Genomic DNA, 57671 nt, shown 5'->3' with positions numbered 1-57671 from the left:
AACGCTTCGCGCCCGATCTCCAAACCAGGATAACCGCTGAAGTGCACCGGCATGTCGCCTGTGGACAGCAGCTTGGCCGGTGCGACACTGACCGGCCGATTGAACGGCCACGCGCGGAAGAAGTCGATGAACGCCTGCTCATCGCTCGAAACGAAGATGTTGGTCAGAAGCGGATTGAGCGCGAGGGTCTGCTCGACCAGCCGGCAGAAGTCGGCCCAGGGCAAGGTCATCGCTTCGAACTTCTTATCCGTGCCTCGGTAGTGAACACCGAGTGTCGATTGGCCGATATCGAGTTTGGCGCAGGTTGCATCGACTTCATCGCGAATGGCTGCAACCGGCCGGTAATGCGAGCGAAACAAGTCGCTCGAACTTTGCAACCGCAGACCCGCTTCATGACGTTGCCGCAAGCCGAGTTGCACGAGATCGCGCACGGTAGAGGTTCGCACTCTGCGCGGCAACTTCACATCGCCGGATGCCCGCACGCTTTCAAAGAGCGCCGAGAACCAGTCTATCTTGCCTTCCGGGTCGCCATAGAGACCGCCGCGTGCCGAGATTTGCGGTGTCAGCCGTTTCTCTTCGCAATGCTTGAGGATGAAGAGCACCATCTGCATCACGGAGAAAAAGCCGGAGTTTTCCCTGATCTCAATAGCGAACACATTGCGATTCAGCCGCTGTCGCGCATGCAGCGAGAAACGCACTGGAGCGGCGAGAGAATGCTTGAAGCCTTCACTGCGCCGAAAGCGCCTGACACGATCGACCACCGTTCGCAACATGTGCGGTCCCCGACTCGGATTTGTCTTTTGGAATGACCGTATGGTCCAGCGCTACGGTAACTATGACGGGAGGGTAGCACCGTGCAACGTGTAACGGATCGACCCTCGTCGGCGTTCTGTTGGCTAGCTAACGTGATGGGCGGAAAAAGTTACTGGCGAAGTTTCAACGGCGTCCTGTCGATGCGACATCGGCGACGGAAGCGATAAACGCATTGGCCGTCATTGGCTTGCCGAGCAAAAACCCTTGGAGAATGTCGCATCCCAGTTGCGTGAGAAACGCCTGCTGTGCAGTAGTTTCGACGCCTTCCGCCACGATCCTGAGATTGAGCGTTTGTCCGAGCGCCACGATGGCCGAAACAATGGCCGCGTCTTCCGTACCGTGAGCTAGTTCACGCACGAAGCCGCGATCGATCTTGAGTTCGTTGGCGGGCAAGCGCTTGAGATAAAGCAGGCTGGAGTAGCCGGTGCCGAAATCGTCGATAGAGATCTGCACGCCTTCTTCCCGCAGTCGTTGCAATACCTTGAGGCTCACTTCGACATCGCGCATGGCCGTCGATTCAGTGATCTCCAGAATCAGCGATTCCGCTGGCAGGCCATTGCGCCGCAGCGCGCCGCGAACCGCTCGTACGAGACCCGAGTGAACGAACTGCAATGGCGAAAGATTGATCGCGATGGTCCACTCTGTGTGACCGCGATCGTGCCACGCCTTCAATTGCCGGCATCCTTCGCTCAGCACCCATTCGCCGATAGGCACGATCAACCCTGTCTTCTCCGCCATCGGAATGAAGCGGTTGGGCGCCATCAGTCCGTGCACGGGATGGTTCCAGCGCAATAGCGCTTCCGCGCCCACCGCCGGACCATTTGGCGCCTTGAATTTGGGTTGATAGTGCAAGGCGAGCTCACCGCGCGTCAACGCCACGCGAAGCTCGTGCGCAAGTTGCATCTGCTCGTAAGAGTCCGCATGCATCGACGGTTCGAAGAAACAAAAACCGCTGCGGCCAAGGGCTTTCGCGTGATACATGGCGGTATCGGCATTGCTCAGAAGCTCTTCTTGAGTCGCACCGTCGTCGGGAAAGATCGCAATGCCCACGCTCACGGAAATCTGCACTTCCTCGCCTTCCATGCGAAACGGCTTCTCAATGGTCTCGGTCAAGCTCGCGGCGATTTGTGCGGCCACGGTTGCGTCGTCGACATTCGAGAGCAGCACGAACTCGTCGCCGCCGACCCGCGCAATGGTGTCGTGTGACCTGACGTTGGCGCGGATGCGCTTCGACACTTCGATCAGCAACAGGTCGCCGACATGATGTCCGAACGCGTCGTTGACCGCCTTGAAGCCATCGAGGTCCATGAACATCAACGTGAAGCGACGCCTTGCATCGCGCGCGCCATGCACCAATTGTTCGAGTCTGTCTTCGAGCAAGACGCGGTTCGGCAACTCGGTAAGGCTGTCGTGAAGCGCCAGATAAGCGAGTTCCTTGTTCGCCTCCGCGAGCGACGCCGCGAGCACGGCGGTGCGCGATTCGAGCCGCAAGTCCAGAACGGAGATGATCAGCGCGATGGCCAGCACCGAGAGTGTCACGACGATCACCACGACCGCCAGCCATCCGGTATCCGCGCCTTCTTTAGCGGCACCGCATATCGCGCCCGTGGGAAAGCGCGCGGCCGCCATTCCGGTGTAGTGCATGCCGACGATGGCAAAGCCCATCAGGAGCGACGCGCTGCCGCGAAAAAACAAGAGCCGCGACGCCTGCTGACGTAAGCGAAAGGCAATCCAGAGCGCAGCGCCCGAGGCGACGATGGCAATGGCCACCGACACAATGGTGAGCCATGGGTCGTATTCGATCGGCGGCCGCATGCGCATGGCGGCCATGCCCGTGTAGTGCATGCCGGCGATAGCCGGTCCCATCAATAGCGCCCCGATCACGATCCTGAACGCGGGCAGCGTCTTCTGACAGACGAGCCAGAGCGCGAACATCGATGCCGCGACGGCAATCAGAAGCGATGCAAATGTAATCAGCGGGTCGTAGCCCAGTTTGATGGGCAAGCTGAACGCCAGCATGCCGACGAAGTGCATTGCCCAGATTCCGAGTCCCATTGCACAGGAACCGCCGATGAGCCACCAGCGCGCCGCGGGCCCCCTGGCTTGCGCGATACGCCCTGCCATGTCGAAAGCCGTGTACGCGGCCAGGATTGCCACGAGAAGCGAGCAGACGACAAGCAAAGGGTTATATGAGTAAGCGAGCATTGAGCGCTATTTTCGCAGGCTTTCGTTGTCGCTCCCGGGTAGAGAACAGCATCGCGGTGACGAATGGAGACCTGTCATCGACAGGAGCCCATATCTTAACCAAGGCATGGACAAATCCGGGCTCTATTCATCCCATTCGTCGAAGAAAGCCTTACCCACCCTGCGACATATCCTGGACAGGGCGATGTAAAACGTTTGCTAACATCGTCATACTTTCGTTCATCTTCATATTTTCCCGACGCTGCCGTAAGCGATGCAAGAAAGAACCCGCGCTCGCCGCGTAAAGGACGGCGAGCGTCAACGACAGCACTGCCATCAAAAAGGAAAAGAACGAGATGAACCTGCAACCCATGCGCATGAAAACGAAGCTTTCCATTGGCTTCGGCCTGCTCACGGCGGCAGTGCTGATCGTCGCCGCGCTCTCAATCGAGACGCTCGGCGAAGCGAACCAGCGCTTTACGTCCTTTGTCAACGGCATCAACGCGCGCGCGCATCTGGCCGAAAGCATTCGCACCGCAGTGGACCGGCGCGCGATCGCCGCACGCAATCTCGTGCTCGTGACGAAGCCCGCCGATCTCGAACTCGAGAAAGCAGCCGTCATTCAGGCGCATGAAGACGTGCAGCGCGATTTGCGCCGCTTCAAGGAAATGGTCGCGAGCGCGCCGGATGTCTCAGCCGAAGTAAAGACGCGCGTTGCGGAGATCGACCGCGTCGAATCGCTTTACGGACCGGTGGCGCTCGCCATCGTCGATCTGGCGCTGAAGGGCCAGCATCAGGAAGCGATTACGAAGATGAACGACGAGTGCCGTCCGCTGCTCGCCGCGCTCATCAAGGCCACGCAAGATTACCTGGACCTGACGAGCCAGCGCGAAGCGAAGCTCGTGCAAGAGTCGGCGGAGGATTACGCGTTCTCGCGCATGCTGCTGATCGCCGCGTGCATCGCGGCGGCTTCGTTGGCCGTGGGCGCGGGATTCATCATCAAGCGCAGCATCTTGCGAGCGTTGGGCGCGGAACCCGATGCACTGAGCCAAGTCGCGCAGCGCGTCGCTTCCGGCGATCTGAGCCCGGTCGCGCACGCGGATAACGCCCCGCAACACAGCGTGCTCGCCTCCATGCGCACGATGCAAGGCAATCTCGTCAGTCTGATCGGCAATGTCCGCTCTTGCGCCGATGGCATCGCTACGGGATCGAGTCAGATCGCCACGGGCAACGTCGATCTGTCGACGCGTACCGAACAACAAGCGGCATCGCTGGAAGAGACGGCGGCGAGCGTCGAAGAGTTGACCTCGACCGTGCGGCAGAACGCCGAGCACGCGCAACAGGCGAATGCGTTGTCGGCGGATGCATCGGCGGTGGCGCAGCAGGGCAATGCCGCCGTGGGGCGCATGGTCGCGACCATGACGGAGATCAGCACGCGCTCGGAGAAGATTGCGGATATCACCGGGATCATCGAAGGCATCGCGTTTCAGACCAACATCCTCGCGTTGAATGCGGCGGTTGAAGCGGCGCGCGCGGGCGAGGAAGGACGCGGCTTTGCCGTGGTCGCTTCGGAAGTGCGCAACCTGGCGCAACGTTCGTCGTCCGCCGCGAAGGAGATCAAGGAGTTGATTGGCGCGTCGGGCGTGCGTATCGCGGAGGGTTCTTCGCTCGCGGGCGAAGCCGGGACGACGATGGCCGAAGTGCTGCAGGCCGTCTCGCGCGTGAGCAGCATCATGGGCGAGATCGCGGCGGCATCGAGCGAACAAAGCCGGGGCATCGAACAATTGAGCCAGGCGATTGCGCAAATGGACCAGGTGACGCAACAGAACGCGGCGCTCGTGGAAGAATCGGCGGCGGCTTCGCAATCGCTCGATCAGCAGGGGCGCAAGCTCGTGGATGCGGTGTCGTTCTTCCAGGTCGCAGGATGATGGTCGGGGCGCGGCGCGTCGGAGAGTTTTCTCGTCGCGCTGCGCTCACCAAAAATACGCTGGTTTAACGCAAAAATTGGGAACAGTACGTTCATACATGTGTAGAGGTAATTTGTTCACTCTCGCGCAAAACAACGAAAAATGGGCAAATACTCCTATAAAGCACTGCAGCAGAGTCGCACTATTTTCCTCTTCCATATGGCAACGCCATGCGTTCGTTACTTTTTGCCCGAAAACGTTCGAATTCTCACACGCTTTTTGTAACATTGCGTAAAATCCAACCTATCGTATGAACTTTAAAGAAGGTGGTTGTGAGACACAGACGCGGCGGCTTTGCATCGCGTGTCGAACGAAGTTAGGGCAACACGGCAGGCCGGTGGTTACTGCACGAAGTTCGCTCTTTCCCTGCTACAACGGCCAACTTTGAAGCATCCCAGGTAGGCAAGGCAAACACTGCTGCATCCTTGGCTCATTCGTTAGTCGTCCTTACTTAATAGGACATTGATATCGATCTCTGACCTTAAGGAGTGTTCCGCCAGACCAGCGGAACTGCGAAATGATGATTAATCGACGTAAATTTCTGGCTAGCATGAGCGCGTTGTCCGGGACCTATATGCTTTCCGCATGTGGCGGCGGCGGTAGCGATCTACCGCAAGCGGCAACCAAGGCTTCCGACGATTCCACGCAACTGGATTCCACCGCAAAGGCCGCGGTAGTCACGCCTTCCGCCGATGGCACGACCATCCCGAGCGGTACGTCGATCGTGGACAAGACGGGTGCGGTTTGGACGGTGACCGGCGCCATCGTGTACAAGAACAAGACGGCTGTTTCAATCGCCAATGTCTCGATGCTCCTCTGGTCGGGCGGCAAGATTTACCAGAAGAACACGAGCGGCCAGTTCTACGTGTGGTCGAACAAATGGCTCATCTGCCGTGACCCGCGCATTGCGATGGCAGCGACGCCGGGCATGTTCTTCGGGATGAACGGCCATTACGACTACACCTACACCCCTCCGCAACTCATCGCGATCCTGAAGGGCATGGGCTGCAACATGTATCGGGTGGGCTGCAATTCGACGTCGAAGCAGATCAGCGCCGTCGCCAAGCTGGCATCGGCCTTCAACGGAACGGGTATCAGCATGCTTTGCCTGATTCAGCAAGGTTTGACCGATGCTTCAGGCGCGCTGTATGGCAGCGAAGCCGCCGCTTACGCCGACGCCTACAACACCGGCCTGACGGTTGCCAGCGCGCTCAAGCCTTATGGCGTGACCATGTACGAATGCGGCAATGAGTTGACGCGCCGCTCGCAAACCGTGCTGTATTCGAACCGCGCGGGAACGGACGTAGCCGACTTCAACAACGCAAACTGGCCCGTCATGCGCGGCGTCATGCGCGGTCTCATCGCCGGCGTGAAAGCAGTGCAGCCGGACGCGAAGTGCGGCATCAACTTTTGCGTGGCGGACATCGGCGCATCGGATGCATTGTGGGACGGCTTCCAGCCGGATGGCACGAGTGGCTATCCGAAGGTCCGCTGGGACATCACGACGTGGCACAACTACGAAGTGTATGGTGACCTGTTCGACATCGGCTCTGACGGCGCGGGCCCGCATTTCGATCTGCCGCAGTACTGCAAGGCGCGCTACGGCGTACCTTTCATGATCACCGAGTGGAACGCGAACCCCGAGCAGACGGATGCTTATCGCGCAACCTTCGTGCAGTCTCGCCTGCAATCGTTCTACGACGCACGCAAGACGCACAACATTCACTCGGCCATGTACTACGTGCTCGACAGCGGCAATCACACATTTGGCATCATGATCAACGGTGCGCCGATCACGCCGACGTACAACAGCTATGTGAACTTCACGAGCACACATGCCGATGTCTGAGCGTCTCTGAACAAAAGCCCACGGTTTGCCGCATCGCGCAAAGCCGTGGGCCTTATTGTTTCAGTTCATCTTTCACGCGTGCCGCATGAACGCGCGCGCTAGCGCATGTCGTCGACAGGCTTGCCATCGAGGCCACGACCGCCACTGAGCGGGCCTTCATAGCCAAGCCCCCAGAAGGTCCCGTTATCGTCGATGCGCATCACGCGGTCTCGTTCGATGTGGTGCCGGCGATCTCAGTCGCCCCGACATGGCGTCATCCATCTTCCTATGAACAGTCGCGGCGTCATCTTGACTCCTCTGCCTTGTTCGGGCTTGCGGGCATCTCGTCCTTCGTGCGTTCGCCGACGGCCCAATGCGCGGCGGGCACCGCGGTGGCATACACGCGGATGGTGTCGAGCGGTGCGCCCAGCGTTTCATGGACCGTGCGCGCGACCGCCTTCACGCAGGCCTTGACGGCGGCTTCATCGCGTCCTTCGACGAGGGAAATATGTACGATAGGCATGTCGGTTCCTCAATGTCCGGTGCGTTCGAGCACGGCTTGCTCGGGTCGCGGACCGGTTGTCTTGCCAGCGATAGGCGGCTTCGGTAACCTGGCTTCGCCGGGTTCGATAACGAAGTGATGATCGAGCGAATACCACGGCCCTTGAACGTCCGCGCCGGGTGCGGTCTCGCCGTCATGCAGCACATATTGCCCGACGAGCGCGCGCGTCACGCCGAACTGCACATCGGTCTCGAGATTGGGATCATCGCTCGAATAGACCTGCGAAAACTGTGTCTTGAAGCCCGGCTTGTAGATCATGAAATGGATATGCGCAGGCCGCATGTTGTGCCGGCCTTGCGCGCGTAGCAGCGCGCCGACCGGGCCCGACAGCGGAATGGGATAGCCCGCCGGCTTCACGCTGCGAAACGCGATGTGGCCGTTGGCATCGGTAGTGAACTTGCCGCGTAGATTCATATCCGCCTGCGCGGGATCCTGATTCTCGTAGTAACCATCCGCCGATGTATGCCACACGTCCACCTCGGCGCCTTCCACCGCACGCCCGCTCGAATCGCGCACCCAAGCGTTGACAAAGATAGGCGCGCCCGGCGTCGGCGAGCGCACGATGCTGCCGCCGCTTTCAGTGCGCGGCGAGTCCATGCGCCAGAACGGGCCCATGAGGTTCGCGGTCGTATCGGTCTGACCGCGATCGCCGTTGTTGAGCAGGCACACGAGCGCGGACAGCCCAAGCGATCCGGCGATCAACACGACTTCGTTATGCGATTCGGTGGTCAACTGCCCGAGCTTCGCGATGACCGCGCATGCCTGATGAAACTCCGGCTCGGACAGCCGCGCCTCGCGCGCGAAGCCATGCAGATGACGCACCGCCGCCGACATGATCTCGCGAAAGCGCGCATCCGGCGCGCGGCTCAGTTCGGCAAGCACGGCTTCGGTCACTTCCTGCTGATTGCTGACTATCATTGCTGTCTCCATGGCGGCTCATGCTTCATTAGCAAGCCGGTGCGGCGGTAGTAACGCATCTGCCCGAGTTCCATCGTCTGCCTCGCAATGGTATCGCGGACGGCGGGAATGCATCGTTCGCTACAACGGGGCAACTGCATTCCAGTCATCGACGAACACGACCTCACAACATCCCCACCCAGACCCTGAAAAGCAAAGCAGAAAAAACCGTTTGTCATTGCAATGCCGCGCGGCTTTTAATAACAGGCTCGCTTGGCGCCAAGTGCGTCACCGCTCAAGCACCTCTTTCACGGCATTTCATGGAACCGACATGGCGGACCTGACATCCACTCGCAACAGCTATGTCGCATCGAAACGGCAACGCTTCGGCGTGTCGAAAGGCACGTTCTACAAGCTGCTTTCGTGGCTGGTCCCCGCATGTGTCGTGGTGATCTGGGAAGCGGCAGCACGCGCAGGACTCATCACGCCGCAAGTGCTTCCGGCGCCCAGCAGCGTTCTTGAAACCGCGCTCGGTCTGATGCGCTCTGGCGATCTCTTCGTTCACCTCGGTGTGTCGCTTTTGCGCGCCGTCACGGGCTTCGTTATCGGCGGGACGGTTGGTCTCGTGCTCGGAATCGCAGTCGGGTTTTCGCCGCTCGCGCAAGCGCTTCTCGATCGCTCCATTCAGATGGTGCGCGCCATTCCCTTCCTCGCCATGCTGCCGCTCGTGATCGTGTGGTTCGGTGTCGGCGAAGTCGCGAAGATCTTTCTGGTCGCGCTCGCCGTGCTGTTTCCCATCTATATCAACACCATGCTCGGCATCCGTCAGATCGATCCCAAGCTGATGGAACTCGCCAAGGTGATCGGCCTCGACTGGACCGCGATCGTGCGACGGATCATTCTTCCCGGCGCCATGCCGTCGATCCTCACGGGCGTGCGCTATGCGCTCGCTCACGCGTGGCTCGCGCTCGTCATTGCCGAGACGCTCGCGACGACCAAGGGAATCGGCTTCCTCGCCATGGACGCCCGCGAATTCCTGCAAACCAATGTCATCGTGCTGACCATCGTCATCTACGCGGTCATCGGCGTGGTGGCGGACGCGTTGGTGCGTCTGCTCGAAGCGCATTTCTTATCGTGGCACGCGAACTACGCCAAAGGAGCAACCTAGTGACCGAGAGCATCGCCCTGTCGCGCGACTCCGACATCCGCGCGCGCGCCGCCGAACGCGTGAGCCACGCGTCCCTTGCCGTATCGGTGAGAGGTCTGCAGCGGCGCTATGGCAAGCGCGTCGTCATCGATGCACTCGACCTCGATATACGCAAAGGCGAATTCGTCGCGTTGTTAGGCGAAAGCGGCTGCGGAAAGACGACACTCTTGCGCGCGCTCGCCGGGCTCGACCGGCCGGATGCCGGCGAGATTCGCGCGCCCGAGCGGCCGTCCGTCGTGTTTCAGGAGCATCGGCTGCTGCCTTGGGCGACGTTGTGGGAGAACGTCGCGCTCGGCCATGAAAGCACGGTAGGACGCACGGGCGCCGCGCGCGCGCTGGGCGAAGTCGGACTTTCGGGCCGTGAAGATGACTGGCCTCGCAATCTTTCCGGCGGTCAGGCGCAACGCGTGGCGCTCGCGCGCGCTTTGGTTCGCGACCCCGCGCTCCTGTTGCTCGATGAACCATTCGCGGCGCTCGACGCGCTCACGCGCATCAAGATGCACGGGCTCGTCAAGGAACTCGTCGCGCGTCATCTGCCGGGCGTGCTGATCGTGACGCATGACGTCGATGAAGCGCTCACGCTCGCCGACCGAATCCTCGTGATGCGCGCGGGTCGCATCGCTGCATCGTTTCGGCCCGGCGATCACGCGCCGCTGCAATTGCGGCCGATTCTGCTCGATGAACTGGGCGTCCAGTCTCACTGATCCACCAATCGTTTCCTGCAAAACTCGAAAGGTACCAACAAGAATGATCGATTCCTCGCTGAACCGCCGCCAGTGGTTGCGTGCGGCAGGCGGCCTCGTGGCCGGCGTCGCCGCAAGCAGCCTGATTCCCACGCGCGCCGCCGAACCGCGCAAGCTGACGCGCAACACGGACACGGTGCGCATAGGTTGGGGTTACGGCAGTCTTCCCGATATCGCGCGGCAACGTGGCGTGTTCGAAAAGACGCTCGCGGCCAAGAACATCAAGGTCGAATGGATCGGTCCGTTTCCGAATCACGCGCCCTCGCTACAGGCCGTGGTCGGCGGCAGCGCGGACTTCGGCTTCTGGGGCTCGACGACGCCCGCGCTTGCGTCGATGCTCGCAGGCTCGCCACTCGTCTTCAATGCGTTCGATGTCTATTCGCCGCGCTCGACCGCGATCATCGTCAAGAAGACGAGCGGGATCCATTCGGTGGCGGATCTGGCCGGGCGCAAGGTCGCGGTCAACCGTTCCGGGCTCGGCGAGTTTCTGTTGATTGCAGCGCTGGAAAAGAATCACATCGACCGCGGCAAGGTTGAATTCGTCTATCTGAATCCACCCGACGCAGCGCCCGCCTTCGCGCAAGGCAAGGTCGATGCGTGGTCGATGTGGTCGCCCGCCGTGGACATTGCGCGCAACGCCAACGACGCAAAGGACATCTTCAACGAAGGACGCGATCTGGATTTTCTGATCGACTACAGCTCGCTCGTGACGCGCCGCAAGTTCACCGAGGAAAACTCCGAGCTGATTCGCGCGGTCATCGACGCGTATTACGTCGAAGGCGCATGGCAGTCGAGTCATTCCAACGAATCCGAAAAACTCGTGCAGGGTGAAGCGAAATATCCCGATCAGGTGCGCGATTATCTGGCGAGTCTCAAGCGCGTGAATCAATTCCATGAACCCGATGACGCTGCCTTCATGGCGCAGCTTCAACGCGCCGCCGACTGGCTCGCGGAACGCAAGATCATCAATTCGCGCATCAAGGTGGCCGACTACAGCATCAAGGTCTGAGGAGGCGAGCCATGAACATGCGATACACACTGGCCTGCGATCACGGCCGCAATCTGTCGAACGCGTGGTCGCGCAACTTCGCACGAGAGCGATCCCATGTCTGATACGAAGAACATCGACCCTACCGCGCCGAAACTGGTCTCGCCGCTGTCGGCAAGGCTCGGTTTCGCGGAGATCATCGCGGACATTGCATCGACTGCGGCTGCACGCGAGCTTGCGCATCGTCTGCCGCACGAGGAGATCGCAAGGCTCAAGGCGGCGGGCTTCGGCCGCTCGCGTCTGCCCGTCGATGCGGGTGGCCTCGGCTTGTCCTTGAGCGAACTGCTCGTCGTCGCGCGTGATGTCGCGGCGGCGGATTCGAACATCGCGCACGCGTTTCGTAACCATCTCTGGCAAATCGAGGCAGCGCTCAGGCGGCGCGACCTTCCGTTTCATGCGCACGTTCTCGACCTCGCCAGGCAAAACAAGACCGTCGGATTGAGCTTCACGCAGACCGATGTGACTGCCGCTGGCGCGCGACCGACGCAGGTCCTGAGTCGTTTGGAATGGGACGCAAGCCGCGATGTCTACGTCGGCTCCGGCGACAAGGTTTATGCCACGGGCAACCTCTACAACGATGCGTTCATCGGCCTTGCCGTGGAAAGTCGCGCGGGCCGCAACGTGCAATACGTGCTCGATCGCGGCGAAGGCGTGGACGACGCCGACGACTGGCAAGGCTTCGGCCAGCGCTTGACAGGTTCGGGCACGGCCAGGTTTCGCGCCGTGATGGTGCCGGCCGCGCATGTCTATCCGACTGACCCGCCAAGGTCGGATGAAGCCGCGCCTTGGGGATACACCTTCCATCAGGTTTATCTGACCAACTGCATCGCGGGCATCGTGCGGCGCGTGGCGCTGGATGCCGTCGAGGTGCTTCGTTCGCGCGGCCGCAACTTCTATCATGGCGAGGCCGCGCATCCGGCAGACGAACCGGTGTTGCAGACCCTGCTCGGGCGCATCCGTGCTTATGCGGCGAGTGTCGAGGCGACGGCGGACCGCGCGGTCGCGGCGCTGCAGCGTGCATCGGAAAGCTACGGCACGCGCGATGAATACGACACCACGCTCGCAGCCACGTTCGCGGCGGCCGAAGCGAAGGTCGTCATCGACGATCTCGCGCCGCAAATCGCGTCGTGGCTGATCGATCTGGGATCAGGCTCGGTCGTCTCGCGCACGGGCGCTCTCGACCGGCACTGGCGCAACATCAAGGTGATCGCGTCGCATAATCCGCGGCTCTACAAGGAGCGCTTGCTTGGCCAGAACTTGCTGAACGGACAACTGCCGCCGACGGGCGCGTTTTTCTGATCTCGGGCTGCGGCGTTCTCGCTCACCAAGCGGGAGCGCGCTGCGCGGCCCCAGCGGCGCACGTCCGCGAAAGCGCGCCGCAGCGCTCCTTACGCATAAACAGAAGCGCTACCCCTTCGTTTTACGCAGCAAGCAATCGACGCACGCGCGGCACGACCTCTTCCGCAAAGCCGCGCATATCGATTTCGAACGGCTGGAACTGCAGCATGAAGAGTTCGATTCCCGCCCGGTGAAAGTCCGCCACGCGCCGCGCGACCGTATCGTAATCGCCGACGAGACCCGCCGCCGTGCCGCCGTTCGAACCCACGCGCGCCGTCTTCGCGAAGGTCTTGTGCATGACCGTGTTCGGATCGGTATTGGCCTTCTGCTGTTCGCGCAGCGGCTTGTCGAGTTCCGCCAACGCAAAGAGATGGTCGAGATGCGCCTCGGCCTGCGCCTGCGTCTCACGCGCGATCACGAAGGCCGACAAGCCGAAACGCAAGGCATCGGCGCCAGCGGGACGCACGCGCGCACCGACATCGGCGATCAGGCGTGCAACATCTTCAGGCGGCTGGCCGTTGATGAACCATACGTCGCCATGCGCGGCCACGAGCGAGCGCGCCGGTTCCGATTCGCCGCCGACATAGAAGCGCGGCCGCGCGCGAAATGGATCGGCGGGACGCAAGCGGTATTCGTCGATACGAAAGTTGTCGCCATGATGATTCACGACCTCGCCGCGCAAGAGCTTGTCGAGCACGGCTATCCACTCGCGGCCATAGGCATAGCGTTCGTCATGCTCCGGAAAACCGATACCGGCGCGCTCCAGCTCCGGACGATTCCACGCATTCACCAGATTGATGGCAAAGCGCCCGCCGCTGATGTGCTCGATCTGCTGCGCCATCTTCGCGAGCACCACCGGATGATAGAGATAAGGCTTGATCGCCGTGATGATCTCGATGCGCGAGGTCAGCGCCGCGAGCGCAGCCGATGCCGTCCACGCTTCGAGCTGATCGAGCGAGGGATCGTGCGGATTGATCGTGTGCTGGGCGACGAGCACCGAGTCGTATCCGAGACGCTCGGCTTCGAGCACGAGTGCCTTGTTGCGCGCCCATGATGCGTCATAAGGTTCTGCGGGGTCCCGCAGCGCCGCGCGGCTGCCGTGCACGAGCGCCCAGACGCCGAAGCGTGGAAAGTTGGAAGACATCGATTCGATACGCGAGAAGACGCAATGAAGGGGATCACATGCTAACGCCGCACGCGTGCGCGCTTTCGAATTTCTGAAGATAAGCAACTGCGCGAAACGCATTAAGCGAGCATGACTTTCGTTCATGCCCGGCGCAGAAAACCTCACGAGCGCAGGGCTCATATGCATATTCGATTTGCTCGCTTCGCAATAGGCCGGGCGCGCGTCATCATTGCTTACTCACCTGCACGCTCCCTACCTAGCTCCCATCCATGCGCACGTTTTCGTCGGTCCTTCGCGGACTGGTCTTCGCCGCCGCTTTGTCCGGCGCGTTCATCGAACCTTCACTGGCGGCGAGCACGGCTCCCGCCGTCGATCGCGATACGGTCGTGATCGGCGTCGAGAAGGAGTTCTACAACCTCGACGGACTCGTGGCTGTCAGCGGCGATTCGCTGCGCTACGGATGGCAGATTTACGACACGCTCTATGGCTTCGACCTGAAGGGCGATCTCGTGCCGCGTCTCGCCACGAGCGTGAAAGTATCCGACGATGCGCGCGTCTTCACCTACAAGCTGCGTCCCAACGTCAAGTTCCACAACGGCGCAACGCTCACGTCGCGCGACGTGAAGGCATCGCTGGAACATGTGCTCGATCCACGCAGCAAGAGCACGCGCCGTCCGTTCTTCGCGCCGGTGATCGACTCGGTGGAAACGCCCGATGACCTCACCGTCGTCTTCAAGCTCAAGGCGCCGGACGGCGCCTTCGCGAACAAGATCGCGGGGTATCTGTATATCGTGCCCGCCGACTATCTCGCGAGTCTGCCGAATCCGGATGCCTTCGCGCAGAAGCCGGTGTCGCTCGGGCCGTACAAGTTCAAGTCGCTCGCGCCCGGCGGCAGCGAACTCGTTTTGGAGCGCTTCGACGACTACTGGGGCGAAAAGCCCCGCGTGAAGACGCTGATCTTTCGCGCGATCACCGAGCCCGCGAGCCGTGTCAATGCGGTGCTGCGCGGTGAAGTGGATATCTCCGTCGCGCTGCCCTTCTCCGACTATGCGCGGCTCAAGAAGGAAAGCGGGCTGGACGTGATCGAAAGCCGCGTCGCGTCGCCGGTGTACGTGCGCGTCTACACGACCGACAAGAACTCGCCGTTCTCTAACGTCAAGGTGCGCCAGGCGCTGAGCTATGCGCTCGATACGCAAGCCATCATCAAGAGCGTGCTCTATGGCGTGGGCGAGCCGCTCGGCACGATGATCTCCAACTACTATCCGTACGGCGCGGATCGTTCGATCAAGCCGTATGCCTACGACCCGACAAAGGCGAAAGCGCTGCTTGCCGAAGCGGGCTATCCTAAGGGCTTCGAGACCACGCTCAACATCCAGGGCGACATGCCGCAAGGCGTGGCCGAAGCGATCGCCGCGTACTGGGGGCAAGTGGGCGTGAAGGTCAAGCTCAACCGCCTCACCTATGCCACCTTCCAGCGCCTGAACAATACACACACGTCCGGGCCGCTCGCACTGAGTCAGTTTACCAATGCGTTGTACGACCCGGTGCATCCGGTGGGCGGCGCGTTTGCATCGAATGGAAGCTGGTCCGACTATTCGAACCCGAAGGTCGATGCGCTGCTCGCCGATGCCTCACGCGTCAGCGATACCAAGAAGCGCGGCGAGATCTTCCAGCAGGTCGGACGCGAACTGCACGACGACGCCGCTGCGTTCTTCATCTCCGAATTCACCTACGTGTATGCGAAGAAGAAGACGTTGCAATGGCAACCGCAGCAAGGCGGCGGCTTCCTGAACTTCCGCTCGGTGCAATGGGCTGCGCCGACCGTGGCGGGGAACTGAGATGATCGCCTACGGTCTGCGGCGGGTGGGCTCGGCCTTGATCACGGTCTGGCTGATGTCGGTCCTGATCTTCGTGCTGGTGCGCATGGTGGGCGACCCCGCTTACTTGCTGATGCCGCCCGAAGCCACCGAAGCGGACCGGCAGCTCTTTCGCGAGCAACTCGGTCTTGCCGATCCCGTGCCCGTGCAGTACGCGCGTTTCTTGAGCGGCATCCTCCACGGCGACATGGGCAACTCGTTTCACTTCGGCGCGCCGGCGCTCACCATGGCGCTCAGCCGGCTTGCCTCCAGTCTGCTGCTCGTGGGTGTGTCGCTGGCGGTGGCGCTCGCGCTCGGGTTGACGCTCGGCGTCGTCTCGGCGGTGCGGCGCGGATCTCTCTTCGATCGGGCGGCGTCGTTTTTTGCGGTACTCGGTCAGGCCGCGCCGCCGTTCTTCGTCGCGCTGCTGCTCATCCGTCTTTTCTCCGTGCAATGGGGCTGGCTTCCAACCGGCGGCCACGGCTCGTGGCGTCATCTGATCCTGCCCGTCGCCGCGCTCTCGTGGTATTCGGCGGCGGGCATCGCGCGGCTCACGCGCGCCAACATGCTGAGCGTGCTCGAAGCCGATTACATCCGCATGGCACGCATCAAGGGCTTGCCGGAGCGCGTCGTGATCGTGACGCACGCGCTGCGCAACGCGGCGCTGCCGATTGTCGCGTTCACGGCTTCGCAGTTCGGCGTGTTGATAGGCGGCGCAGTGGCAATCGAGACCGTGTTTTCGTGGCCGGGCTTCGGCAGCCTCATGGTAGAGGCCATCAGCACGCTCGATTTCACGGTGGTGCAAGCGGCCGTGATCGTTTCCGTGCTGCTGTTCGTCTCGATCAATCTCGCGGTCGATGTGCTCTATGCGCTCATCGACCCACGCATCCGGTATCGACAATGAGCGCGCGTTTTCCCTCCAATAGCGGCGAGCACGCATGGGGCCGCCTGGCATGGCTGGATAGCGGCGTCGCGATCAACGCCGGCGTGCTGGTGCTGATCGTCGCGGGCTCCGTGCTCGCGCCGTGGCTCACGCGCGTCGATCCCAATGCCATCGACCTGGCGGCGACGCTTCAGGCGCCTGGCATGCATCACTGGTTCGGCACGGATCAGATGGGTCGCGACGTCTTCACGCGCACGCTCCATGGCGGACGCATCTCGCTTTCCATCGCCTTCTGCGCGGTGCTGCTGGCGGGCTTTTTCGGCGCGCTGGCGGGGCTCTTGTCGGCATATGTCGGCGGACGTTTCGATGCCGCGCTCATGCGTGTCGTCGATGCCCAGTACGCGCTGCCACCCGTGTTCCTCGCCATGCTGATCGTCGGCATATGCGGGCCGAGCATGACAAACATCGTCATCGTGGTGACGCTCGCGAACTGGGGGCGCTTCGCGCGCATCATCCGCGCCGAGGCATTGAGTCTGCGCGAACGCGATTTCATCCTGATCGCGAAACTGGCCGGCGCCACGCCGCTTCATGTGGTGCTGCGTCATTTGCTGCCGAACGTGCGTAATACGTTCATCGTCTTGCTGACGCTCGACATCGGGCTCGTCATCTTCATGGAAGCGGCGTTGAGCTTCGTCGGACTCGGCGTGCAGCCGCCCGATCCTTCGTGGGGCGGCATGATCGCCGAGGGCCGCAATTATCTCGATACGGCGTGGTGGCTCTCCGCGCTGCCGGGCCTCGTGCTGATTGCGACGGTTCTATGCAGCAACCGCATCGGCGAGAGTCTGCAACGCGGCGAACGCGCCGGGGAGGACTGGCGATGAGCAACGAGCCCGTGCTTGCGATCGACGATCTCGTGGTCGAAGCGCCCGGCGCGAACGGACGCGTGCGACTCGTCGACGGCGTGAGCTTTTCCGTGCACGCGGGCAGCACGCTGGGTCTCGTCGGCGAATCGGGTTCGGGCAAGAGCGTGACGTGTTTGTCCGTGCTTGGTTTGCCGCCGCGCGGCGTGCGCTTGAAGTCGGGCCGCATTCTGCTCGATGGCGTCGACTTGCGCGACAAGACACCCGCCGAACTGAACGCGCTGCGTGGCCGGGATATCGGCATGATTCTGCAAGACCCGATGACCTCGCTCAATCCGCTTCTGACCATCGGCCGGCAGATCACGGAGATGTTTCGTTATCGGGAGGGCGTGACGAGCCGCGCCGAACGCGAGGCGCGCGCCATCGAGTTATTGCGGCGCGTACGCATTCCCGCGCCCGAGAGCCGGCTCAAGAGCTATCCGCATCAGTTCAGCGGCGGCATGCGCCAGCGCGTGGCAATCGCCATGAATCTCGCGTGTAATCCGCGCCTCTTGATCGCCGATGAACCGACCACCGCGCTCGACATCACCGTGCGTCTGCAGATACTCGACCTGTTGCGCGAGGTGCAAGCCGAACGCGGGACGGCGATCGTGCTCGTCACACACGATCTGCATCTCGTGCGCCGCTACTGCGACGACGTCGCGGTGATGTATGCGGGGCGCATCATCGAGCAGGGTCCGGTGGAAGAAGTGTTCGCGCGGCCGCGCCATCCTTATACGAAAGGGCTGCTCGGCGCGGTGCCGCGACTGTTCAGCTTGCAGCATCGGCTGACGGTGATTCCCGGACATCCGCCCTTGCCTGGCAGCATTGCAGAAGGTTGCCGCTTCGCGCCGCGTTGCCCGCGCGCGCAAGCCGATTGCCTGAGCACTTATCCCGCGACGCGCTCGCTCAATGCCGGCCGCGAAGTCGCGTGCTGGCATCCGCAAGAGTACGACGTCACCGCGCATCCTCCTCTTGCGACGGCCACGACATGAGCGCTTCCGACACGCAAGTCTCAGCGATAGAAGTGGCGCGCGTCACCAAAACGTTCCCGGTGCGCGGCGGACTTTTCGCGCGTCCGAAGATGCTGCGCGCCGTGGAAGACGCATCGTTCGTGCTGCCGCTTGGCGGCACTTTCGGACTCGTCGGCGAATCGGGATCGGGCAAGTCCACGCTGGCGAAGATCATCCTCGGCGCGGACGATGCAAGCCAGGGCAACGTCTTCTTCGGCGAACGCGTCTTCGGCAAGCACACGCAGGCGAAGGACGTCCGCTGGCGGCAACGCGCCGTGCAAGCCGTCTTGCAAGACCCGTTCGGCTCGCTCGATCCGCACATGACGATCAGCGACATCGTGCTGGAACCGCTGCGTATTCAGCGCAGCGGGCTTGCTCGCGCGGAACTCGACAAGCGTCTCGACGAACTCCTCGCGCAAGTCGGCCTGCCTGCGGAATTCAAGCGGCGGCGCCCCGGCGAGTTGAGCGGCGGCCAGCGTCAGCGCGTGGCCATTGCGCGCGCGCTCGTTCTGGAACCGGAGATTCTCGTGCTGGACGAGCCGGTTTCCGCGCTCGATGTGTCCATTCAGGCGCAAGTGCTCAACCTGCTGAAAGACCTGCAGGATGCGCTCGGCCTGTCCTATCTGCTGATTTCGCACGACCTCGCCGTGGTCGCGTTCATGAGCAGCCATATCGGCGTGCTCTATCTCGGACGCTTCATGGAACGAGGCACGCGCGAGGATATCGTCGAGCGCGCGGCGCATCCGTACACGCATGCGCTGATCGCCGCGTCCGCGCCGGATTCGTTCGCTGTCGAGCCTATTGGTGGCGAGATTCCATCGCCGTTAGCGCCGCCTTCCGGCTGTGTCTTTCATACGCGCTGCCCCGCTGTGCGCGACGTCTGCCGCACGGAAGCGCCGCCCGATTATCAGTGGTCCGCGACGCATCGCGTGATGTGTCATTTTCCCATCGCATCGAAGCAGACATAGGACGCACGCCATGTCGAAGGAAATCCGCATCAACGCGTTTCTGGCCTTCGCGCCGACGCACCTTTCGCCGGGGCTATGGGCGCATCCGCGTGACCGCGCGCTCGACTACAACTCGCTCTCGCTCTGGACCGATCTCGCGAAGACGGCGGAACGCGGCGGCTACGACGCGCTTTTCTTCGCCGATGGCATCAGCCAGTACGACGTCTATGGCGGCTCGAACGCCGCGGGCGTGCGCTGGGGCCTGCAGTTCCCGCGCCTCGATCCGCTCTTGCTGGTTTCCGCGATGGCGCAGGTCACCGAGCATCTCGGCTTCGCGGTGACGAGCAGCGTGAGCTACGAAGCCCCGTTCCTCTTCGCGCGGCGCATGTCCACGCTCGATCATCTGACGCGCGGGCGCATTGGCTGGAACATCGTGACGAGTTTCGGGCAGAGCGGCGCGCGGGCGATAGGACAGGACGGCGCGCGGCCGCACGACGAGCGTTACGATCTCGCCGACGAATACATGGAGATCGTGTACCGCCTGTGGGAAGAAAGCTGGGAAGACGGCGCGGCGGTACGCGATACCGAGACCCGCGTTTTCGCCGATCCGGCGCGCGTTCACGAGATTCGCCATGAAGGAAGATTCTTCTCGATGCAGGGCACGCATTACTCGGAGCCTTCCCCGCAACGCACACCGCTTTTGTATCAGGCAGGCACGTCCGGTCGCGGCAAGGACTTCGCCGCGCGTCATGCCGAATGCGTGTTCCTGAGCTCGCCGACCGCGCATCTGGTCGCGCGCGATGTCGCCGATGTGCGCGCACGGGCCGCCGCGCTCGGCCGCGATCCCGCTTCGGTGTTGTTCTTCGCGCTCGCCACCGTGATCGTCGCGCCGACCGCCGAAGAGGCGCAGGCGAAGTGGCAGGACATTCAGCGCCACGTGAGTCTGGAAGGCGCGCTTGCATTGTTCTCGCGCTGGAGCGGTATCGACCTGTCGAAGTACAGCCCCGACGATCCGTTGCGCTACGTGAAGAGCGAGGGCATGCAGTCGGCGATAGAAGCATTCACCGTGGCCGATCCCGGGCGCGTGTGGACCATAGGCGAACTCGCGATCTTCAATGCCATTGGCGGCAAGGGACCGGTGTTCATCGGTTCGCCCACCGAAGTCGCCGATGCACTCGAAAGCTGGATGGCGCAAACCGGCATCGACGGCTTCAATCTCAGTCACGCGCTGTTGCCCGGCACACACGAAGATTTCGTCGATCTCGTCGTGCCCGAACTGCGACGTCGCGGCGTCTATAAACCGGCCTATCGCGCAGGCACCTTGCGCGAAAAACTCTATGGCGAGGGCGCGGCGCACCTTGCCGCGCCGCATCCCGCCGCATCTTTCCGAAGCGCTCACAGCGTTTCGCCCATCGAGGACGAAAGCCATGCTTGATACCGCATACGAGACCATCACCGTCGAGCCGCTCACGCGTCATATTGGCGCGCAGATTGGCGGCATCGACCTGACGCAGCCGCTTTCCACGCAGCAGGTGGCCGACGTGCGCCGCGCGCTGCTCGCGCATCAGGTGATCTTCTTTCGCGATCAGCCGATCACTCTGGACCAGCATCTCGCGCTCGGCCGGCATTTCGGCACGTTGCACGTGCATCCGAATAGTCCCGGTCCCGAAGGCTACCCGGAGATCCTGACGATCCACGCAGATGCCGGTAGCAAACGCGTCGCGGGTGACCACTGGCACTCGGACGTGTCTTGCGACGAAGCGCCGCCGATGGGCAGCATCCTGCATCTGCATACGCTGCCATCGCATGGCGGCGACACGCTCTTTTCCAGTTCCTACGCGGTGTATGAATCGCTGTCGCCCGGCTTTCGATCCTATCTCGAAGGACTGACCGCCACGCACGATGGCGAGCCGACTTATCGGCAGCGCAATCGCCTGCGCGGTATCGACGATACGGGCAAGCGCTTTCCGAAGGCATCGCATCCGGTGGTGCGCACGCATCCGGAAACGGGACGTCGTGGCGTATTCGTCAATTCGAACTTCACGACGCACATCGATGGCGTGTCCGAGGCGGAGAGCGAAGGCATTCTGCGCCTGCTTTATGCACGCTTCGCCGCACCCGAGTTCCAGGTGCGCTTTCGCTGGCAGCCGCATTCCATCGCCTTCTGGGACAACCGCGCGGTTCAGCATCTCGCCGTGTGGGATTACTACCCGGAAGTGCGCTCGGGTTTTCGCGTAACGATCAACGGTGACAAGCCTTTCCTATGAGCCACGACGCACAGCGCATCAAGAAGGAAATCCGCGTCAATGCATTCGCCTTGCACAGCCCCGTGCATCATTCGCCAGGCATGTGGCGGCATCCGCGCGACCGCTCGCTCGAATACAACACGCTCGATTACTGGGTCGATCTGGCGAAGACGCTGGAGCGCGGGCTGATCGATTCGCTCTTCATGGCCGACAGCATCGGCGTGAACGACGTGCACGGCGGCAATATCGATACGGCCTTGCGTCACGGAGCGCAGGTGCCGAAGCAGGACCCGATCATGTCGCTCTCCGCGATGGCCTACGCCACGCGCGATCTCGGCCTGTGCGTCACGAGCAACGCCAATCACGAGCCGCCGTATGTGTTCGCGCGCCGCATGTCCACGCTCGATCACCTGACGCGCGGACGCATCGGCTGGAACATCGTCACGGGCTTCGCACAGAGTAGCGTGAGAGTGCTCGGCAAGGACGGCGTCGCCTCGCGCGACGAGCGCTACGATATCGCCGACGAGTATATGGATGTCGTCTACAAGCTATGGGAAAGCAGCTGGGAAGACGGCGCGAGCGTGCGCGACCGCGACACCGGCATCTTCGCCGATCCGTCGAAGGTGCATCGCGTCGATCATCACGGCAAGTACTTCAAGGTGCAGGGCATCCACATGACCGAGCCTTCGCCGCAGCGCACGCCGGTGCTGTTCCAGGCGGGGTCGTCGGCGCGCGGGCAGCGCTTCGCGGGACGTCACGCCGAAGGCATCTATCTGAGCGGGCCGAGCAAGAAGGTGCTGACGCCCGTGGTGTCGGGCACGCGCGCGGAAGCGGTCAAGGCGGGACGCGACGGCCACGACATTCAGTTCTTCACGATGGCGACCATCGTCACCGGCCGCACCTCGCGCGAGGCGCGCGACAAATACGAGGACTATCGCCGCTACGTGACGCCCGAAGCCGCGCTGGCGATGTTTTCCGGCTGGACGGGCATCGACTTCTCGACTTACGACCCCGACGAGCCGATCCGCTACATGCAGCTCGACGCGGGCACGTCCTCGGCGCTTGAAGGCTTCACACGGCTCGATCCGGAACGTGTGTGGACCGTGCGCGAACTGGCGTTGCATAACGCCATCGGCGGACGCGGTCCAGTGTTCATCGGCGCACCGGACGAAGTGGCGGATGCACTCGAAGACTGGGTCGATGAAACCGATATCGACGGCTTCAATCTGAGCTATGCCGTGACGCCGGAAGCCTACGAGGACTTCGCGGAATTGATCGTCCCCGAGTTGCAGGCACGCGGCCGCTACAAGACGCGCTATGCGCCGGGCAGCCTGCGCGAGAAGCTCGGCGGGCAAAGCAGCTTCCTGAACGCGCGTCATCCCGGCGCCGCGTTTCGCCGCTAACACCTTACACGACTCCACCATGAGCACTTCCAGACGACTCTCCGACGCACTCGCCGCCCTTCCCGCACTCGCCGACGAAATCGGCGCCGATGCCGCCCAGCGCGAGCTGCGCCGGGAACTGCCGTTCGCGGCCTTCGACGCGTTCCGCCGTTCGGGCCTCGGCGCGTTGCGCATACCCGCCGAACGCGGCGGACTGGGCGGCTCGCTCGAAGACGCTATTCACGTCGTCACGACGCTCGCGGCGGCCGAGTCGAACGTCGCGCATGCGTTGCGCGTGCATTTCGATGTCGCCGAATCCATGCGTCTTGCACCGGACACGCCGTTTCACGACCGGCAGGTGCGCCGTATCGTCGAAGGCGGGTTGTTCGGCGGCGCATCGGGCGAACAGGGCACGGCGCGCGCGGGCGAAATCGAAACGGCATTGCGGCGCGAGGGCGACCACTTCCGCGTCACGGGCAAGAAGTACTACACGACCGGCACGGCGTACGCCGACTTCGTGCGCACCAATCTGGTCGATGAAAACGGCAAGGGCGTGACGGCCATCATTCCGGTACGCACGGAAGGACTCGAAGTGCTCGACGACTGGGACGGCATGGGTCAGCGCATGACGGCAAGCGGCAGCGTGGTGTTCGACAACGTGAAGGTGGACGCAAGCGAAGTGATCGAAAAAGGCTATCCGTTGCTCGTCGGCCGGCACGGCGGCGCGTATCGGCAGCTGCACCTCGTCGCGGTGGCGGCGGGGATCGTGCGCAATGTCGTGTCCGATGCGCGCGGCTATGTCACGGGACATGGGCGGCCGGTCATGCACTCCACCGCGGCCACGGCCCGCGAGGACGTGTTCATTCAGCAGGTGGTGGGCGAACTTTCGGCGTTGAGTCACACGATCGATGTGCTGGTGCGGGACAACGCGCGCACGCTCGATGTGTCGTCGAACGCCATCCGCAATGCCGATCCGGCCGCGGATGAACTCGTGCTGCAAAGCGCGCTCGCCACGGCGCGCACGCAGATCGTCGTCGGCAAGCTGGCCTTGCAGGCGGGCGAGCGTCTCTTCGATGCGGGCGGCGCGTCCGCGACTTCGCGCAAACATAACTTCGATCGGCACTGGCGCAATCTGCGCACGATCTTCAGCCATAACCCCCTGCATCATAAGGCGAAGGTCGTGGGCGACTACGTGCTCAATGGCGTGAAGACGCATTTGGTGGAGGGCCGGACGTTTTAGGCGCGCGTCGTTTGTTGCAAGGAAACGGGTCGACCGGTAGTTGCATTTCGCCGCGATGCCACCGGAAGTAGCGGCACTTTTAGTCATGCGCGACGCCGCTTTGGTCGCAAGAGGTTGAAGCCAGCGCAAACCACGCCCGACTCTCCCGCGTGATAAGGTCACAGGAAACCTTGGGAGCGAACATCATGCAAAAATTGACTCCGGCTGGCGAGCAAATCATCGGAGAAATTGCCCGGCGACACGGCTTTAGCACCGATGCCGTGATGAGCATGCTCGAATCCGTGATTCGGGGAAACGGCGGCATGGCGCAATTCAGCCACCCTGAGTTCGGAGGTTCCGGCCAGTGGATGCTGGGTGGCATGACCATGGTCTCGGACCTGTTCAACAACCACCTGAAGGGTCAGGTGAACGGCTTGTGCTCCGAGCTTTCTGGCCTGATCGCCAGTCAGCCCGACCTGATTCGCAGCGGCAGTTTTCAGTCGCAGAGCCAGGGTGCTCAGTATCAGCATCGCGATGGTGATGGTCATCGACAGCAGACTGCAGGCGGCCCCGTCGGCTCGGTGAGTCTCTTCGTTCCCGCCGATACGAGCAACTCCGGCAACTGGTGGCCCGCCGATCTAGGCTGGCCGAATAGCACCGGCGCACAGAACGGCATGCGCTACGCGTTCTTCTCTCAAGCCAAACGCCTGGCGATAGAAGTGAACGGAAAGACGACGCTTTACGACACGCTCGATCACGAGATCGGCGGCTTCTCGCAGCAGCAGTCGCACGGTGCGTCTCTTACGTTTGGAAGCCAGCACGGTTTGGTCGATGTCGGGAGCCTTCCTGTTGTCTCCTCAAGCGGGGGATTGCCTGTGCAGGAGGCGCCGGTGAGTGCTCGGTCATCGGCGGCAGAGTCGGATGTGTTTGCCACCATCGAGAAGCTCGCTCAATTGCACGCTAAAGGAATTCTTAGCGATGAAGAGTACGCTTCGAAGAAGGCGGAGTTGTTGGGACGGTTGTGAGCGTCGGGCGGTGTTCGTTGATTGGAGAGTACGCTTCCCGCCTTGACGCATTCGATGGGCGCGCGATGCGTAGTTGGAGGTGCTTAATCGTCGATCGGGCGCCGAGCTCGACAGACATGCACGACCACTTGCCTTCATACGCATGACTTCGAACCCCTCACCTCGACACCGGATACCCGACTCATGAACGAACGCCAGCTTCGTATCGATCTAGCTGCCGCATTCCGATGCTTCGCCCGGCTGGGCATGCACGAGGCCGTCGCGAATCACTTCAGCGCGGCCGTATCGCCAGATGGACGCAAGTTTCTGATGAACCCGAAGTGGGTGCATTTCTCGCGCATCCGCGCAAGCGACCTGCTGTTGCTCGATGCCGACGACGCCGACGACCTGGCCGGCCGCAACGATATCGATCCCACCGCGTGGGCCATCCACGGACAGCTTCACAAGCTCGCTCCGCATATCCGCGTGGCGATGCATCTGCATCCGATTCACGCTACCGCGCTCGCATGTCTCGCCGACCCGGAGATCAAGCCGGTCGAACAAAACACGGCGCGTTACTTCAATCGCGTTGCGCTCGATACGTCCTTCGGTGGCATGGCCGATACCGCGGCAGAAGGCGCGCGTCTGGCCGGCCTACTCGGTGACAAGTCGCGCTTGATGATGGGAAATCACGGCGTCATGGTGACATCTTCGACCGTTGGTGAAGCGTATGACGACATGTACACGCTCGAACGCGCCTGCCAGATTCTGTGCATGGCGTATGCAACGGGACAACCGCTGAAACTGCTGTCGCCAGAAGTCGCCGAGAAGACGGCGCGCGACTGGGAAGGCATCGCGGATTTCTCCCTCGCGCACTTCGAAGAGATGAAGCGCATTCTGGACAAGGAAGACCCGTCCTACGCCGACTGAGATGAAGCCGTTTCGCGACACCGCGGCAGCTCGAACGGCCTCGCGCAGCGTCGAGGCAAGTACGCTTCAAACGCCGACCGCAGGCTCGTAGCCAATCTCTCGCTTGTCGGCGGTGATCACTCGAATGGGCTTGCCTTCGATCCACGCGCGAATATTCTCGACCGATTCGCCATAGTAGATGGCGTACGAGTCCTCGGTCACGTAACCGATGTGGGATGTCGCGATCACGTTGCTCATCGAGCGAAGGGGATGCCCGGCGGGCAGTGGCTCCATATCGTAGACATCGAGCGCCGCGCCCGCAATCTGTCCGCGCTGCAACGCGTCGATCAACGCTCGTTCGTTGACGATGGGTCCGCGCGCCGTGTTCACCAAAAGCGCATTCGGCTTCATGGTGACGAGTTCCGCCGCGCCTATCAGGTCTCGCGTGCGCTCCGACAAGCGGACATGAATGGAAAGAATATCGCTTCGTGCAAGCAGTTCTTCCTTTGTCACATAGGTCGCGCCGTGCTTGGCGGCCGCCTCCGGCGTCATGTTCTGGCTCCACGCAATTGTCTTCATGCCGAACGCCTGTGCCACGCGGGCGGTCACGCTGCCGGAATAGCCCAGCCCGAGAAGACCGATCGTCTTGCCGTTGAGATCGCGGCCGACCGACACTTGCCAGCCTCCTTCGCGAAACGAAGCCGCCTCGCGGGGAATGTGGCGCGCCGCCGCGAGGATGAGCGCCCAGGTGTGCTCCGCCGCAGCCGTCAACGAAGAAGCCGTCGCGCAGACCGTGATACCGAGTTGGTCGGCGGCTTCGATATCGATAGCCGCATTCCACGGCCCCGTGCTCGCAAGCAGCTTCAGGTTCTCGAGCTTCGACAGGACGTTTCGCGTAAAGCGGGTGCGCTCGCGCATGACGCAGAGAATGTCATACGGCCGAAGACGTTCGATGAGTTCCGCTTCGTCATCGATATGATCGGTGAACACATCGATTTCGGCGTGCTCTCGCAAGCCGTTCCAGTTGCCGAACTTGAGCGATGTATTCTGGAAGTCATCGAGAATGGCGATCTTGTGCATGAGCGTCGTGTTTTCGTGAGAATGTATGGAGAGCGTGTCGGTCATCTCAAACCGGCTTGCTTGTCTGCGGCTTGAACCCTACGAGCATGACGATGATCCCGAGGACGAGTATCGCCGTCATCACGTAGAGGCCGCTCACGAGCGTGCCGGTCATCGTCTTGAGCCAGCCGATCACGAATGGGCTGCAAAAGCCGCTGAGCAAGCCGATGCAATTGACGAACGCAATGCTCGCCGCCGCAGCAGGCGAGCCATGAAGATAATCCGCGGCGAGCGACCAGATCAGCACGTTGGTCGCGAAGATGCCGATCGATGCGAAGGTCAGCAAGGTGACGGTCAAGGCCGGCGAGTTCGTCGGATGCGACACGAGAAGCAACGCCACCGCACCCACGACACCGGCGCAGGCCGCGTGCCAGCGCCGTTCGAGCATGCGGTCGGAACTGCGGCTGATAGCCACCATGCCGATAGCGCCCATGGCGTAGGGAATCGTCGAAAGCCAGCCCAATTGCGAGAGGTTCGAGATGCCTGAATCTTTCATGACGGTAGGAAGCCAGAAAGTCACCGAATACGTTCCGCAGACAAACGCAAAGTCGATGAAGGCAAGCATATAGACCTTCGGGTCCGCAAGCGCATCCGCAAGGCGTCCGTGACCGCGATGTTCATTCTTGCGCTTGCGTTCGGTCTCGACAAGAAAGCCGTCGCGAAGCACTTTCTTTTCTGATTCGCTAAGCCAGCGCGCCTTGTCGATATTGTCGTCCAGCAAGAACAACGTGACGATGCCAAGCGCCACGGCCGGCAACGCCTCGACGATATAAAGCCATTGCCATCCCGCCATGTTGGCGACATGCGCGAGTTGCGTCATCGCCCATCCCGAGACGGGACCGCCAACCAGACCCGCGACCGGAAAGCCGACCATGAAGCAGGCGATGATCACGCCGCGCCGCTTCTCCGGAAACCACGAGCTCAGATAAAAGATGACGCCTGGAAAGAAACCCGCCTCGAAGACGCCGAGCAGCAACCGCACGGCGTAGAACTCGGTGACGTTCGTCACGAACGCCGTGCACATGCCGACGATTCCCCAGCAGATCATGATGCGCGCAATCGTCTTCTTGGCGCCCACCCGCCTGAGCAACATGGCGCTTGGCACTTCCAGCAGACAGTACGAGAGAAAGAAGATGCCGGCGCCGAGGCCGTAGACGCTGTCGCTGAAACCGAGCGCGTCCTGCATCTGCAGTTTCGCAAAGCCGACATTGATGCGGTCCAGAAAAGCCACGACGTAGCAAACGAACAACAACGGCACGATGCGAAGCGTGACGCGCAGATAGAGCGCCCGCTCTTCGGCGCTTGACGTCGGGACGGTTGATGATTCGTCGGATACCGCCGGCTCGGGTTCAACAAAGGTACGATTCACAGCGTGTCTCCTTCGTTCGATAGTGTCTCTCTCTATCCCGACGTCTGCGCGGCTTTCAATCGGCTGCCGCTGCGCGGAACCTTGGACCGGTCCAGTGTAAAGAGGCCGCGCTCAGGCGAGATAATGAAACCTTCCGATCAGGTGAGATGCGCGGGTTATATCGGTGATAACCAGTATCGAACGTAATGACACGCAGCGCGGATTCACTGGCTATTCGCGCTTTACAACTCACGCGCAGCCGTCGCAGAATGCGGCCTTCAGTGCTGACGTTCACGCATGACCGTTTCCGGAGCCAGACATCGATGCATGATTCATCGGCAGAGCAGGTTCGTCCCGCCGCACCGCGATACACCTTCGTCCTCATTCATGGCGCGTGGCATGGCGGCTGGTGCTGGCGCTTCGTCGCCGACAAGCTGATCGCGCGCGGTCATCGTGTCTTCGCGCCGACACTGACGGGGCTGGGTGAACGGCGGCATCTGCTGGAAGCCGCGACGTCGCTTGATGTCTGCATCGAAGATATAAAGAATCTGATCGATGCCGAAGAGCTCTCGGACGTCGTCATGGTAGGTCACAGCTTCGGCGGACTGGTGGCTTCGGGCGTCGCGGACCGCATGCCTCACGCGATACGTTCGCTCGTCATGTTGGACGCGTTGCTCGTCGATAACGGGCAAGCTGCTTTCGATGTGTTACCGCCGGAGGTGGTGCGCGAGCGCATGGAATCCGTTCAGGCGAGCGATCAGCCACTGGCGATGCCCGTCAACGGATTGAAGGGCACCGGAATTCCGGAAGATCATGCACGCGCCGCGTGGGTGCAAAGGCGCCTGACGCCTCACCCGCTCGCAACCTACACCACACCGCTCGACTTACAGCATCCGCTCGGCAATGGGCTGCCGTGTACCTACGTGCATTGCACGAACCCTTCATACGAGACGCTCGAACCCGTGCGCGAACGCATCAAGGGTTTGCCCGCGTGGAATTGGGAGACCATCGACACGGGACACGACGCGATGGTGCTCGCGCCGGATCTGCTCGTCGATCTGCTGGAGAAGCTCGCCTTGAACGCGTGAGAGTGAACACCAGCGGCGAGCCCTAAGCCGCCACGGCTTCCCCTGCTCGCACGAACGTCTTCGGCAAGCCTGCACGCGCAATGGCGCCTGTGAATGGTTCGCCCGGCAACCACGCGGCAATCGTCTCGCGTATAGCAAGCAACTTGTCTATGTCGATGCCCGTGGTCATGCCCTGCGCTTCGAGCATGAACACCGTGTCTTCGGTGTTGATGTTGCCCGTGGCGTTCGGCGCGAACGGACATCCACCGAGTCCGCCGAGCGAAGAGTCGAACGCACGCACACCCGCATCGAGTGCGGCCATAACGTTGGCCAAACCGAGTCCGCGTGTATCGTGGAAATGACACGCAACCGGCAAGGGCCCCGCAAGCTCCATGACGCGACGCATGAGCGCATAGACCTGCGCGGGATTCGCATAGCCGACCGTATCGGCGATGGTGATTTCCTGCGCGCCCGCCTCGATCAACGTTTCGACCAGCCCGAGCACGATGCCTTCATCCACCTCACCGGCAATGGTGCAGCCGAACGCCGTCGCCACGCCTGCGCCCAGCACGACGCGCCGGCCGAGTTCATCGCGCGCCGCCGCAATACGCACGAAGTCTTCGACGGATTCCGCCGTGCTGCGCCGAACGTTCTTCAGGTTGTGCTCGTTGCTCGCGGACAGCACGTAGTGGACCTTGTTCAAGCCGACATCGAAGGCACGCTGCGCTCCCTTCAAGTTCGGCACGAGCGCTGCCGCGTGCAATCTGTCGATGGCAAGCGCGCCCGTCGCCACCTCGACCGCATCGGCAAATTGCGGCACGATCTTCGGCGGCACGAAGGACGTCACTTCGATATCGGTCACGCCCGCATCCACCATGCGCGCGCACCATTCGAGTTTTTGCGCGGCGCCGAGAATGGTGCGGACCATCTGGAGGCCGTCGCGCAAGCCGACTTCACGTATCTGTACTGCTACGTCTTTCATTTTCACTCCCTTCGTTCAGATGGTTGCATCCGGTACGCGTTCACCGCCTTCTTCGGCGCGTCCTTCGCTCACGGGCGCGCTCGATGTGGACGGCGCAAGCACGACAGCCGCGATGGCGCCGAGCACCATCAGCGTGGCAATCGCGCCAAGGCCGCCTGCCATGCTGTTGGTCATCGTCTTGATGGAGCCGATGATCATCGGGCTCACGAAGCCGCCGAGCAGACCCACGCAATTGATCACCGCCACGCCGCCCGCCGCGCCGCTGCCACGGATGTAATCCGTCGAGATTGCCCAGATGAGCGGGTTGGGCGCGAGTATGCCCGCGGTCGCCACCGAGAGCGCCGCAAGCGACAGCGCGAGATTGCCGGTCGTGAACGCCGCGACGACGAGTCCCGCAGCACCGAAGATCATCGCGATGGCGCAATGCCAGCGCCGCTCCATCGTGCGGTCCGAATGACGGTTGAGCATGATGAGCGCGACCCAACTCACGAAATACGGAATGGCGGAATAGCAGCCGATCTGCAACGCGCTCGACACGCCCGCGCTCTTGATGAGCGTCGGCAGCCAGAAGCCGATGGCGAACACGCCGGCAATCTGCGTGAACCACACGAAGCCCATCACGTAGACGCGAAAGTCCGTGAGCGTGCGTCCGAACGTGTGCTCCTCGTGCTTCGCCGACACGCTCGAACTCTTGCGGATATCCGCGAGCACGACGGCCTTTTCGCTTTCCGTGAGCCACTTCGCCTGCTGCGGGCCGTCATCGAGATAAAAGAACGCCACCACGCCCAGCACGGTCGCGGGCAAGCCTTGCACGATGAACATCCATTGCCAGCCGTGCAGACCGAAGTAGCCGTTGAAGTACGTCATGAGCGCACCGGACAGCGGCCCGCCGAACAAGCCCGCAATGCCCGTTGCACACGTGAAGAGCGCGATGACCTTGGCGCGCCGTTCGACCGGATACCAGCGCGTGAGATAAAAGATCACGCCCGGATAAAGCCCCGCTTCGGCAAGCCCGAGAAAAAAGCGCACGGTGTAGAGATGCGAAGGCAGCGTGACGAATGCCGTGCCCGCCGCGATCAAGCCCCACAGGATCATGATGCGTGAGAACGTCCGCTTCACACCGATGCGCGCCAAGAGCAAGTTGCTCGGCACTTCCATCAGCACGTAGCCGAGGAAGAAGATGCCCGCGCCGATGCTGTATGTGAGATCGCTGAAGCCGACATCGTGCTTCATGTCGAGCTGCGCAATGCCTATGTTGATGCGGTCGAGAAACGCGAACACATAGCACAGGAACAGGAACGGGATGAGCCGGCGCGTGATCTTGCCATACGTCGCTTCGGCTTTCGGCATGTCGAAGCTGCCGATGTTGGGGGTCATGTCTGTCTCCTCCGGTTATCCGGGTATAGGTATGCCGGCTGTTTGCGTTCGAACTAAACGCCCTTGAATCGCGGTGCGCGCTTCTCGTTGTACGCGCTGATGCCTTCTAGACGGTCCGCCGTCGGAATCAGCCGGTTATAGGCTTCGATTTCCAGATAAAGGCCCGTGCGCAAGTCGCCCTGCATGCCGAGGTCGACCGCCTTCTTGGCTTGCGCGACGGACAGCGGTGCGCTCGTGCAGATGTCGCGGGCGGCGTCGATGGCATCGGCGAGCACGCCGCCCGGCTCGCAAAGACGATTGACGACGCCCCACGCCAATGCTTCCTGCGCCGTGAATTTCGCTCCCCGGAAGATCAGTTCCTTCGCGCGGCGGGCGCCGATGGTGCGCGGCAATTGCTGCGTGCCGCCGCCGCCCGGCATGATGCCGCGCTTCACTTCGGTGAAGCCGAAAACGGCATGTTCCGATGCATACGCGAAATCGCAGGCGAGCAGCAGTTCGAGCCCGCCCGCGACCGCCGCGCCGTTCGCCGCGCAGATGATCGGGACGGGGCAATAGGTGATCGCGCGGTTCATGCGTTCGAACAAATAGTGCTGCACGCCGAAGTGCTCGTCGGTCATGCCTTCGCGTTCCTTGAGATCCGCGCCGCCGCAAAACGCACGCTCTCCCGCGCCCGTCAGAATGACGCAGCGATAGAGCGTGGGATCGGCTTCAAGCGCGCCGAAAACGCGAATGATCTCCTGTCCCATCGTCGTGCTGATCGCGTTCGACACATTCGGGCGGTTCAGGGTGACGACGAGAATTTGCTGATCGATGTCTTCGAGCGACAGCGTGTCGAGCGCGCCGCCAAGTTGCGATGCGAGTTTCAAGATGTCTCCAGTGGCGTCTTCGCCAGCAGATGGTTATGTTCGCCGAGCTTGGGCGTGATGCCCACATGCGCGGGCCGTGCCCCGCCGAACGATATCGGCACGCCGACGACCGTGGCCGCGCCATCGTCGGTCGTGCGCAAGAGGTCGAGCGCTTTCGTCTGCTCGTGCGCGACCACCTGATCGATGGTCTGGATGGGCCCGCACGGAATGCCCGCCCCGTCGAGCGCTTCGAGCCAGTGCGCGGTTCCGTGCTTGCGAAACTCGAGATGCAGCAAGTCGATGAGCGCGACGCGATGGCTCACGCGGGCGCCGTTGGTCACGAAGCGCGCATCGTCGGCGAGTGTCGGGATAGACAGTACGGCGCAGAGGCGGCGGAACAATCGGTCGTTACCGGCCGCGACCATGATCGTGCCATCCGCGCATTCGAACGCCTGATGCGGCACGATCGCAGCCGTTCCCGATCCCCAGCGGCCCGGCAGCACGCCTGAGGCGAGATAATCCGCGATCTGAATGCCGGCCCAGCTGATCGCGGTTTCGTACAGCGACACGGTGACGACCTCGCCCACGCCCGTCGCCTGGCGTCGGAAGAGCGCGGCCAGCACGCCGATTGCCGCCCACAAGCCGGTGCCCATGTCGTTGACCGACACCGGTATGCGCGAGAGCGGCTCGCCCGGCTGACCCAGAAAACTCATGAGACCCGAGAGCGCCTGCACGAGCGGATCGTAGCCGGGCTTGTCGCGCAGCGGTCCCGCCGTGCCGAACGCGCCGAGATTGCAATAGACGAGCGAGGGCTTCATGCGCAGCATCTGCTCGCCGCCTAGGCCGTACTTCTCCGTGCCGCCGGCCTTGAGATTCTGCAGAACGACATCGGCTCGGCGCTCGATCAGCGCACGCAATGCCTCCGCGTCGTCGCGATTCGACAGCGTCATCGCAATGCTCTTCTTGCCGTGGTTCACCGCATGAAACAGCGCGGCGGCGCCATCGACGAAGGGCGGGCCCCAGTCGCGCGCATAGTCGCCGCCTTCCGCGCTTTCGATCTTGATGACCTCCGCGCCCAACGAGCCGAGGATCATGCCCGCATAGGGCGCGGCAAGGCTATGGCCGATCTCGACCACGCACACGCCCGCGAGCGGCAAGGTCGGGTTCATGGCTTCGCCCGCGCTCATTCCGCCGCCACCGCGAGCGATGCGACTGCCGGCTCTTCCGCTGCCGGCTGTGCGCTCGGACCGTAACGTTGCGCGGCGGCTTCGGCGCTGACGTAACCATCGGCGATATCGGCTGCCACGAGCAACGGATCGCGCTCGTGCGGATCGCCGTAACCACCGCTGCCTGCCGGCTGCACCGACACGCGATCGCCGCGATACACCACCGTCTGTCCGCCCTTCGCCGCGACCGCGTGCTCGCTGCCGTCCGCCCGCTGCACGATGCATTGAAAGCGCGTGCCCGCCATCCCGCCAAAATGGCCTTCGGGCGCCGAGCGTCCGCGTTCGCCGGAGACGGTGAACGTCGCCTCGTCGTATTCGACGCGATAGACGCGCCGCGACGTCAGGCCGCCGCGTCTGCGTCCCGCGCCGCCGCTGTCGGTCACGAGCGACCATTCCTCGACGACGAGCGGCGATGTCGCCTCGATCATCTCGATGGACTGGCTGCCCGCGTTGCCCACGTACACACGCACACCGCTCACGCCATCCTTCTCGGCGCGCGCACCCATGCCGCCTGCGTGGACGTCGTGCATCGTGACGAACTCCTGGCCGGTGCGGCCAATGCGCGCCGGGTCCGTGTCGCGTCCGCTGAAGATGCCCGCGCACGACGCGCAGTTGCTTTGCCCCGTGATGCGCTTGGGCACTGCGGGCGCGAGTGCCTTCATAAGCAGATCGATCACGCGTGGCGACGTTTCCGTATTGCCCGACACGACCGAGGCCGGATAGCGGCAGTTCAGCACGCTGCCTTCGGGCGCGATGATCGTCACCGGCCGATAGCAACCCTGATTGATCGGAATGCCCGGGTCGGTCAGCGCCTTCACCGTGAACCAGGTGCTGTTGCAGGTGACCGACAGCGGACAGTTGATGCCGCCGCGCACTTGCGCGCCGGTGCCGGTGTAATCGAACGTGATGTGATCGCCCGTCTTCGTCACCTTGACCTTGAGAAGCGGACGCTCCTGTTTCCAGCCCGGCGCTTCGATCGGATCGAGATACTCCTCGGCTTCGTAGACGCCATCGGGAATACGCGCTATTTCCGCGCGAATCAGCTTCTCCGAGTGATCGAGGCTCTGGCTCATCACGTCGCGCAAGGCATCGGCGCCATACTTCGCAACCAGATCGCCGATACGCCGATCGCCGACGAACGTGCCCGCGTATTGCGCCTGAATGTCGAGCCGTAACTCGTGCGCATTGCGGCTATTGCGCGTGAGCAGGTTGAGCATGTCCTGCACAGGCTCGTCATTGCGATACAGAAACACCGGCGGAATGCGGATACCTTCCGCGAACACGTCCCACGTGGTGACCGTATAGCTGCCCGGAGACTGCCCGCCGATATCGGTCCAGTGGCCGCGCGTCATCACGAAGGCGACGATCTTGCCATCGGCGAAAACGGGACGCGTGAACTGCACGTCCGGTTGATGATTGCCGCCGCCGACATACGCGTCGTTGCTGACGATGACATCTCCGGGGCGCAAGTTCTCGCGTCCCATCGCCTCCACCGAGACGCGCGTCGAGATGACGGCGGAGCCGAGCATCGTCGGAATGTCGTTGCCTTGCGCGACGAGCTGCATGTCGGCGTCGAAGATCGCGGCGGACGAGTCGCCGCTCGCATGCATGAGCGGGCTGCCGGCGGTGCGCATCATCGCGATCTTCATTTCACGCGCGACGGCGAAGAGACTGCTGCGGATGATTTCGTAAGTAACAATATCCATGAGGATGTCCGTTTATTCAGGCTGCCAGTTCGATGACGAGATTCAGATCGGGATCGACGCGCGCGACGTGCGACGCCTTGAGCACGGCGCAACTGCTGTGCTCTTCGATTACGGCGGGCCCTTCGATCGTCGCGCCTATGGGAATCTCCATGCGCGCGAACACGGGAAGCGTGCGCACGCCGCCGTCGAAATAGACCTTGCGCGTGCGCACCGGCTTCGGCATCGCGCCGCCCTTGCTGCTTGCGACGCCACCGCGCCAGCCCGTCGTCGTGACGAGTTGCAGACGCACGTTGGCGACCACGACCGGCTTGTCCTTACTGATGAAATTCCATTGCCGCTGATGCGCGGTTTCGAAGGTTTGCGCAAGCGCGGCGCGAATGCCTTGTGCATCGCCCTGCACTTCGACGGTGATGACATCGGGCTGACCGGCATAGCGGCAATCCGCGAGACGCACCACTTTCACGCCGTCTGCATCGACACCATGACGTTGCAGCTCTTGCATGCCTTCGGCGGTGAGTTCGTCGAGCGCATGCTGCAAGGTGGCGTCGTCGATCATCGCGAGATCGCTTTCCAGCGGGCGCTGATAGTCGTATTGCTGGTCCGCGACCGTCATGCCGAATGCGCTGAAAAGCCCCGGCAGCGGTGGAATCACGACTCTTCGAATGCCCATCTCGTGCGCCAGATCGACCGCGTGCACCGGCCCCGCGCCGCCGTAACAGATGTAGGAAAATTCGCGCGGATCGTAGCCGCGTTCCACCGTCATGATGCGGATGGCTTGGGCCATCAGTGCATTGGCCACCGAGCGCACGACTTGCGCAGCTTCCGGCACCGAGACGCCGAGCGGCTTGGCGATGACCTCTTCGACCACGCGCCACGCCGCCTGTGCGTCCAGTTTGAATTCGCCACCGAGGAAGCTGTCGGGGTCGATATAGCCGAGCACGAGATTGCAGTCGGTCACGGTCGGACGCGTGCCGCCGCGCCCATAGCACGCAGGGCCCGGATCGGCGCCCGCGCTTTCGGGACCGATCCGCACGCCGCCGCCCGCATCGATCCAGACGATAGAGCCGCCGCCCGCGCCTACCGAGTCGATATCGATGCTGGGCGAGCGCACGGTATAGGTATGCAGCAGGCTTTTGTTGCGCAGCTCCGGCCGAAACTCGCGGATCAGCGATACGTCGAACGTGGTGCCGCCCATGTCGCCGAGAATCGCGTTCTTGAGATTGCTTTTCTCGCAGTTGCGAATGGCCGCGGAAACGCCGCCCGCGGGACCGGATTCGAGCAGCACGATCGGCTTGTCGGCGACCATCGCGGGGCTTGCCAGACCGCCGTTCGACTGCATGAAGAGGAACTTGCCCGCGAAGCCGTGTTGCGCGAGCGTGTTGATGAGCCTGCCAATATACCGGCCGCAGACCGGACCGAGCATTGCGTTGATGACGGTCGAGCTCGTGCGCTCGTATTCCATCGCTTCGGGATTGACCTCGTGCGATGCGCAAATGAAGCGGTCGGGCAGCAAGCGGCGCAACGTATCGACGGCCTCGCGCTCGTGCTGCGGATTCACATGCGCATGCAGAAAGCACACGGCGACGGCTTCGATATCCGACTCGCGAATCTGTGCGGCAAGGGCTTCGAGTCCGGCGTGATCGAGCGGCATTTCCATGCTGCCGTCGTAACGCAGACGCTCGCCGACTTCGAGCCGCCAGCGCCGCTCGACGAGCGGACGCGGATTGTCGAACAGCAGATCGTACAGATCGGCGCGGTCGTGACGCGACACGCGCCGCAGTTCGAGGATGTCGCGAAAGCCGCGCGTCGTGACGAGTGCGGTTTTAGCGCCCGTGCCTTCCACGACCATGTTGGTCGCCATCGTCGTGCCGTGGCCGAGAAAGGCGACGTCTTCGCTTTGCGTGCCTGAAAGCTCCAGAATCTTGAGAAAGCCTTCGATCGTTCCGACGACGCGATCTTTCGGCGTCGTCGGCACCTTGGTCGACCAGATTTGCCCCGTTTGGTCATCCACCATCACAACATCGGTGAAGGTGCCGCCGACGTCGATACCGATTCTTTTCAATTTGCTTCTCTCCATAGGGATGCATGATTCATCACGCCGCCCGCTTGTTCGCTTGCTCGTTCGTCGATCAATGCGGCTATGATCGAGCCGCGTGGCCGAGCATGGGCGGCGACGTCTGAGCCAGTGTAGGGAGAGAACGCCCTGGCCAGATAATGAAACCTTCGGATCAGGTGACAGGCTGGAGTTATATCGGTGATAACCAGTATCGATGCGATTTTGCGTAGATTGCGCGGCAATCACATTGCGTTGTTGATCGCGCTGGACGACCACGGCTCGCTGCGCAAGGCGGCGCATCAGGTCTCGCTTTCACAGCCCGCCACGACCAAGTCGCTGCGCGAGATCGAGTCTTTGTTCGGCGCGGAGCTTTTCGCGCGCTCGCCGCGCGGCATCGTGCCGAACGAACTCGGCCGCTGTGTGATTCGCCATGCGCGCGCGGTCCGTTCGGAGATCGGCGCATTACGCGATGAACTCGCGGCCCTCTTGCGCGGCGGCGGCGGCACGCTCGCGGTCGGCGCGGTCATGGGCTCGGTCCCCGTATGGCTCACGCCCGTGCTGCGAGAGTTGCGGGGCATTCAGCCGGATATTTCCGTCGAGGTCTGGGAGGACAACAGTGCGCGGCTCTTGTCGATGCTCGATCAGCGGCTGCTCGATCTCGTGATCGGTCGGCCGAGCATCAGCGTTCATCCCGAGGCTTACGACTTCATTCCGCTCGAAGTGGAGGAAGTGTGTTTCGTCGTCGATGGCGCGGACCCGCTGGCCACGGACGCGAACGTGACGTTCGCGGGCATCGGCGAGAATCCGTGGATCGTCCCTCAGGCCACCCTGCCAATGCGCTCGCTTCTCGAACAGCTATTCGACGATGCGCAAGTGCCCTTCCCGCGCTATGCGATCGAGACGTCATCGACGTTCGCGACCTTGTCGCTCTTGCGCTCCGGCGCGGGGACGGTGGGATTGATGCCGCTCAAGGTGGCGAGATACTTCGAGGAACATGGACTGGTGGCGGTGCTGCCCATACGAATCGACAGGACAGGCGCGCCTTATGGAATTGCCACGCGGCGTGGGGCGACGCTTACGCAGCCGGTGCAGCGGTTCATCGAGTTGTGTGTCGCGAAGCGGGACGCAATGGCGTAAGTGGTAAGTCGAAGCCGTGCGGTGAGTGCGTGTGCCTGGCGATGATGGCGAACATTTCCACCGATGCCAAAGACCTCCACCAACACGCAGCCCGACAACTCAAGTCCCCGCCAGCTCGCGCCGAAACAAGTCATAGGTCCGTTCATTCGCAAGCTCTGCCGCGGCCGCATCGTAATGCAAACCTGTGTGCCGCGCGAACGCATGACTGCATCCGGGATACGCGTACACCGTCACATTCGTCCTGTCTTTCATCACCGCCTTGATTGCGGCCTGTGCATCCGTCGATATGAATTCGTCTTCGGTACCGAGATGCATGATCATCGGCGCTCGTATGCTGTCTGCTTCGCCCAAGTACTGATCAGTCTGACCGCCGTAATAAGCCGCGGCGGCATCGACACCCTCGCGTGCGGTCGTCAGGAAAGTCATCAGACCGCCGAGGCAAAAGCCCATCAACCCGCACTTACCGTTCGACTCGGGCAAGGCACGTCCCATGGCAACCGTGGCGCCGACATCTCGAACACCCAGATCGATGTCGAATGCCTGATAGAGCGCAAAGCCCTTTTTCCATTCCTCCTCGGACCAGCTATTCAATTCGACGCCCGGTTCTAGCCGCCAGAAGAGATCGGGACACAGCGCGATGAATCCTTGCCTCGCCAACTCCTGACATGTTTCCCGCATGTCCGCGTTGATGCCGAAAATTTCAGGCAGCACCACGACGGCGGGCGCCGGCGTGTTGGCGGGAAGTTCGACATAAACGGCGAAGGTGCCATCGTCGGTATGCAGTTGCCTATATTCGCCCATGAGATACCTCTCCAAGAGATTTCAAAAGATGCCAACGGATGGCCTCATTCAACGCGACCACGTGTCTTCGCTCAAACGCCTCTTCTAAGCGGACTTGTCGGTCTGCTTGACCTGAGAAGCTTCTTGCAACGCGTGCCGAAACCAGACCTTGTCCAACAACCACTGAAACAGCGATGTGCCTTTTTCTTCTTCCACCGGCATGGGATTCGTCAACTGGCCGAGCTTGTCCTGACGATAAGCGAGGAGCTGACACAACTGCTTCGCGACGTCCCGATGATCTTTCAGGAACGACGTCATATCGTCCTTACCGAGTTGATATAGCACTACGGGTGTGAGCGTCGAGATGGATACGTGCATCGGCAAACCGGCAAGCAGCCCGGCCTCCCCGAAGGCCTCTCCGGGACCGACGCGGGCAACTTCGCGATCTCCTGTCGCTTCGTGATAAGTGACCGACAGCACACCCGAATGAACGATAGAGAGACTGTCGGGCACCGTGTCAGGCGCGAGTATCTGCTGCCTTGCCTGATACTCGTGCCGCAAGAGCCGCTTGGCAAGCCGCTCTATTTCATCGCTCGTCAGACTGTCGAACAGGCTCACGCGTCTGAGCAAGGCTTCTCGTGCATCGTGCGCGGTCACGGCGGGCGCGGGAATGCCGAGCGCGCGCAGCGCCACGGACGAAGCCGCGAGATGCCGGTAACAAAGATCGAACAACTCGTTGGATACGGATGACTTCTTGTTCATGTCATCGACGAACGCCACGACTTCGTATTGCACCGAATTGAGCGTGGCACGCTTCATCCGCGCATAAGGTGCGGGGCTGTCGAGAATGACATTGCAGCCGGTCAGGGCACGGCCCAAGGCATCGAGCACGGTCTTTGGCCGGGCTTCGGGATCGATCTCGAGAATGAGAGAAATTCCGTGGATGTTCGCCGGCCTGCTGTTATTCGAAATCTTGGCTTTCGATGCAACCGCGTTAGGCACGATAAGCGTATTGCCCTGGCCCGTGAGCAAATGCGTGGCGCGCCAGTTCATTTCGATCACTTTGCCTTCGACGTCATCGATCAAGACCCAGTCGCCAACCGAATAAGGCTCCGTGGTGTTGAGCACGATGCCCGCGAACACGTCGCTCAACGTGCTTTGAATGGCGAGACCGAGCACGATGGCGAGCGCGCCCGACGTCGCAACGAGCCCGCGTACCGGCAATTCGAGCACGAAGCCGAGCGCTGCCACGGCCGCTGCGAGAAAGACCACCGCACCGAACACATCTGAAAATAGCCGCTGCTTGCGCCAGGCGCGCGGCAACAGCAAGGTGTCGAGCGAAAGCGTGAGCAACCGCGCGCCCGTCAGCCACCAGATGATTTCGAGCACTTGTCCAAGCCAGTGCAATTCGACGACGGCAGCGTAAGGCGCCTGAGTGAACGGATTCAGGTCAGAGGAAAAGAGGTCCCAGCTCAACGCGACGAAAAGCGCGAGCCGTATGAACAGCCGCGCGAGGTCTTGCGCGGGCAGACGCGCGCGCCACACGACGACATCCAGCGCGACGATAGCGAAGCCCAGTATGAGTGGGTATTTCACAGGGGCATCCTCGAATGACGACATCGAGAGGATACACATCCGCAAACGCGCGTGCGTTGGTCCGTGCCATGGCATATTAACGCTGCCTGCGCACGCATTTGCGCACCCGACGGTAAAAACACGGAAGCGATATGAACGGTCCATCACTCGACGAGCACGTTCGCGCCCTTTCCAGCGAAGCGGACTTCCACTCGGTGCGCTTCGTCGATGAACGCACGGACGATCACAAGGTTCGCAACGACGTGATCCAGCCACTTCGCACCGCGCGCGATCGCGGCGCAATGCTCACTGCATGGCACGGCGCCGGCGCGGGCTATGCGGCAACCGCCGACTTGTCCCCGGCTGGCTTGCAGGCGGCGCTCGACCTCGCCACGCGCCGCGCCAAGGCAAGCGCACGCGTCTCGCTCGTCGATCACAGGCTCGCCGCGCGTCCATCGCAAAGCGGCGAATACGCGTCGCCCGGCATCGAGGCCACGCTGCCGGCGCGGCGCGAATGGCTTGAACGGCTCGCGGAAGAATGCGCCGCGGCGAGCATCGACCCGCGTATCGTCGAGCGCACCGCGTCCATGCAGGTCATCGAAAGCGAACAAACCTTGATCACGAGCGACGGCGTTCGCATCGAGCAGCGTTTCCGGTTCGCCATGCCGCAATTGGCGGTCGCGGCGCACGCCCACGGCGATACGCAGGTCCGCACGCTGGGCGGCGATTACGGAACCATCGCGCAAGGCGGCGTCGAAATCCTCGATCGCTTCGCTTTCGATGGCGCCGGCGAGCGGCTGGCCAACGAAGCGCTCGCGCTTCTCGCCGCGCCGAACTGCCCGAGCGGCGTGCGCGACCTGCTCCTCATGCCCGATCAGATGATGCTGCAAATCCATGAGTCGATCGGTCATCCGCTCGAACTCGACCGTATTCTCGGCGACGAACGCAACTTCGCCGGATCGAGCTTCGTGAAGCCCGAGTTCTTCGGCACCTACCAATACGGCTCGCCGCTCTTGAACGTGACGTTCGATCCCGGCGTGGCCGCTGAGGTCGCCACCTACGCATTCGACGACGACGGCGCCGCTGCGAGCAAACACCATCTGATCCGCAACGGCGTGCTCGAACGCGCGCTCGGCGCCACGCTCTCGCAACAACGCGCGGGCATCGGCGGGGTCGCGAATTCGCGGGCATCGAGCTGGAACCGCCCGCCTATCGACCGAATGGCGAACCTCAATATCGAAGCTGGCGAGAGTACGCTCGACGAGATGATCGCGAACATCGAACAGGGCATTCTGATGCGCACGAACACCTCGTGGTCCATCGACGACTATCGCAACAAGTTTCAATTCGGCTGCGAGTTCGGGCAACTGATCGAGAATGGCCGGCTTACGCAAGTGGTTCGCCAACCGGGCTATCGCGGCATTTCGGCTAATTTCTGGCGCAGCCTGGTCGCGGTCGGCAACGAAGCAACGCGCGGCATCTACGGCACGGCAATGTGCGGCAAGGGTGAGCCAATGCAGATCGTGCGCGTGGGCCATGCATCGCCTGCATGCGTGTTCAGCAACGTGGATGTGTTCGGAGGCACGCGATGACAGCCGCCGCGGCAAACTGGGAACTTCGCTTCATGCGGCTCGCGGATGTCGTCGAGCGTCGGCTCGTCACAGGCGAAGTGGCATTGACCACACTTGCCGCCGAGGAATCGGACTTCGTGCGCTTCAATGCAAGCAAGGTCCGTCAGATCGGGCACGTCTCGCAGGGCGCGTTGACGCTGCGGCTCATCAGGAACGAGCGCCAGGCCTATTCCACGCTCACGATAAGCGGCGACGCGCATACCGACGACGAAGCCATCGCCGGGACGCTCGCCGCGCTGCGGGCCGCACTCGAAGACGCCAGCGCCGATCCGCATTTGCTCGTCGATACGGCGACATGGACCCAGGCCACTCGACGACGCGGCACGCTGCCGGAGATCGAATCGCTCTTGAGCGTGGTCGAACGATGCGCGGCACGGCTCGACTTCGTCGGCTTCTATGCCGGTGGATCGATGGCGCGCGGCTTTGCATCGTCGAATGGGAGCCGTGGCTGGCATGAACTCGACAACTTCAACTTCAGCTGGTCGCTTTACGATGCAAGCGGACGCGCAATCAAGACGACCTACGCGGGCGAGCAATGGAGCGACGAAGTCTTCGCAAGAAAAGTCGAAGAGGCCGCGGCGCGCATGCCGGTGTTGGCCCGGCCCGCGCGCACGCTTGCGCCGGGGAATTATCGTGCATGGCTCGCGCCGGCCGCGCTTGCCGAACTCATCGGCACGGCGTCCTTTACGGCGTTTTCGGCACGCAAGCAGGCAACATCGCGTAGCGAGTTTCATCGCCTGAATAGCGGCGAGGCTTCGCTGGACGAACGCGTCACGCTCGCCGAGGACATCGGTCTCGGCATTACACCGGGCTTTAGTGAAGACGGCTACGAGCGCGAGACCGTCCCGCTGATTCGAGAAGGCCGCGGCGCGCAGCAACTCACCAGCGCGCGCACGGCCCGCGAATACGGCTTGCGTCCCAACGGCGCGCCCGCGAATGAGATGCCCATATCGCTTTCGATGCAAGGCGGCGATCTCGCCGACAGCGACGTGCTCGCCGCGCTCGACACCGGTCTTTATGTCGGCAACCTGTGGTACGTGAACTTCTCCGACCGGATGGATTGCCGCATGACCGGCATGACGCGCTTTGCCACGTTCTGGGTCGAGCATGGCGAGATCGTCGCGCCCATCGAAGCCATGCGCTTCGACGACAGCCTTTATCGGCTGCTAGGAAGCGAACTCGACCGGATAGGCGCCACGCCCGAACTGCTGTTGAACGACTCGACGTGGGGCGAACGTTCGACAGGCGGCCTGCAATTGCCAGGAGTGCTGGTGCGCGGTTTCAGGCTAACGCTTTAGTCATTGCCTTGAGTTCATTCGAGCGTCTGCGCGCCACGCCATATCTGACATTGCTGCCGCACGACTTCATGCAAGGAGTCATGCGCGCCATAGACGCGGCGCAACCACGTGGCATCGCTCGTGCCGCTCGTCACCGCACGCCTGATCGATTCGAGGCCTGCTTGGCCGCCGAGAGCCTGAGCGTGGCCGCTGATCGCATCGAGCGTGGCAAGGATGTCGTCTCTGATCGGTTTGCTTTGCCCCGTCTCCGGATTCACGCATGTTGCATCGAGACCAAAGCGGCAAGCCATGAACCGGTTCGTCCGATAAACCTCGTAGTCGCGTTCACTCAGCGTCAAGGGTTTATCGACCAGCAGATAGCGCGAAAGCGCCTGAATGTAAGCTGCGATGGCGGCGGCTCGTTCCACGCGTAACGGCGTATCCATGACGCGTACTTCGATCGTTCCGAATCCAGGACTCGGACGAATGTCCCAGTAAAAGTCCTTCAGACTCTTGACGAGACCCGTGTTGGTCATGCGCTCGAAGTACTGTTCGAACTCGCTCCACTTCGTCACGAAGGGCGCCTGGCCCGACAAGGGGAACGGCGCGACCGAATTGAGTCTTGCGCACTGGAACTGCGTGTCGCTGCCCTGCACGAACGGCGAAGAAGCGGCGAGCGCGATGAAGTGCGGGACGTAGCGCGAGAGCGAGTGCAGTAGGACGAGCGCCGAGTCGGCGTCCGGGCAACCGACATGCACGTGCTGACCGAAGATGGTGAACTGCTGATAAAGCGCCCCGTATAAGCCCATGAGATATTCGGAGCGTTCGCGTCCATCGGAACGTTGGTCGTACCAATTCTGGAAGAAGTTGGTGCCGCCACCGCATACGCCGACGTTGAGAAAGTCGGCGGCGCGAACGAGCGTATCGCGAAGCACCTGCAACTCGTTACTGACCTGGTCGAAGTTCCGGCACACGCCAGTGGAGAGTTCGATCATCCCTTCGGTCGTCTCGGGGTCGATGGCCCCCGCGAAGGTTTCCTCTCGAACGCGGTTCAACAACTCCGTGGTCGCCTTCGTCAGGTTGTAGTCATGCGTATTGACGACCTGGACTTCCAGTTCGACGCCAATCGTGAACGGTTCTGATGATGCAAACGGCTGCAACATAGGGTGTCCTGTCATTCGAACGAAAGAACGGCGGCAAGGCGATTTTACGCGAGCGCGTCCGATGCAACGGCGTCATCGGCTATTGAGGGTTAACGCGTATTTAACAATAATTACTTGTTCAGTCCGCACTTAATTCCCAAGCACGTGCCGCCTAGACTTCAAGCACTGAAACGCAAACGGGTGTTTGCGCAAAAACGAAGCCTGGAGGTAAGCATCATGAAACTCGTTCAATCGCTCATCGTTGCCGCTGCTCTTGCAATCCCTGCCGTGTCGTCGTTCGCTCAAACGAACCAGCCGGTGACTCGCGCTGAAGTGAAGGCGCAACTGGTTCAACTCGAAAAAGCCGGCTACAACCCCACCGGCGATCAAACGCAATATCCGGCCAATATTCAAGCCGCGGAAGCTCGTGTGAACGCCCAAGGCAATAACGCAACGGATGTCGGCGGCGCCGCGGATGGCACATCGGCTTCGGGCGCACACCATACGCTGCGCAATTTCGACCATGCAGTGGCTCGCGTGGGACACAAGATCAGCGCTTCCGTCCGTCCGGATGCCAACGACGGCATGAAGCCTGTATTCTTTGGCTCCTAATCTGTTCAGTTGTTTTCGTTCAAGGTCTGGCGCGCAATCGTCTTGTGCGCCTCGTCTCCAAGATCCTCCTCCGGTGGCCTTCAATCACTGGATTGCCCAGCGCTTAGTGGCTGGGCCTTTTTGTGCGCTAAGCGAAATAGCTTGATTCCGTTTGCCTGGCGCGTGGGCTTTAATGCCAAGCGCGTGCTTTCTTAGCGTGTCACGGCAAGACGCGCTCGTACAGGTCGCAAGATATTCCCTAAAGAAATTCGATCAAGCGCCAAGCCGTGTCTTAGCCTTGAAGATTGCCCTCGCAGTCTGCCCAGTACCGTAAAGGATCGCGATGGAATGGATAATTCGAGTTGAGCCACGTCGACAGCCGTGTCCAATCGGGATGGTTAGTGCCACTTTGCGCGGACCAGGTCGACGATCTTTCGAGAATTTGACCGTTCGATCGATCGCGGACGAGCAAACTGCCCAGCCCATTTGAACCGTTGGTCTGCGATTCAAGGGAATATCGCGGCAAGATTCGCAACTCGGCATCCTTGGCCCAACCAAACACGGCGCGCACCACGCCCGCCGGATCTCGCACTTCGATAGGACCGCTCTCCGGGCGAAGCGCCGACCATCCTTCAGGAAATTCCGTCACGATTTCGTGACCGCTTTCCCTCACCCATCTCAGGCGCCATGCTCGTGCCATCGCATCGCGCATGCGTGCGACCGATTCATAGCCAGCGGGCAGCTCGACCGCCATCGGCAGCGTGATCAGGTTGTCTTTCCAGAGCTTGGCTTCTTCGTCGATGCGCTCGACAGGCTCGAACGCGCCAGCTTCGAATGGATTCTCGGGCCGGCCGGATTTACGCTCGCTCGTGCTGGATTTCGGCAGACCTTCGAAGAGACGCTCGGCGTCGTCGCGGGTGAGCTTGGGTTTTCCTTTCTTCATTTGTCTCTCTGCGGCAAGGGGTCTTGTCTAGCGACGGTGCTTCATTCGCGCGCGGTTAAAGTCGCTCTTGGCGTCATTGTGCACTGTTCGCTTGCACTAGCCCGTGAAGGTGGCTTAGGCGACGACTTTACACGACGCTCAAAGTCCGCTAAACGCCACCGCGATGCCAACAGTCACTCCACGCCAGCACAAAGCAGCGCAGCGATAGCGGCCGCCGCATCGCTCATTGCCTCGCTTCCCGCTGCGCAAGACTCACCGTAAAAATACCCATTTCATCGATATGCTGTTCCAGCTTGCGGAAACCTGCGCGCCTGACGAGTTCATCCATCTCGGCCTGCGAGCGACGCCGCATGACCCGGCTTGCCTCACCGCGATGAGTACTCGACGAACGCGCGATAAATTCGCGTCGCGGATGCCACGGCTGTGCCGTATAGACGAGATAACTGCCCGGCAGCACTGCTTGCGCAAGCGCATGCAACGAGCGTTCGATCACCGCGTTGTCGCCGTAAAGCTCGTATAAACCCGCCGCGATGGCAAGCGTCGGACGGGGTTCGAGCGTGGTAAACGACGCTTCATCGAAGGCATCGGCGTGCTCGAAGCGGGCGATCGACTCGAGTCCCCGCCGTGCGATCGAAGCACGTCCCGCTTCGACATTGATCGCACTCACATCGCGCAGCACGATGCGATCGACGGTCACGTTGGCGTCGTCGGTTGAATTTGCTATCGCGTCGAGCACGTGGCGTCCATGCCCGGCCGCGACATCGACGAGACGCACGGGTGAGCCCTCACGAACCAGCCGCGCGATAGCCAGACCCAGGAGCGCTTCGATATGCGTCTTGCGCTGCCGCATACCCTTGCACCCTGGCGCATTCAAGTAGAAGCGATCGATGAGACGTCCCATGCCACCGCATCCGCGCGCCTCGTTGCGGTAGACATAGTCGAGCGTCGCGTCCGAATCGAACCCAAGCGAAAGACCAAGCGCGATGCCTTCCGAAAGCGCCCCGCCCGCCCTCAGCGCGAGCCGGTTCATCCACCAATAAAAACGTGCGAACGGTTTTGTTGGAGGCTTCAGCAGCGCCTCGTACTCGTCGCGGAATGGTCCGCGCTTGTTCGCGTGAACGAGTGATACACGCGGGCTGCGCGCATTGAATTCACGCAAGATAAATGCGCGCAATGGTTCCAGCGCCTTGGCGCGATCCCGCTCGCCTAGCGTATCGTGACGAAAACGCGGCAGCACGACGCGCTCTTTGCGAGCCGAACGCAGCCGATCATAAAAAAGGTCCTGCGGCGCACGCTGCACGACCCGGTCCGCACCTGAAATCAACACTTGCGTAGGCACGGTGATGGCAGCGGCATCGTCGACGATACGCTTCGACGTATCGTGCAGGTCCAGCAACATGTTGACGGCGATCGGCCGCGTAATGAGCGGATCGGCCGCATAGCTCGCGATGCGTTCTATATCTTGCGTGAGCAGCTTGGGCCTCACTAGACTTTTCACATGGAACGAGCCGCGCAGCTTGTGCGCGAGCCGTAACCCAGCCCGCGCAAACGGTATATACAGTTTCATTCGAAATGCGGGCGATGCCAGCGCGAGACAGCGCACAGGCGGCGCGTAATCATGCACCCACGTCGCTGCAAGCACCGCACCGACGCTTTGCCCGACAACAGCGATGTCTTCCACGGCAATGCCGTGCGCATCACGGATATGATCGATGAAGCACTGCAGGTCACGCACCGACGCAGCCACGCTCGGGCTATATCCACGTGGCCCCGGCGACTTGCCATGTCCGCGCGCGTCCCATGCGAAGAAGGAGAAGTCACGCAACCTCAGCTCATCGACGAGATGCGCGACGCGTGCCGAATGTTCGTGTCCGCAATGCAGCAAGACGATTGCGCCACGACGACGCGATTTCGCCGCAGGCCAATGACGGTAGAAAAGCTTCTCACTGTCGTGCGTGATGAATTCGGACTCGTTGATTGTACGTTTGGTCATAGTGCTCTTTAACTTCGTGTTTGATTTGCTCGCAGATGCAAGTTCAATGCACCTGCTTCACTCCGGCGCTACCGCGCATGAATACGTTTGATACGCGCCTGAAGTACTCTTTCGCCGATGTTTGCCCGTAAGAAGTCTGTCGATAGCGCCGAGTGCCATGCGAATGAATAGTCATGGCGGTATCGACATAAAGAATGCCGCTCTCGCGCGAATAAGTGCGCCGCATTGTTGCTCGGGCATGTGAAGCGTTCACATGCGTCGCTGATCAGCGACGCATGACTTCGACGACCGATGCGGTCGCATCGTCGGCTTCATGGAACTCGAAGCGCACCGGCAGAAAGCGCTCGATCACTTCCGCATTCGTCCTTGCGTGCATCGATATTTTCTCGACCGTGAAGCGGCCGCCGCCCGCGAGCGCGAGTGGCAACAGGAGCTGATCGCCGAGATGCTCGCCAATGGCCGCAGCGGATGCCAAATAGCGATCCGCCATTCGAACCACGGTTTGCGCAACCTTATCCGCCGATACCGCGCGTTCGCCAAACGCCGTAAATACCTCGGTGACGTGCGCATGTTCGAGCGTGACGAGCAACGCGTTGCCCGGCCCCGGTTCGGCTTCCAGACCACGCACGAGCAGCTGCGAGTCGTCCCATCCCATGCCGGGACGAACCACGTCGAGTTCATGTTGCGCAACGCCGGCGGGCGCCGCCGCGATGAAGCTCTCCGCATACGCGGTATCGAGCGCGCCACGCGACATCCACTCGCACGGACGCAAGCCCTTGCACGGCTGCACCGTGGCGACAATCTCTCCACCGCCGTCCGGATAGAAGCCGAAGCGCTTGAGCTCGATGTCGATGACCGCGCCCATGTCGCCCATCGCGCGACGCCATGCACGTTGCAGAAAATGCGCGGGCGGCGCCATCGGATTGTGTGTGCCGCCGCGTATACGCACGGTAGATGCCTTATCGGCGAATAAAAGCGCAGGCAGAATCGTTTGCAAGACGAGCGTGCAGCTTTCCGCCGTACCGATATCGAAGCTGTACTCGCCGCTCTTGATCGGCCCCGGCGCGAACATCAGCATCCGCGATCCGACTTCTGCTCCGGAACATTGCGCACCGGATATTGCTTGCGCTGCCGCCACCGCTAAGAGATGTCGATGCAACAGCCCTGGCTCACTTCGCCTTGCGCGGATATTCCCGATCCCGAAAGGCTGCCCCGTTAAAAGCGAAAGCGTGAGCGCCGTGCGTAAAACCTGGCCGCCACCTTCGCCGGCCGATCCATCCAGTTCAATCATTTGCTTGTTACTTGGTATTTAGAATTCATTCTGAAACCCCGGCGGCACGCAATCTCCGCTGTCGGAGCGTGATCCTGCAACCCTCCGTGCGCGCGACAACCTTTGGTCTTGCGTGCAACATACAGCACGCCGGTACACAAAATGCAAAACACTAAGCCATGCGCACAAAAATAGACTAATCTCCATCTGGCGCAACAGCCCGTACCGCATCGTCCTGCCAGCAAGCGCCCGCGCCCCGACGCCAGGAGACGCCCATGAACGACGCCTCACGCCCCGCCGCCTCCGACTCGGGCAACCTCGAGCAAGCCACCAACCTCCCCATGGAGCCGCGCGTTCAGAAGATCGTCGTGGCGATACACGGCATCGGCAATCAACTGCACAGCGATACCGTGCGTTCGGTCGCGAGCCAGTTCGGCGCACGCTACGATCCGCCATTGCCCGTCATGCCGTTGGGATACTTCGATATCGCAGGTGTCGGCGAAGTGGATGTACGCCAGCTCGATCTGCCGCAAGGCGGTCCTTATACCGCCGAGCAGCGCGAGTTCTATTCCGCGCTTGGCTTCGCGGAAGTGTATTGGGCCGACATCCCGCGCGAAGTGGTCAAACAGGACGACACGCTCGAAGAAAGCAAGGCCTGGGGGTTGTCCATCGTGAGCCGCGCGCAGGCGGCATACATGCTGACCGTCGCGGATCGCAAGCTGGAACCAGCCGATTTCTCGCTCGCCGCGGGTGTGGTGGAGGAAGTGGTCGAAACCGTCGCCATCATGCAAAGCCTGCTTGCCGTGACCGAGAAGGCCGGCATCTTCAAGTTCGATCTGGCGCCCGTGCTGCGCGACTATGTGGGCGACGTGCAGCTTGTCGCGGATTTCAAGCAGCATCGCGACACCATCGTGTTCCGGTTTCATCGCGTGATGGAGCGTCTCGTCGCGCTCGTCACCGAGCGCTGTCAGTGTCCGCCCGAGGTGTATATCGTCGCGCACAGCGAAGGTATGGTGATCAGTTTTCTGGGCATTCTGCAGGCGCTTTCCGCTCCGACGGCAGCGGACCCCAAAGACCACAAGCAAGTCATCGATACGAGCTGGGTACAGAGTCTGCGCGGCTTCATGACGATCGGTTCACCCATCGACAAGCACATCCTCTTGTGGCCAAGACTTTGGGACGGCATGCAGCTTCGAAGCGAAGTGCAAGGAGAGTGCATCACGCAAGTCGATCGTCCGGGTGGGCCGTTGACACTGCCCTCGCGTATCCGCTGGCGCAACTACTATGACTTCGGCGATCCGGTCGGCTTCGCGCTCGATACCGCCCGCGACTTTCTGCAACAGCGCGGCTGCGAGGCTTTCGAGTTCGATGCAGACAAGCACGACATCGGCTTCTCGCGCTACTGGCTGCCGGGCAAGGCGCACACGGATTACTGGACGGACTCGAATGTCTTCGGCCATTTCATCGAAGACGTGGTGCTGCGCAAGAACACCGCGAAGGCGCCGGGCAATCTGCCGTTACGCGGCATGGTCGGCACGGCGATTCCTTATCTGCTCAGCTTCGCGCTTCATCTCATGGCTGTGTTCTTCATCTACAAGGCAGTCACGGCCACCTCAGGTGCGGGCGGCGCGAGCACGGCGCCAGCGTTTATATACCTGACGCGCTCGGTGTTCGCGCTCGCGTGTCTTCTGATGGGCACGACAGTGGCCGCACGCATACCGCGGCTCGTCAAGGCGAGCCGCGCCACGCATCCGGTTGCACGGCTACGTTGGCGTCTCGTCGCGCTTGCTGCGTTCGTCGCGGGCGTCGCCATCTTCTGGCTCGTGATCCTGAATGGCGTTGCCGAATTCCTCGCGAGTCCAGTCACGCATGATGGCGATGCGCCCAGCGCGCTCACCGGGAAAATCATGTTCACCCTGGCCGCGCTGATCGTCGCACTGACGGGATGGTTCGCGCCGCGCAAACCGCGATGGGGACGCCGCGTGCTCGTCGCAGCGGGCACGTTGATGACAATCCTCATCGTCGGCGTGCGACTCTGGGGCGACCTCGCAAACAAGCCGTTATGGCCCGTGGTGATCGGTGCGCTGCTGTTTCTCTATGCGTGGTGGCTGGCCATTCTGATATTCGATCTCGCCTTCGTATGGCATCGCTATGTACGCAACTCAGTCGCGCTCGATACGCTGCGCGCATGGCGTGAAACCGGCAAGGACCCGCTGCCCAAACCGATCATGTCGATGCGGGGCAAGCAAAACCGAGGGTAGCGTCTATGCATGAAGCACGAGCTTCTGCACGCGCCAGTTGAGCAGTTCCGCGACGAAGAGCGTGTTCTCCGATGGACACGCCATCTCGTGAATCCAGCCGAACTGCTTCAACTGCTTGCCGGCACGGCCAAGCACGCCGAGCAGCTTGCCGTCGAGCGAGAGCTTGTAGATGCGGCCTGGAAAGGCATCGGCGCTATAGAGCACCTGGTTCGGTCCCGGTGAGATGCAGATGGCCCAGGGCGATCCGGGCGCGAAAGTGCCCGCCGCAATCGCGGCTTCATCCGGCATGTTGCCAATAGCAGGACGCGCATCCGGCGGTACGGGTACGTCGATCGTGAATTGACGCTGAAAGTTGCCTTCCGTGTCGAAGACCTGAATGCGACGGTTGCTGCGATCGGCGACGTACACCATGTTGTTTGCATCGACGGCAATGCTGTGCGGCGTATGAAACTGCCCCGGCGCCTTGCCACGCTCACCCCACGACTTGATCCAGTTGCCGTCGTTATCGACCTTCGCCACGCGCGAGTTGATATAACCATCGCTTATATAAGTGTTGCCTGCCGTGTCCCACGCAACGTCGGTCACTTGCCTGAAGCGTCCCGGCTCCGAAGCCAGCGGCGGGTTCGGATGCTTGAGCGGCGCGGTTTCTTCGTCCGCTGCTTCCTGCTTGCGGCCGAACACCATCGCCACGCGTCCTTCAGGCGTGAACTTGATGATCATGTCGGAGCCTTTATCCGTCACCCAGATGTTGTCGTGCCGGTCGATCTTGACCGTATGCGCGAACGACCACGCATAGAGGTTGTGGCCGATCTCGCGCACGAAGCGGCCATTGCGATCAAACTCCAGGAGTTGCGCGGCCGCCGCGCCATACGCGGGACCTGTGCTGTTACCGCGCGAAAGAACGAAGATGTGCCCCGCCGAATTGACCGCAACGCCCGAGCATTCGCCGAGGTACATGTCGGTCGGCAAGCGCACGGGATCGGGTATGGAGTCGAAGGATAGAGATGGCACACTGTCGTCTGCATAAGCAAGATGCGGGAACAGTGCGAGCGCCGCTGCGCTCTGCGTGGCCATCGCGAGAAAGCGACGGCGGCTTGCGACGCCCGGCTGCATGACTTCGCAGCATGGGCAGAACATCGAGTGCTGAAGGCTCATCGTTACCCTCCTCTTGTTCGTCGCCTGCATGGACGGGCATCGTCGCTTCAAGCTTCTGACGATGCGAGAGGAAGTGTAGTGTATTTGAAGCGAGACGCGCACGCAGTTCGCGCAACGGCTTTCGAATCTGAAAGGACTAAACGGAGAAGCGCATCATGAGCGATGCATGGCAATATCAGGTAAGAATCAGGCTCGCGCCGGACTATGCGACGAAGGCTCGCCAAAACATGGATGACGTTGCGCTCGCGCCGCTCGCTTCGCTATTGCGAACGCATGACGCCGAGTTGCAATGTCAGTTCGATGCCTTCGCGGGCTACGTCGCCGAAGCGGAACGCGAGGGAACGGAACACTATCCGCTCTATCAATGGACGCGCGACACCATTGAAGACCCGGTGAAGAAGGCCAAGTACATCGAGTGGTTCACCTTCCATGTGCAAGGGCAAGAGGTCTATGACAAGCGGCTCGCCGATGCACTCGAAGCCGACCTGATCGCGCTGAACAGCGAAGCGATCAGCGAGATCAGAAAGATCGATACGAACCCTGCACGCAATCCGCAGCCGCCGAAGCAACCATGATTACGCCTTGGTTGCATCCATCCATTCGACGATATTGCGCACCGTGTCTTTATAGAACGTGCGATACAACTCTTCCGTGACATAGCCGATATGCGGCGTTGCAAGCACGTTCTGCAGCGAGCGCAGTGGATCGTCCGCGGCGAGCGGTTCTTCGTCATACACGTCGAGCCCCGCGCCTGCGATTCGCTTCGACGTGAGTGCATCGAGCAAGGCGGCATGATCGACGATAGGCCCGCGCGACGTATTCACGAGCCGCGCCGTCGGCTTCATCAGCTTGAATTCAGGCGCGCTCACGAGATGCCGCGTGCGCTCCGATAGCCGCAAGTGAATCGACACCAGGTCCGACGTGCGAAAGAGCGCTTCCTTATCGACGCGCCGCACGCCTTTCTCTTGCGCGCGTTCCTCGGTGAGGTTCTGGCTCCACGCGATCACGTTCATGCCAAACGCGCGGCCGATCACGCCGACTGCCGAACCAATACGCCCGAGACCCAGAAGCCCGAGCGTCTTGCCCGCGAGTTCGGTGCCGAGGCCAACCTGCCATCCGCCGCTTTGCAACGAACGATTCTCGGCGGGAATGTTGCGCATCGTCGCGAGGATGAGCGCCCAGGTGAACTCGATAGTGGCTGTCGACGAGTAACCCGTGTGCCTGACCTCGACGCCACGGTCGCCAGCTGCGTCGAGATCGATGGATGCATTCGCCGCGCCGGTCGATGCGATCAGCTTGAGCCTTGGCAAATGCTCGATGATGTCGCGCGTGAGCGGCGTGCGCTCGCGCATGGCGCAGATGACATCGAAGGGTTCGAGGCGCTTGAGCAAGGCATCGCGCTCGGCGATGTGATCGTTGAAGACGGTGATCTCGGCGCGGCCTTCGAGCGGCGACCAGTCTGCGAGCTTGAGTGCGACGTTTTGGTAGTCGTCGAGTAAGGCGATGCGGATCGAAGAAGAAGTAGACGCGATAGACATGTTGAATGGCTCTGCTGCTAACGAAGAGGCCCTAGTGTGACGCAAAGCGCGATTTCGCGTCGGCGCGACATCTCGTGAAATAAGTTTGGAAGAGACCGCGCGAGACGTTTTCCCTATAGTGATCTGCATCGCCACCCACGAATCAAAGGGACATCCCGTGAAAAGCAGATCAGACGTCACCGTATCGAACCCATCCGGCACGCATGCGACTGCTCGCGCGCTGCGTCATGTACTCGTGATTGTCGCCACCGCGGCGCTCGCATTTGCAAGCAGCTCGGCCTTCGCGGGCTGGACCCACTCAGGCTCCGCCTATACCGGCCATGGCGAATATAACGGCGCGCACGCGGGTTCATGCGGTGGCGGCAGTTGCTCGCATGCCGGCGGCTACATGAATCCGTGGGGCGGCGTGGCGACCAACACCGGCACGGTCACGCGAACCGGCACCGGGCAGTTCGCGAACTCGGGCACCGCCGTGGGTCCGGAAGGACGATCCGTGCAGCACTCCGGCGATACGAACTGCGCCGGCGGCAGCTGCAATCACACCGGCAACATGACCACGCCGAACGGCAAGACCACCACCACCGACAGCACCGTCACGCGCAACGGCGTCGGCCAGTACTCATCGACGGGGTCGGTGACCGGACCCAACGGCAACACCTCGACGCATAACGCATCCACGAATTGCGCGGGCTACACCTGCAATCGCTCGGGCACGGTGAACACCGCGAGCGGCGGCAGCGTAACGCACTCAGGAAGCGCTACGAGCGTCGCGCCGGGCGTCGTGGTGACATCGGGTACGTCGGGTGCTTATGTGGCCAGCAGCGGCTCGCATGGCGCCACCGTGGTCACGGGTAGCACCGTGACGGCCAGCACGACGACGGTGATCGCAGCGCCCGTCGTCGCGACTCCGCCGCCGCCCGCAGCGACGGTTTATGTCGCACCGGCGCCGCGCCCTGCCGTGTGGGTTCCCGCGCACTGGGTCGGCAGATTCTGGGTGCCCGCGCATTGGGCGTGATGCGGCGAGCATGACGGGCATGACGGGCATGCCTTACCGCCTGTAAGCGGTACACTGCGGGTCAACGCCGCTCATCAACGAGACTCGCCATGGTCAATCATGCCTGTGCTTGCCGGACCTTCAGGGTCGCTCACTCATGAAGCGGCAAGACGCGAAGCGCCCGTATCTGCCACACGAACATACGCATAGCGTGCTGCACGATCTCACCTGGACTGCCGGGCCTGTCGTGCTTGCGCTTGCCATCGCCGGGGCGCTGGTCTTCTGGCTCCTCGATCCCGCGCCGCCTCGCACCATCACCATAAGCGCGGGACAAACCGACAGCTCGTTCTACTATTACGCCGAAGAGTACGCGAAGATCCTCGCGAGAAACGGCGTCACGCTCAAGGTAATGCCATCGGATGGCTCGGTGCAGAACCTGCATCGTCTGCTCGATCCGAAGGAGAGAATCGATCTCGCGCTCGTGCAGGGTGGCGTGGCGAGCAAGGAGCATGCGTCATCGTTGATATCGCTCGGCAGCGTGTCGTATGTCCCGCTCGTCGTGTTCTATCGCGGCAAGGGGCTGACGCAGCTTTCGCAACTCGAAGGCAAGCGCATTGCAATCGGCCGTGAAGGCAGCGGCACGCGCATGCTGTCGCTCAAGCTGCTCGAAGCGAATGGCATCAGACCGGGTGGAAGCACTGAGCTATTTGCAACAGACGGCCTGGACGCGGCCACGCAACTCGTCAGCAATCAGGTCGATGCCGTCTTTCTAAGCGGCGATTCCGCCACACGCGCACTCATGCTGCGCATCTTGAAAGTACCTGGCGTCTCGGTAATGGACTTTCAGGAAGCGCGCGCTTATACGCGTGTTTTTCCCTATCTCGATGAGATCGATTTGCCGCCAGGCGTGCTCGATCTGGGCCGTCGCGTGCCGTCCGAGACCGTGCATCTGGTTGCGCCAACCGTCGAACTCGTCGCGCGTCCAACGCTGCATCCCGCGCTATCCGATCTATTGATCGAAGCCGCGCAGGAAGTGCATGGCAAGCCCGGACTCTTGCAACGCGGCGGACAGTTTCCGAATTTCGTCGCGCATGAGTTTCCGATCAGCGAGGACGCCAACCGTTATTACCATTCCGGCAAGGGCTTCTTTTACCGCGTGCTGCCGTTCTGGCTTGCGAATATCGCGGATCGCGCGCTCGTGTTGTTGCTGCCCGTGGCGGTGCTGATTTTTCCGGCGCTGCGGATCGTGCCAGGCTTGTATCGATGGCGCGTGAGGTCGCGAATCTATCGTTACTACGGCGCGTTGCTGGCGGTCGAACGCGGCGCCATGCGAATGTCGAACGATGAAGAGCGCAAGGGCCTGCTGGTCGAACTCGATTACATCGAGGAGTCGTTGAACACGCTCAAAGTGCCGCTTGCGTATGCCGATGCGCTTTACGTTTTGCGCGAACATATCGGCTTCGTCAGGTCCCGCCTTTCGGCCGTCACGCGAAAAGCCGCGAGCGAGGTTTAACATCCTCGACGATGGCTGCGTCATCTCATGGACAACGCAGCCATTGACGCCGAAACGCTTACTTGAACCCGGCC

At 61.9% G+C, this 57671-nt stretch carries 48 protein-coding genes (2 of these 48 running past the window's edge); 26 read left to right on the top strand and 22 right to left on the bottom strand.

The annotated features are described in order from the left end of the window. Nucleotides 1–773: the 5' portion of a hypothetical protein gene (locus tag P9250_RS07240; protein ID WP_310392032.1), read on the bottom strand. Its footprint begins 193 nt before the window's first position; 773 of the gene's 966 nt are visible here — the first part of the coding sequence; it begins with the start codon at nucleotides 771–773; its stop codon lies off the left edge, out of view. A gap of 163 nt (nucleotides 774–936) precedes the next feature. Continuing rightward, entirely contained in the window at nucleotides 937–3018 is a 2082-nt protein-coding gene (locus P9250_RS07235; protein WP_310392030.1) for an EAL domain-containing protein, read from the bottom strand. Between the two features lie 335 nt (nucleotides 3019–3353). Between P9250_RS07235 and P9250_RS07230 the strand changes: the two genes are divergently transcribed. Together P9250_RS07230 and P9250_RS07225 are read left to right on the top strand one after the other, a co-directional pair. Next, a complete protein-coding gene (locus P9250_RS07230; RefSeq protein WP_310392028.1) occupies nucleotides 3354–4925 on the top strand; it encodes a methyl-accepting chemotaxis protein in 1572 nt (523 codons plus the stop codon). A gap of 559 nt (nucleotides 4926–5484) precedes the next feature. Further along, the gene (locus P9250_RS07225; protein WP_309846547.1) at nucleotides 5485–6813 is read left to right on the top strand and encodes a hypothetical protein; all 1329 of its coding nucleotides are present in this window, start codon (nucleotides 5485–5487) and stop codon (nucleotides 6811–6813) included. 283 nt (nucleotides 6814–7096) lie between these two features. Here P9250_RS07225 and P9250_RS07220 read toward each other — a convergent pair whose 3' ends face one another. Both P9250_RS07220 and P9250_RS07215 read right to left on the bottom strand, forming a co-directional pair. Beyond that, complete coding sequence (locus P9250_RS07220; RefSeq protein WP_244830680.1) at nucleotides 7097–7315, bottom strand: tautomerase family protein; 219 nt, start codon at nucleotides 7313–7315, stop codon at nucleotides 7097–7099. A 9-nt stretch (nucleotides 7316–7324) separates the two neighbouring features. Next, nucleotides 7325–8272: a dioxygenase gene (locus tag P9250_RS07215; RefSeq protein WP_310392026.1), complete on the bottom strand. Its 948-nt coding sequence runs from the start codon at nucleotides 8270–8272 to the stop codon at nucleotides 7325–7327. A 310-nt stretch (nucleotides 8273–8582) separates the two neighbouring features. On the opposite strand from P9250_RS07215, the gene P9250_RS07210 reads away from it, so the two are divergent. The 4 genes from P9250_RS07210 to P9250_RS07195 all read left to right on the top strand — a co-directional run bounded on the left by P9250_RS07210 (nucleotide 8583) and on the right by P9250_RS07195 (nucleotide 12548). Then, the gene (locus P9250_RS07210; protein WP_250469424.1) at nucleotides 8583–9419 is read left to right on the top strand and encodes an ABC transporter permease subunit; all 837 of its coding nucleotides are present in this window, start codon (nucleotides 8583–8585) and stop codon (nucleotides 9417–9419) included. Then, the gene (locus P9250_RS07205) at nucleotides 9419–10162 is read left to right on the top strand and encodes an ABC transporter ATP-binding protein (RefSeq protein WP_244830683.1); all 744 of its coding nucleotides are present in this window, start codon (nucleotides 9419–9421) and stop codon (nucleotides 10160–10162) included. The genes P9250_RS07210 and P9250_RS07205 overlap by 1 nt, the downstream gene beginning before the upstream one ends. A 43-nt stretch (nucleotides 10163–10205) precedes the next feature. Further along, nucleotides 10206–11210 (top strand): NrtA/SsuA/CpmA family ABC transporter substrate-binding protein, encoded by a 1005-nt coding sequence (locus P9250_RS07200; protein WP_250469423.1) that lies wholly within the window; start codon nucleotides 10206–10208, stop codon nucleotides 11208–11210. Between the two features lie 96 nt (nucleotides 11211–11306). After that, the gene (locus tag P9250_RS07195; protein ID WP_310392024.1) at nucleotides 11307–12548 is read left to right on the top strand and encodes an acyl-CoA dehydrogenase family protein; all 1242 of its coding nucleotides are present in this window, start codon (nucleotides 11307–11309) and stop codon (nucleotides 12546–12548) included. 121 nt (nucleotides 12549–12669) lie between these two features. Here the strand turns inward: P9250_RS07195 and P9250_RS07190 are convergent, their stop codons facing one another. Continuing rightward, the gene (locus P9250_RS07190; RefSeq protein WP_310392022.1) at nucleotides 12670–13731 is read right to left on the bottom strand and encodes an LLM class flavin-dependent oxidoreductase; all 1062 of its coding nucleotides are present in this window, start codon (nucleotides 13729–13731) and stop codon (nucleotides 12670–12672) included. 251 nt (nucleotides 13732–13982) lie between these two features. Here P9250_RS07190 and P9250_RS07185 point away from each other — a divergent pair, with 251 nt between their 5' ends. From P9250_RS07185 to P9250_RS07135, 11 genes are all read left to right on the top strand, one after another. Further along, nucleotides 13983–15551: an ABC transporter substrate-binding protein gene (locus P9250_RS07185; protein WP_309958635.1), complete on the top strand. Its 1569-nt coding sequence runs from the start codon at nucleotides 13983–13985 to the stop codon at nucleotides 15549–15551. Between the two features lies 1 nt (nucleotide 15552). Beyond that, on the top strand, nucleotides 15553–16473 hold the full coding sequence (locus tag P9250_RS07180) for an ABC transporter permease (protein WP_244830690.1): 921 nt from the start codon (nucleotides 15553–15555) through the stop codon (nucleotides 16471–16473). After that, nucleotides 16470–17333 (top strand): ABC transporter permease, encoded by an 864-nt coding sequence (locus P9250_RS07175; protein ID WP_250494602.1) that lies wholly within the window; start codon nucleotides 16470–16472, stop codon nucleotides 17331–17333. The genes P9250_RS07180 and P9250_RS07175 overlap by 4 nt, the downstream gene beginning before the upstream one ends. Then, entirely contained in the window at nucleotides 17330–18346 is a 1017-nt protein-coding gene (locus P9250_RS07170) for an ABC transporter ATP-binding protein (RefSeq protein ID WP_310392017.1), read from the top strand. The genes P9250_RS07175 and P9250_RS07170 overlap by 4 nt, the downstream gene beginning before the upstream one ends. Beyond that, nucleotides 18343–19332 carry an ABC transporter ATP-binding protein gene (locus P9250_RS07165; RefSeq protein WP_310392015.1) on the top strand — a complete coding sequence of 330 codons (990 nt, stop codon included), beginning with the start codon at nucleotides 18343–18345 and terminating at the stop codon, nucleotides 19330–19332. Before P9250_RS07170 ends, P9250_RS07165 begins: the two co-directional genes overlap by 4 nt. A 10-nt stretch (nucleotides 19333–19342) precedes the next feature. Then, on the top strand, nucleotides 19343–20746 hold the full coding sequence (locus tag P9250_RS07160; RefSeq protein ID WP_310392014.1) for an LLM class flavin-dependent oxidoreductase: 1404 nt from the start codon (nucleotides 19343–19345) through the stop codon (nucleotides 20744–20746). Then, complete coding sequence (locus P9250_RS07155) at nucleotides 20739–21578, top strand: TauD/TfdA family dioxygenase (protein ID WP_244830696.1); 840 nt, start codon at nucleotides 20739–20741, stop codon at nucleotides 21576–21578. The genes P9250_RS07160 and P9250_RS07155 overlap by 8 nt, the downstream gene beginning before the upstream one ends. 17 nt (nucleotides 21579–21595) lie before the next feature. Beyond that, nucleotides 21596–22960, top strand: coding sequence for an LLM class flavin-dependent oxidoreductase (locus tag P9250_RS07150; protein WP_409014864.1), 1365 nt, complete (start codon nucleotides 21596–21598; stop codon nucleotides 22958–22960). 19 nt (nucleotides 22961–22979) lie between these two features. Next, on the top strand, nucleotides 22980–24179 hold the full coding sequence (locus tag P9250_RS07145) for an acyl-CoA dehydrogenase family protein (protein ID WP_310392011.1): 1200 nt from the start codon (nucleotides 22980–22982) through the stop codon (nucleotides 24177–24179). Nucleotides 24180–24364: 185 nt separating this feature from the next. Then, a complete protein-coding gene (locus tag P9250_RS07140) occupies nucleotides 24365–25183 on the top strand; it encodes an SHOCT domain-containing protein (protein WP_250527691.1) in 819 nt (272 codons plus the stop codon). A 183-nt stretch (nucleotides 25184–25366) separates the two neighbouring features. Beyond that, nucleotides 25367–26092: a class II aldolase and adducin N-terminal domain-containing protein gene (locus P9250_RS07135; RefSeq protein WP_250469406.1), complete on the top strand. Its 726-nt coding sequence runs from the start codon at nucleotides 25367–25369 to the stop codon at nucleotides 26090–26092. A gap of 66 nt (nucleotides 26093–26158) precedes the next feature. On the opposite strand, the gene P9250_RS07130 is transcribed toward P9250_RS07135, so the two are convergent. Next, nucleotides 26159–27151, bottom strand: a complete 993-nt coding sequence (locus P9250_RS07130; RefSeq protein WP_310392757.1) for a D-2-hydroxyacid dehydrogenase family protein — start codon at nucleotides 27149–27151, stop codon at nucleotides 26159–26161. Nucleotides 27152–27197: 46 nt separating this feature from the next. Beyond that, a complete protein-coding gene (locus tag P9250_RS07125) occupies nucleotides 27198–28559 on the bottom strand; it encodes an MFS transporter (RefSeq protein ID WP_310392007.1) in 1362 nt (453 codons plus the stop codon). A gap of 302 nt (nucleotides 28560–28861) precedes the next feature. On the opposite strand from P9250_RS07125, the gene P9250_RS07120 reads away from it, so the two are divergent. Beyond that, entirely contained in the window at nucleotides 28862–29626 is a 765-nt protein-coding gene (locus P9250_RS07120; RefSeq protein WP_310392005.1) for an alpha/beta hydrolase family protein, read from the top strand. Between the two features lie 22 nt (nucleotides 29627–29648). Here the strand turns inward: P9250_RS07120 and P9250_RS07115 are convergent, their stop codons facing one another. The 6 genes from P9250_RS07115 to P9250_RS07090 are packed head-to-tail and all read right to left on the bottom strand — an operon-like array spanning nucleotide 29649 to nucleotide 37803. Beyond that, nucleotides 29649–30587, bottom strand: coding sequence for a hydroxymethylglutaryl-CoA lyase (locus P9250_RS07115; RefSeq protein WP_250494594.1), 939 nt, complete (start codon nucleotides 30585–30587; stop codon nucleotides 29649–29651). A 15-nt stretch (nucleotides 30588–30602) separates the two neighbouring features. Beyond that, nucleotides 30603–31964 (bottom strand): MFS transporter, encoded by a 1362-nt coding sequence (locus P9250_RS07110; protein ID WP_244830742.1) that lies wholly within the window; start codon nucleotides 31962–31964, stop codon nucleotides 30603–30605. A gap of 53 nt (nucleotides 31965–32017) precedes the next feature. Beyond that, nucleotides 32018–32830, bottom strand: a complete 813-nt coding sequence (locus tag P9250_RS07105; protein WP_310392002.1) for an enoyl-CoA hydratase-related protein — start codon at nucleotides 32828–32830, stop codon at nucleotides 32018–32020. Further along, nucleotides 32827–33996 (bottom strand): CoA transferase, encoded by a 1170-nt coding sequence (locus P9250_RS07100; protein ID WP_310392000.1) that lies wholly within the window; start codon nucleotides 33994–33996, stop codon nucleotides 32827–32829. The genes P9250_RS07105 and P9250_RS07100 overlap by 4 nt, the downstream gene beginning before the upstream one ends. Beyond that, nucleotides 33993–35741, bottom strand: a complete 1749-nt coding sequence (locus tag P9250_RS07095) for a hydantoinase B/oxoprolinase family protein (RefSeq protein WP_310391998.1) — start codon at nucleotides 35739–35741, stop codon at nucleotides 33993–33995. The genes P9250_RS07100 and P9250_RS07095 overlap by 4 nt, the downstream gene beginning before the upstream one ends. A gap of 16 nt (nucleotides 35742–35757) precedes the next feature. Then, complete coding sequence (locus P9250_RS07090; RefSeq protein ID WP_310391995.1) at nucleotides 35758–37803, bottom strand: hydantoinase/oxoprolinase family protein; 2046 nt, start codon at nucleotides 37801–37803, stop codon at nucleotides 35758–35760. Nucleotides 37804–37995: 192 nt separating this feature from the next. Here P9250_RS07090 and P9250_RS07085 point away from each other — a divergent pair, with 192 nt between their 5' ends. Continuing rightward, nucleotides 37996–38934 (top strand): LysR family transcriptional regulator, encoded by a 939-nt coding sequence (locus P9250_RS07085; protein ID WP_250469397.1) that lies wholly within the window; start codon nucleotides 37996–37998, stop codon nucleotides 38932–38934. 99 nt (nucleotides 38935–39033) lie between these two features. Here P9250_RS07085 and P9250_RS07080 read toward each other — a convergent pair whose 3' ends face one another. After that, nucleotides 39034–39735, bottom strand: a complete 702-nt coding sequence (locus P9250_RS07080; RefSeq protein WP_244830753.1) for a dienelactone hydrolase family protein — start codon at nucleotides 39733–39735, stop codon at nucleotides 39034–39036. Nucleotides 39736–39819: 84 nt separating this feature from the next. Then, on the bottom strand, nucleotides 39820–41310 hold the full coding sequence (locus P9250_RS07075; protein ID WP_250469393.1) for a mechanosensitive ion channel family protein: 1491 nt from the start codon (nucleotides 41308–41310) through the stop codon (nucleotides 39820–39822). A gap of 131 nt (nucleotides 41311–41441) precedes the next feature. Here P9250_RS07075 and P9250_RS07070 point away from each other — a divergent pair, with 131 nt between their 5' ends. Together P9250_RS07070 and P9250_RS07065 are read left to right on the top strand one after the other, a co-directional pair. After that, complete coding sequence (locus P9250_RS07070) at nucleotides 41442–42881, top strand: TldD/PmbA family protein (protein ID WP_310391990.1); 1440 nt, start codon at nucleotides 41442–41444, stop codon at nucleotides 42879–42881. Beyond that, nucleotides 42878–44218, top strand: a complete 1341-nt coding sequence (locus P9250_RS07065; protein ID WP_310391988.1) for a metallopeptidase TldD-related protein — start codon at nucleotides 42878–42880, stop codon at nucleotides 44216–44218. Before P9250_RS07070 ends, P9250_RS07065 begins: the two co-directional genes overlap by 4 nt. A 14-nt stretch (nucleotides 44219–44232) precedes the next feature. Here P9250_RS07065 and P9250_RS07060 read toward each other — a convergent pair whose 3' ends face one another. Next, on the bottom strand, nucleotides 44233–45360 hold the full coding sequence (locus P9250_RS07060) for a YbdK family carboxylate-amine ligase (RefSeq protein ID WP_250469388.1): 1128 nt from the start codon (nucleotides 45358–45360) through the stop codon (nucleotides 44233–44235). A gap of 216 nt (nucleotides 45361–45576) precedes the next feature. On the opposite strand from P9250_RS07060, the gene P9250_RS07055 reads away from it, so the two are divergent. After that, entirely contained in the window at nucleotides 45577–45951 is a 375-nt protein-coding gene (locus P9250_RS07055) for a DUF4148 domain-containing protein (protein ID WP_244830998.1), read from the top strand. 271 nt (nucleotides 45952–46222) lie between these two features. Here P9250_RS07055 and P9250_RS07050 read toward each other — a convergent pair whose 3' ends face one another. From P9250_RS07050 to rtcA, 3 genes are all read right to left on the bottom strand, one after another. Continuing rightward, a complete protein-coding gene (locus P9250_RS07050) occupies nucleotides 46223–46873 on the bottom strand; it encodes a hypothetical protein (protein WP_250469386.1) in 651 nt (216 codons plus the stop codon). A gap of 223 nt (nucleotides 46874–47096) precedes the next feature. Further along, entirely contained in the window at nucleotides 47097–48866 is a 1770-nt protein-coding gene (locus tag P9250_RS07045; protein ID WP_310391985.1) for a bifunctional alpha/beta hydrolase/class I SAM-dependent methyltransferase, read from the bottom strand. 265 nt (nucleotides 48867–49131) lie between these two features. Further along, nucleotides 49132–50157 (bottom strand): RNA 3'-terminal phosphate cyclase, encoded by a 1026-nt coding sequence (gene rtcA / locus P9250_RS07040; RefSeq protein WP_250494585.1) that lies wholly within the window; start codon nucleotides 50155–50157, stop codon nucleotides 49132–49134. A gap of 254 nt (nucleotides 50158–50411) precedes the next feature. Here rtcA and P9250_RS07035 point away from each other — a divergent pair, with 254 nt between their 5' ends. Next, a complete protein-coding gene (locus tag P9250_RS07035; protein ID WP_310391982.1) occupies nucleotides 50412–52397 on the top strand; it encodes an MFS transporter in 1986 nt (661 codons plus the stop codon). A gap of 3 nt (nucleotides 52398–52400) precedes the next feature. Here P9250_RS07035 and P9250_RS07030 read toward each other — a convergent pair whose 3' ends face one another. After that, complete coding sequence (locus P9250_RS07030) at nucleotides 52401–53552, bottom strand: peptidyl-alpha-hydroxyglycine alpha-amidating lyase family protein (protein WP_244830769.1); 1152 nt, start codon at nucleotides 53550–53552, stop codon at nucleotides 52401–52403. 155 nt (nucleotides 53553–53707) lie between these two features. On the opposite strand from P9250_RS07030, the gene P9250_RS07025 reads away from it, so the two are divergent. Next, the gene (locus P9250_RS07025) at nucleotides 53708–54127 is read left to right on the top strand and encodes a hypothetical protein (protein WP_250511055.1); all 420 of its coding nucleotides are present in this window, start codon (nucleotides 53708–53710) and stop codon (nucleotides 54125–54127) included. Here the strand turns inward: P9250_RS07025 and P9250_RS07020 are convergent, their stop codons facing one another. Then, nucleotides 54128–55090 carry a D-2-hydroxyacid dehydrogenase family protein gene (locus tag P9250_RS07020; RefSeq protein ID WP_310391979.1) on the bottom strand — a complete coding sequence of 321 codons (963 nt, stop codon included), beginning with the start codon at nucleotides 55088–55090 and terminating at the stop codon, nucleotides 54128–54130. It lies immediately after the preceding gene. A 157-nt stretch (nucleotides 55091–55247) separates the two neighbouring features. On the opposite strand from P9250_RS07020, the gene P9250_RS07015 reads away from it, so the two are divergent. Both P9250_RS07015 and P9250_RS07010 read left to right on the top strand, forming a co-directional pair. Next, a complete protein-coding gene (locus P9250_RS07015) occupies nucleotides 55248–56105 on the top strand; it encodes a hypothetical protein (RefSeq protein ID WP_310391977.1) in 858 nt (285 codons plus the stop codon). A 136-nt stretch (nucleotides 56106–56241) separates the two neighbouring features. After that, nucleotides 56242–57597 carry a TAXI family TRAP transporter solute-binding subunit gene (locus P9250_RS07010; RefSeq protein WP_244830774.1) on the top strand — a complete coding sequence of 452 codons (1356 nt, stop codon included), beginning with the start codon at nucleotides 56242–56244 and terminating at the stop codon, nucleotides 57595–57597. A gap of 58 nt (nucleotides 57598–57655) precedes the next feature. Here P9250_RS07010 and P9250_RS07005 read toward each other — a convergent pair whose 3' ends face one another. Then, nucleotides 57656–57671 carry the end of an aldo/keto reductase gene (locus P9250_RS07005; RefSeq protein WP_244830776.1) on the bottom strand. 962 nt of this gene lie beyond the right edge of the window, so only the last 16 of its 978 coding nucleotides appear in the window; its start codon lies off the right edge, out of view — the gene reads right to left on this strand; its stop codon occupies nucleotides 57656–57658.

It is taken from the genome of Caballeronia sp. LP006 (assembly GCF_031450995.1).
Taxonomy (GTDB): domain Bacteria; phylum Pseudomonadota; class Gammaproteobacteria; order Burkholderiales; family Burkholderiaceae; genus Caballeronia.
This window is presented reverse-complemented; position numbering and strand designations above follow the sequence as displayed.

What these genes read in the sequence shown, in the direction of transcription:
- P9250_RS07170 (WP_310392017.1), top strand. Translation starts at nt 17,330, where the DNA reads ATGAGCAACGAGCCCGTGCTTGCGATCGACGATCTCGTGGTCGAAGCG.
- P9250_RS07230 (WP_310392028.1), top strand. Translation starts at nt 3,354, where the DNA reads ATGAACCTGCAACCCATGCGCATGAAAACGAAGCTTTCCATTGGCTTC.
- P9250_RS07020 (WP_310391979.1), bottom strand. Translation starts at nt 55,090, where the DNA reads ATGTCTATCGCGTCTACTTCTTCTTCGATCCGCATCGCCTTACTCGAC.
- P9250_RS07055 (WP_244830998.1), top strand. Translation starts at nt 45,577, where the DNA reads ATGAAACTCGTTCAATCGCTCATCGTTGCCGCTGCTCTTGCAATCCCT.
- P9250_RS07210 (WP_250469424.1), top strand. Translation starts at nt 8,583, where the DNA reads ATGGCGGACCTGACATCCACTCGCAACAGCTATGTCGCATCGAAACGG.
- P9250_RS07145 (WP_310392011.1), top strand. Translation starts at nt 22,980, where the DNA reads ATGAGCACTTCCAGACGACTCTCCGACGCACTCGCCGCCCTTCCCGCA.
- P9250_RS07135 (WP_250469406.1), top strand. Translation starts at nt 25,367, where the DNA reads ATGAACGAACGCCAGCTTCGTATCGATCTAGCTGCCGCATTCCGATGC.
- P9250_RS07175 (WP_250494602.1), top strand. Translation starts at nt 16,470, where the DNA reads ATGAGCGCGCGTTTTCCCTCCAATAGCGGCGAGCACGCATGGGGCCGC.
- P9250_RS07120 (WP_310392005.1), top strand. Translation starts at nt 28,862, where the DNA reads ATGCATGATTCATCGGCAGAGCAGGTTCGTCCCGCCGCACCGCGATAC.
- P9250_RS07025 (WP_250511055.1), top strand. Translation starts at nt 53,708, where the DNA reads ATGAGCGATGCATGGCAATATCAGGTAAGAATCAGGCTCGCGCCGGAC.
- P9250_RS07165 (WP_310392015.1), top strand. Translation starts at nt 18,343, where the DNA reads ATGAGCGCTTCCGACACGCAAGTCTCAGCGATAGAAGTGGCGCGCGTC.
- P9250_RS07095 (WP_310391998.1), bottom strand. Translation starts at nt 35,741, where the DNA reads ATGGATATTGTTACTTACGAAATCATCCGCAGCAGTCTCTTCGCCGTC.
- P9250_RS07035 (WP_310391982.1), top strand. Translation starts at nt 50,412, where the DNA reads ATGAACGACGCCTCACGCCCCGCCGCCTCCGACTCGGGCAACCTCGAG.
- P9250_RS07060 (WP_250469388.1), bottom strand. Translation starts at nt 45,360, where the DNA reads ATGTTGCAGCCGTTTGCATCATCAGAACCGTTCACGATTGGCGTCGAA.
- P9250_RS07110 (WP_244830742.1), bottom strand. Translation starts at nt 31,964, where the DNA reads ATGACCCCCAACATCGGCAGCTTCGACATGCCGAAAGCCGAAGCGACG.
- P9250_RS07155 (WP_244830696.1), top strand. Translation starts at nt 20,739, where the DNA reads ATGCTTGATACCGCATACGAGACCATCACCGTCGAGCCGCTCACGCGT.
- P9250_RS07185 (WP_309958635.1), top strand. Translation starts at nt 13,983, where the DNA reads ATGCGCACGTTTTCGTCGGTCCTTCGCGGACTGGTCTTCGCCGCCGCT.
- P9250_RS07140 (WP_250527691.1), top strand. Translation starts at nt 24,365, where the DNA reads ATGCAAAAATTGACTCCGGCTGGCGAGCAAATCATCGGAGAAATTGCC.
- P9250_RS07160 (WP_310392014.1), top strand. Translation starts at nt 19,343, where the DNA reads ATGTCGAAGGAAATCCGCATCAACGCGTTTCTGGCCTTCGCGCCGACG.
- P9250_RS07235 (WP_310392030.1), bottom strand. Translation starts at nt 3,018, where the DNA reads ATGCTCGCTTACTCATATAACCCTTTGCTTGTCGTCTGCTCGCTTCTC.
- P9250_RS07065 (WP_310391988.1), top strand. Translation starts at nt 42,878, where the DNA reads ATGACAGCCGCCGCGGCAAACTGGGAACTTCGCTTCATGCGGCTCGCG.
- P9250_RS07080 (WP_244830753.1), bottom strand. Translation starts at nt 39,735, where the DNA reads ATGGGCGAATATAGGCAACTGCATACCGACGATGGCACCTTCGCCGTT.
- rtcA (WP_250494585.1), bottom strand. Translation starts at nt 50,157, where the DNA reads ATGATTGAACTGGATGGATCGGCCGGCGAAGGTGGCGGCCAGGTTTTA.
- P9250_RS07010 (WP_244830774.1), top strand. Translation starts at nt 56,242, where the DNA reads ATGAAGCGGCAAGACGCGAAGCGCCCGTATCTGCCACACGAACATACG.
- P9250_RS07200 (WP_250469423.1), top strand. Translation starts at nt 10,206, where the DNA reads ATGATCGATTCCTCGCTGAACCGCCGCCAGTGGTTGCGTGCGGCAGGC.
- P9250_RS07100 (WP_310392000.1), bottom strand. Translation starts at nt 33,996, where the DNA reads ATGAGCGCGGGCGAAGCCATGAACCCGACCTTGCCGCTCGCGGGCGTG.
- P9250_RS07070 (WP_310391990.1), top strand. Translation starts at nt 41,442, where the DNA reads ATGAACGGTCCATCACTCGACGAGCACGTTCGCGCCCTTTCCAGCGAA.
- P9250_RS07195 (WP_310392024.1), top strand. Translation starts at nt 11,307, where the DNA reads ATGTCTGATACGAAGAACATCGACCCTACCGCGCCGAAACTGGTCTCG.
- P9250_RS07190 (WP_310392022.1), bottom strand. Translation starts at nt 13,731, where the DNA reads ATGTCTTCCAACTTTCCACGCTTCGGCGTCTGGGCGCTCGTGCACGGC.
- P9250_RS07220 (WP_244830680.1), bottom strand. Translation starts at nt 7,315, where the DNA reads ATGCCTATCGTACATATTTCCCTCGTCGAAGGACGCGATGAAGCCGCC.
- P9250_RS07115 (WP_250494594.1), bottom strand. Translation starts at nt 30,587, where the DNA reads ATGAAAGACGTAGCAGTACAGATACGTGAAGTCGGCTTGCGCGACGGC.
- P9250_RS07225 (WP_309846547.1), top strand. Translation starts at nt 5,485, where the DNA reads ATGATTAATCGACGTAAATTTCTGGCTAGCATGAGCGCGTTGTCCGGG.
- P9250_RS07050 (WP_250469386.1), bottom strand. Translation starts at nt 46,873, where the DNA reads ATGAAGAAAGGAAAACCCAAGCTCACCCGCGACGACGCCGAGCGTCTC.
- P9250_RS07180 (WP_244830690.1), top strand. Translation starts at nt 15,553, where the DNA reads ATGATCGCCTACGGTCTGCGGCGGGTGGGCTCGGCCTTGATCACGGTC.
- P9250_RS07030 (WP_244830769.1), bottom strand. Translation starts at nt 53,552, where the DNA reads ATGAGCCTTCAGCACTCGATGTTCTGCCCATGCTGCGAAGTCATGCAG.
- P9250_RS07130 (WP_310392757.1), bottom strand. Translation starts at nt 27,151, where the DNA reads ATGCACAAGATCGCCATTCTCGATGACTTCCAGAATACATCGCTCAAG.
- P9250_RS07045 (WP_310391985.1), bottom strand. Translation starts at nt 48,866, where the DNA reads ATGACCAAACGTACAATCAACGAGTCCGAATTCATCACGCACGACAGT.
- P9250_RS07215 (WP_310392026.1), bottom strand. Translation starts at nt 8,272, where the DNA reads ATGATAGTCAGCAATCAGCAGGAAGTGACCGAAGCCGTGCTTGCCGAA.